Origin of the sequence: Cellulosimicrobium sp. NPDC055967 (assembly GCF_042269845.1) — a bacterium.
In the GTDB taxonomy this organism is placed as follows: domain Bacteria; phylum Actinomycetota; class Actinomycetes; order Actinomycetales; family Cellulomonadaceae; genus Cellulosimicrobium.
Window position 1 is genome coordinate 172404 of sequence record NZ_JBHJYJ010000002.1, and the last position, 57113, is coordinate 229516.

Annotated in this window: 54 protein-coding genes (2 of these 54 cut by a window edge); 15 read left to right on the plus strand and 39 right to left on the minus strand. The window is 73.9% G+C overall.

Features of this window, described 5'->3' with window-relative positions:
• The 6 genes from ACFC2L_RS03560 to ACFC2L_RS03585 all read right to left on the minus strand — a co-directional run.
• A protein-coding gene (locus ACFC2L_RS03560) for a hypothetical protein (RefSeq protein WP_375822931.1) crosses the window boundary here: on the minus strand, positions 1-836 show its 5' portion. Its footprint begins 433 nt before the window's first position; the window shows 836 of its 1269 coding nt (coding positions 1-836); its start codon is at positions 834-836; its stop codon lies off the left edge, out of view.
• Positions 837-1017: 181 nt separating this feature from the next.
• Entirely contained in the window at positions 1018-2088 is a 1071-nt protein-coding gene (locus ACFC2L_RS03565) for a TIGR03842 family LLM class F420-dependent oxidoreductase (protein ID WP_375822932.1), read from the minus strand.
• 28 nt (positions 2089-2116) lie between these two features.
• Positions 2117-3553: a dihydropyrimidinase gene (gene hydA / locus ACFC2L_RS03570; RefSeq protein WP_375822933.1), complete on the minus strand. Its 1437-nt coding sequence runs from the start codon at positions 3551-3553 to the stop codon at positions 2117-2119.
• Positions 3554-3580: 27 nt separating this feature from the next.
• Entirely contained in the window at positions 3581-4417 is an 837-nt protein-coding gene (locus tag ACFC2L_RS03575; protein WP_375822934.1) for a nitrilase-related carbon-nitrogen hydrolase, read from the minus strand.
• 61 nt (positions 4418-4478) lie between these two features.
• Positions 4479-5879, minus strand: coding sequence for an aspartate aminotransferase family protein (locus tag ACFC2L_RS03580; RefSeq protein ID WP_375822935.1), 1401 nt, complete (start codon positions 5877-5879; stop codon positions 4479-4481).
• Positions 5880-5886: 7 nt separating this feature from the next.
• A complete protein-coding gene (locus tag ACFC2L_RS03585) occupies positions 5887-7452 on the minus strand; it encodes a CoA-acylating methylmalonate-semialdehyde dehydrogenase (protein WP_375823167.1) in 1566 nt (521 codons plus the stop codon).
• 138 nt (positions 7453-7590) lie between these two features.
• Here ACFC2L_RS03585 and ACFC2L_RS03590 point away from each other — a divergent pair, with 138 nt between their 5' ends.
• The 3 genes from ACFC2L_RS03590 (at position 7591) to ACFC2L_RS03600 (ending at position 10923) form a co-directional block, all read left to right on the plus strand.
• The gene (locus tag ACFC2L_RS03590; protein WP_375822936.1) at positions 7591-9711 is read left to right on the plus strand and encodes an endonuclease/exonuclease/phosphatase family protein; all 2121 of its coding nucleotides are present in this window, start codon (positions 7591-7593) and stop codon (positions 9709-9711) included.
• Positions 9712-9854: 143 nt separating this feature from the next.
• The gene (locus tag ACFC2L_RS03595; RefSeq protein WP_255180858.1) at positions 9855-10328 is read left to right on the plus strand and encodes a hypothetical protein; all 474 of its coding nucleotides are present in this window, start codon (positions 9855-9857) and stop codon (positions 10326-10328) included.
• Position 10329: 1 nt separating this feature from the next.
• Complete coding sequence (locus ACFC2L_RS03600) at positions 10330-10923, plus strand: hypothetical protein (protein WP_375822937.1); 594 nt, start codon at positions 10330-10332, stop codon at positions 10921-10923.
• Positions 10924-10950: 27 nt separating this feature from the next.
• On the opposite strand, the gene ACFC2L_RS03605 is transcribed toward ACFC2L_RS03600, so the two are convergent.
• On the minus strand, positions 10951-12402 hold the full coding sequence (locus ACFC2L_RS03605; protein ID WP_375822938.1) for an NAD(P)H-quinone dehydrogenase: 1452 nt from the start codon (positions 12400-12402) through the stop codon (positions 10951-10953).
• Positions 12403-12522: 120 nt separating this feature from the next.
• Here ACFC2L_RS03605 and ACFC2L_RS03610 point away from each other — a divergent pair, with 120 nt between their 5' ends.
• Both ACFC2L_RS03610 and ACFC2L_RS03615 read left to right on the plus strand, forming a co-directional pair.
• A complete protein-coding gene (locus ACFC2L_RS03610) occupies positions 12523-13374 on the plus strand; it encodes a purine-nucleoside phosphorylase (RefSeq protein ID WP_375822939.1) in 852 nt (283 codons plus the stop codon).
• Position 13375: 1 nt separating this feature from the next.
• Positions 13376-15232, plus strand: coding sequence for a phospho-sugar mutase (locus ACFC2L_RS03615; protein ID WP_375822940.1), 1857 nt, complete (start codon positions 13376-13378; stop codon positions 15230-15232).
• Between the two features lie 85 nt (positions 15233-15317).
• On the opposite strand, the gene ACFC2L_RS03620 is transcribed toward ACFC2L_RS03615, so the two are convergent.
• The 4 genes from ACFC2L_RS03620 to ACFC2L_RS03635 form a co-directional block, all read right to left on the minus strand.
• Entirely contained in the window at positions 15318-15902 is a 585-nt protein-coding gene (locus ACFC2L_RS03620; protein WP_375822941.1) for a hypothetical protein, read from the minus strand.
• Positions 15903-15964: 62 nt separating this feature from the next.
• Positions 15965-16603 (minus strand): hypothetical protein, encoded by a 639-nt coding sequence (locus tag ACFC2L_RS03625; RefSeq protein ID WP_375822942.1) that lies wholly within the window; start codon positions 16601-16603, stop codon positions 15965-15967.
• A 17-nt stretch (positions 16604-16620) separates the two neighbouring features.
• Positions 16621-18837, minus strand: a complete 2217-nt coding sequence (locus tag ACFC2L_RS03630; protein ID WP_375822943.1) for a hypothetical protein — start codon at positions 18835-18837, stop codon at positions 16621-16623.
• A 50-nt stretch (positions 18838-18887) separates the two neighbouring features.
• Positions 18888-19172: a hypothetical protein gene (locus ACFC2L_RS03635; RefSeq protein WP_375822944.1), complete on the minus strand. Its 285-nt coding sequence runs from the start codon at positions 19170-19172 to the stop codon at positions 18888-18890.
• A 170-nt stretch (positions 19173-19342) separates the two neighbouring features.
• Between ACFC2L_RS03635 and deoC the strand changes: the two genes are divergently transcribed.
• Genes deoC through ACFC2L_RS03650 form a run of 3 tightly spaced genes read left to right on the plus strand, consistent with a single transcriptional unit; the run spans position 19343 to position 22836 of the window.
• Positions 19343-20404 carry a deoxyribose-phosphate aldolase gene (gene deoC / locus ACFC2L_RS03640; RefSeq protein WP_375822945.1) on the plus strand — a complete coding sequence of 354 codons (1062 nt, stop codon included), beginning with the start codon at positions 19343-19345 and terminating at the stop codon, positions 20402-20404.
• A gap of 18 nt (positions 20405-20422) precedes the next feature.
• Complete coding sequence (locus ACFC2L_RS03645) at positions 20423-21895, plus strand: aldehyde dehydrogenase family protein (RefSeq protein WP_253051099.1); 1473 nt, start codon at positions 20423-20425, stop codon at positions 21893-21895.
• Entirely contained in the window at positions 21895-22836 is a 942-nt protein-coding gene (locus tag ACFC2L_RS03650; protein WP_375822946.1) for an aldehyde dehydrogenase family protein, read from the plus strand. Before ACFC2L_RS03645 ends, ACFC2L_RS03650 begins: the two co-directional genes overlap by 1 nt.
• A gap of 76 nt (positions 22837-22912) precedes the next feature.
• On the opposite strand, the gene ACFC2L_RS03655 is transcribed toward ACFC2L_RS03650, so the two are convergent.
• From ACFC2L_RS03655 to ACFC2L_RS03715, 13 genes are all read right to left on the minus strand, one after another.
• Positions 22913-24043 carry an adenosine deaminase gene (locus ACFC2L_RS03655; protein ID WP_375822947.1) on the minus strand — a complete coding sequence of 377 codons (1131 nt, stop codon included), beginning with the start codon at positions 24041-24043 and terminating at the stop codon, positions 22913-22915.
• Positions 24044-24105: 62 nt separating this feature from the next.
• Positions 24106-24345 carry a hypothetical protein gene (locus ACFC2L_RS03660; RefSeq protein WP_253051096.1) on the minus strand — a complete coding sequence of 80 codons (240 nt, stop codon included), beginning with the start codon at positions 24343-24345 and terminating at the stop codon, positions 24106-24108.
• 50 nt (positions 24346-24395) lie between these two features.
• A complete protein-coding gene (locus ACFC2L_RS03665) occupies positions 24396-25394 on the minus strand; it encodes a hypothetical protein (RefSeq protein ID WP_375822948.1) in 999 nt (332 codons plus the stop codon).
• Positions 25391-25738 carry a DUF202 domain-containing protein gene (locus ACFC2L_RS03670; RefSeq protein WP_375822949.1) on the minus strand — a complete coding sequence of 116 codons (348 nt, stop codon included), beginning with the start codon at positions 25736-25738 and terminating at the stop codon, positions 25391-25393. Before ACFC2L_RS03670 ends, ACFC2L_RS03665 begins: the two co-directional genes overlap by 4 nt.
• Complete coding sequence (locus tag ACFC2L_RS03675; protein ID WP_375822950.1) at positions 25735-26142, minus strand: YidH family protein; 408 nt, start codon at positions 26140-26142, stop codon at positions 25735-25737. The genes ACFC2L_RS03670 and ACFC2L_RS03675 overlap by 4 nt, the downstream gene beginning before the upstream one ends.
• Positions 26143-26144: 2 nt before the next feature.
• Positions 26145-27413 (minus strand): thymidine phosphorylase, encoded by a 1269-nt coding sequence (locus tag ACFC2L_RS03680; protein ID WP_375823168.1) that lies wholly within the window; start codon positions 27411-27413, stop codon positions 26145-26147.
• 149 nt (positions 27414-27562) lie between these two features.
• Positions 27563-28018 (minus strand): cytidine deaminase, encoded by a 456-nt coding sequence (locus ACFC2L_RS03685; protein ID WP_375822951.1) that lies wholly within the window; start codon positions 28016-28018, stop codon positions 27563-27565.
• Between the two features lie 13 nt (positions 28019-28031).
• Positions 28032-29327: an ABC transporter permease gene (locus ACFC2L_RS03690; protein WP_375822952.1), complete on the minus strand. Its 1296-nt coding sequence runs from the start codon at positions 29325-29327 to the stop codon at positions 28032-28034.
• The gene (locus ACFC2L_RS03695) at positions 29324-30625 is read right to left on the minus strand and encodes an ABC transporter permease (protein WP_375823169.1); all 1302 of its coding nucleotides are present in this window, start codon (positions 30623-30625) and stop codon (positions 29324-29326) included. Before ACFC2L_RS03695 ends, ACFC2L_RS03690 begins: the two co-directional genes overlap by 4 nt.
• An 11-nt stretch (positions 30626-30636) precedes the next feature.
• Positions 30637-32271: an ABC transporter ATP-binding protein gene (locus ACFC2L_RS03700; protein ID WP_375822953.1), complete on the minus strand. Its 1635-nt coding sequence runs from the start codon at positions 32269-32271 to the stop codon at positions 30637-30639.
• A gap of 168 nt (positions 32272-32439) precedes the next feature.
• Positions 32440-33534 carry a BMP family protein gene (locus ACFC2L_RS03705; RefSeq protein ID WP_047233505.1) on the minus strand — a complete coding sequence of 365 codons (1095 nt, stop codon included), beginning with the start codon at positions 33532-33534 and terminating at the stop codon, positions 32440-32442.
• A gap of 226 nt (positions 33535-33760) precedes the next feature.
• The gene (locus ACFC2L_RS03710) at positions 33761-35008 is read right to left on the minus strand and encodes an amidohydrolase (RefSeq protein ID WP_375822954.1); all 1248 of its coding nucleotides are present in this window, start codon (positions 35006-35008) and stop codon (positions 33761-33763) included.
• A complete protein-coding gene (locus ACFC2L_RS03715) occupies positions 35005-36144 on the minus strand; it encodes a mannose-1-phosphate guanylyltransferase (RefSeq protein WP_375822955.1) in 1140 nt (379 codons plus the stop codon). Before ACFC2L_RS03715 ends, ACFC2L_RS03710 begins: the two co-directional genes overlap by 4 nt.
• Before the next feature lie 233 nt (positions 36145-36377).
• Here ACFC2L_RS03715 and sdhC point away from each other — a divergent pair, with 233 nt between their 5' ends.
• From sdhC to ACFC2L_RS03735, 4 genes are all read left to right on the plus strand, one after another.
• Complete coding sequence (gene sdhC / locus ACFC2L_RS03720; protein WP_375822956.1) at positions 36378-36761, plus strand: succinate dehydrogenase, cytochrome b556 subunit; 384 nt, start codon at positions 36378-36380, stop codon at positions 36759-36761.
• The gene (locus ACFC2L_RS03725; protein ID WP_375822957.1) at positions 36761-37219 is read left to right on the plus strand and encodes a succinate dehydrogenase hydrophobic membrane anchor subunit; all 459 of its coding nucleotides are present in this window, start codon (positions 36761-36763) and stop codon (positions 37217-37219) included. Before sdhC ends, ACFC2L_RS03725 begins: the two co-directional genes overlap by 1 nt.
• Before the next feature lie 67 nt (positions 37220-37286).
• A complete protein-coding gene (gene sdhA, locus ACFC2L_RS03730) occupies positions 37287-39119 on the plus strand; it encodes a succinate dehydrogenase flavoprotein subunit (protein ID WP_375822958.1) in 1833 nt (610 codons plus the stop codon).
• Entirely contained in the window at positions 39119-39886 is a 768-nt protein-coding gene (locus ACFC2L_RS03735) for a succinate dehydrogenase iron-sulfur subunit (RefSeq protein ID WP_375822959.1), read from the plus strand. The genes sdhA and ACFC2L_RS03735 overlap by 1 nt, the downstream gene beginning before the upstream one ends.
• A gap of 255 nt (positions 39887-40141) precedes the next feature.
• On the opposite strand, the gene ACFC2L_RS03740 is transcribed toward ACFC2L_RS03735, so the two are convergent.
• The 7 genes from ACFC2L_RS03740 to sigE all read right to left on the minus strand — a co-directional run bounded on the left by ACFC2L_RS03740 (position 40142) and on the right by sigE (position 46426).
• On the minus strand, positions 40142-41293 hold the full coding sequence (locus ACFC2L_RS03740) for a YihY/virulence factor BrkB family protein (protein ID WP_375823170.1): 1152 nt from the start codon (positions 41291-41293) through the stop codon (positions 40142-40144).
• A 13-nt stretch (positions 41294-41306) separates the two neighbouring features.
• Positions 41307-41870, minus strand: coding sequence for a 2'-5' RNA ligase family protein (locus ACFC2L_RS03745; RefSeq protein WP_375822960.1), 564 nt, complete (start codon positions 41868-41870; stop codon positions 41307-41309).
• Positions 41867-42958, minus strand: coding sequence for a tryptophan--tRNA ligase (gene trpS / locus ACFC2L_RS03750; RefSeq protein WP_375822961.1), 1092 nt, complete (start codon positions 42956-42958; stop codon positions 41867-41869). The genes ACFC2L_RS03745 and trpS overlap by 4 nt, the downstream gene beginning before the upstream one ends.
• Before the next feature lie 71 nt (positions 42959-43029).
• Entirely contained in the window at positions 43030-43377 is a 348-nt protein-coding gene (locus ACFC2L_RS03755; protein ID WP_375822962.1) for a twin-arginine translocase TatA/TatE family subunit, read from the minus strand.
• Between the two features lie 9 nt (positions 43378-43386).
• Complete coding sequence (locus tag ACFC2L_RS03760) at positions 43387-44850, minus strand: S1C family serine protease (protein ID WP_375822963.1); 1464 nt, start codon at positions 44848-44850, stop codon at positions 43387-43389.
• Complete coding sequence (locus tag ACFC2L_RS03765) at positions 44847-45803, minus strand: zf-HC2 domain-containing protein (RefSeq protein ID WP_375822964.1); 957 nt, start codon at positions 45801-45803, stop codon at positions 44847-44849. The genes ACFC2L_RS03760 and ACFC2L_RS03765 overlap by 4 nt, the downstream gene beginning before the upstream one ends.
• Positions 45800-46426, minus strand: a complete 627-nt coding sequence (sigE, locus tag ACFC2L_RS03770; protein WP_375822965.1) for an RNA polymerase sigma factor SigE — start codon at positions 46424-46426, stop codon at positions 45800-45802. The genes ACFC2L_RS03765 and sigE overlap by 4 nt, the downstream gene beginning before the upstream one ends.
• 250 nt (positions 46427-46676) lie before the next feature.
• Between sigE and ACFC2L_RS03775 the strand changes: the two genes are divergently transcribed.
• On the plus strand, positions 46677-47282 hold the full coding sequence (locus tag ACFC2L_RS03775; RefSeq protein WP_269430019.1) for an O-methyltransferase: 606 nt from the start codon (positions 46677-46679) through the stop codon (positions 47280-47282).
• A 12-nt stretch (positions 47283-47294) separates the two neighbouring features.
• Here ACFC2L_RS03775 and ACFC2L_RS03780 read toward each other — a convergent pair whose 3' ends face one another.
• From ACFC2L_RS03780 to dapE, 6 genes are all read right to left on the minus strand, one after another.
• On the minus strand, positions 47295-48923 hold the full coding sequence (locus ACFC2L_RS03780; protein ID WP_375822966.1) for a M17 family metallopeptidase: 1629 nt from the start codon (positions 48921-48923) through the stop codon (positions 47295-47297).
• On the minus strand, positions 48924-49091 hold the full coding sequence (locus ACFC2L_RS03785) for a DUF3117 domain-containing protein (protein WP_064506638.1): 168 nt from the start codon (positions 49089-49091) through the stop codon (positions 48924-48926).
• A 120-nt stretch (positions 49092-49211) separates the two neighbouring features.
• Positions 49212-50429, minus strand: a complete 1218-nt coding sequence (locus ACFC2L_RS03790) for a hypothetical protein (RefSeq protein WP_375822967.1) — start codon at positions 50427-50429, stop codon at positions 49212-49214.
• Entirely contained in the window at positions 50426-51412 is a 987-nt protein-coding gene (gene folP, locus ACFC2L_RS03795; RefSeq protein ID WP_375822968.1) for a dihydropteroate synthase, read from the minus strand. Before folP ends, ACFC2L_RS03790 begins: the two co-directional genes overlap by 4 nt.
• Positions 51413-51425: 13 nt before the next feature.
• Positions 51426-52262 carry a TIGR00730 family Rossman fold protein gene (locus ACFC2L_RS03800; protein WP_375822969.1) on the minus strand — a complete coding sequence of 279 codons (837 nt, stop codon included), beginning with the start codon at positions 52260-52262 and terminating at the stop codon, positions 51426-51428.
• Positions 52263-52272: 10 nt separating this feature from the next.
• Positions 52273-53400 carry a succinyl-diaminopimelate desuccinylase gene (gene dapE, locus ACFC2L_RS03805; protein WP_375822970.1) on the minus strand — a complete coding sequence of 376 codons (1128 nt, stop codon included), beginning with the start codon at positions 53398-53400 and terminating at the stop codon, positions 52273-52275.
• 36 nt (positions 53401-53436) lie between these two features.
• On the opposite strand from dapE, the gene dapD reads away from it, so the two are divergent.
• Together dapD and ACFC2L_RS03815 are read left to right on the plus strand one after the other, a co-directional pair.
• Positions 53437-54429: a 2,3,4,5-tetrahydropyridine-2,6-dicarboxylate N-succinyltransferase gene (gene dapD, locus ACFC2L_RS03810; protein ID WP_375822971.1), complete on the plus strand. Its 993-nt coding sequence runs from the start codon at positions 53437-53439 to the stop codon at positions 54427-54429.
• 28 nt (positions 54430-54457) lie between these two features.
• Positions 54458-55435 (plus strand): hypothetical protein, encoded by a 978-nt coding sequence (locus tag ACFC2L_RS03815; protein ID WP_375822972.1) that lies wholly within the window; start codon positions 54458-54460, stop codon positions 55433-55435.
• 75 nt (positions 55436-55510) lie between these two features.
• On the opposite strand, the gene ACFC2L_RS03820 is transcribed toward ACFC2L_RS03815, so the two are convergent.
• Both ACFC2L_RS03820 and dapC read right to left on the minus strand, forming a co-directional pair.
• A complete protein-coding gene (locus tag ACFC2L_RS03820; protein ID WP_375822973.1) occupies positions 55511-56809 on the minus strand; it encodes a citrate synthase in 1299 nt (432 codons plus the stop codon).
• A 126-nt stretch (positions 56810-56935) separates the two neighbouring features.
• Positions 56936-57113: the 3' end of a succinyldiaminopimelate transaminase gene (gene dapC / locus ACFC2L_RS03825; RefSeq protein ID WP_375822974.1), read on the minus strand. 953 nt of this gene lie beyond the right edge of the window; only the last 178 of its 1131 coding nucleotides appear in the window; its start codon lies off the right edge, out of view; it ends in the stop codon at positions 56936-56938.

Genomic DNA, 57113 nt, shown 5'->3' on the forward strand with positions numbered 1-57113 from the left:
ACGGCGTCGTACGTCGTCCCGGAGCGCAGCGTCACCACGGGGCCGAGCCCGGTGGGCCCCGCGCCGGCCGCGAGGAACACCCAGGCCGCGCCGGCGAGGACGAGCCACGCGTAGCCCGCGAGCATCGCCGCCGCGGCGAAGCGCGGCAGCCCGCGACCGCGGACGGTGCGGCGCGCGACGTCGTGCCGCAGCAGCGTGACGGCCGACGCCGCGAGCGCCGCCCCGGCGACGGCGTACCCGGGTGCGGGCGCGAGCAGGGCGAGGCACGCGGCGCCGAGGTAGACCAGCGCCCCGGCGAGGACCGTGCGCTCGGTGCGGGCGTCGATCTCGAGCCGCGCGAGCTCGACCCGCTCGCCGAGCACGGTCCAGGCGACGAACCCGACGAGCCACGGCAGCAGGTCCGGCACCGCGAGGCCCGCGGCCCAGAGCGCGGCACCCCCGACGGCGAGCACGGCGCCCGCGGCCTGGATCGCCGTCGCGACGGCGGGCTGCCGTCGCCACACGACGGCGTAGATCGCGACGAGCCCGAGAGTTCCCGCGACGAGGAGCCCCTGACCGACGGCGCGGGGTGCGGGCGAGAGGAGCGCGAGCGCGCCGAGGCCGAGCGCGGCGGGCGCGAGGTAGGCGACCGGTCGCCGCACGGCGACGGCCCGTTCGAGGGTGACGAGGGTGCCGACGAACCCGAGCACCATGAGGAGGCCGTGCGCGTCCTGGACCCGCGCGGCGGGGACGGGCGACGGGAGGCCGAGCAGGGCGAGCCCGGTCGCGAGCCCCGTGAGCAGCGCGACCCCGGCGGGCAGCACGAGGAGCGCGCGGAACGGCGTCCTGGTCGTCACGCCGCGAGGGTTTTCCACGGTCCCGACCGTAGGAAAGCGGCGGTACGCCCGGACAGGGCCGAAGGTCCCGTCGCACCCGGGCAGTCACGTGGGGTGGGTCACGCAGTCCGTCACGGAGCCCGTCACGCGGTCCGTCACGCGGTCCGTCGCGTGACCGTCACGCGGGTGGGGTCGTGCGCGCTCACTCGCGCGCGCGGGCGAGGTCGCGCACGGCGGGTCCGACCGTCTCGCCGTACGCGCGCAGGGTCTCGTCCTTGGCGTCGTGCTGGAGGTAGAGGGCGAACTGGTCGACCCCGAGCGCGGCGAGCTCCCGCAGGCGCTCGACGTGCCGTTCCGCCGGCCCGACGAGGCAGAACCGGTCGACGATCTCGTCCGTGACGAACGCGGTGTGCGTGTTGCCCGCGCGCCCGTGCTCGTTGTAGTCGTAGCCCTCGCGCCCGGCCACGAAGTCGGTGAGCGCGTGCGGGATGGTCACCCCCGCACCCTCCTCGGACCCGCCGGGACCGTAGCGCGCGACGATCTCCGCGACGTGGTTGCCGACCATCCCGCCGAACCAGCGGCACTGGTCGTAGGCGTGCGCGAGCGCGTGCCGTCCCGCCTCGCCGTCCGCGGGCGCGGTGCCCGTCACGTAGGCGGGCGCGGCCACGCAGATGCGGATCGCGTCCGGGTCGCGTCCCGCGCGCTCGGCGGCGGCGCGCACCGCCGCGACGGACCACGCGACGACGTCGGGGTCCGCGAGCTGGAGGATGAACCCGTCGCCCACCTCCCCCGTGAGCGCGAGCGCCCTGGGCCCGTACGCGGCCACCCACACCGGGAGCCGGGAGTCGGGGTTCCACGGGAGCCGCAGCGTCGAGCCGCGGTACTCCACCGCCTCGCCCGACGCGAGGCCACGGATCACGCCGATGGCCTCGCGGAGCTCGGCGAGCGTCACGGGCCTCCCGTTGATCACGCGCACGGCGGAGTCCCCCCGGCCGATCCCGCAGATCGTCCGGTTGCCGAACATCTCGTTGAGGGTCGCGAAGAGCGAGGCGGTGACGGTGACGTCGCGCGTGGCGGGGTTGGTGACCATGGGGCCGACCGTGACCCGGTGCGTGGCGGCGAGGATCTGGGAGTAGACGACGAACGGCTCCTCCCACAGCAGGTGCGAGTCGAACGTCCACACGTGCGTGAAGCCGTACGTCTCCGCCTGCCGCGCGAGGTCGACGACCCGCCACGCCGGCGGGTCGTTCTGCAGCACCACCCCGAGGTCCATGCGCCCGCCTCCGATCAGGTCCCCGCGCTCAGCGCAGGTACGCCGACAGCCCGCGCCGCAGGAACCGCCCGTGCCCGGGGGTGCCGTGGTACGTGCCGTCCTCGACGACCACGCGCCCGCGCGACATGACGACGTCCACGTGCCCGTCGACCTCGAACCCCTCCCACGCGGAGTGGTCCATGTTCATGTGGTGCGTCTTCCCGTACCCGATCGAGGTGCGCCCGGCGGGGTCGTAGACGACGACGTCGGCGTCCGCGCCCGGGGCGAGCACGCCCTTGCGGCCGTCGAGCCCGAACATGCGGGCCGGCGTCGTGCAGCACAGCTCGACCCACCGCTCGCGCGAGATCCGCCCGTTGACGACGCCCTGGTAGAGCAGGTCGAGGCGGTGCTCGACGCCCCCGATCCCGTTGGGGATCTTGGAGAAGTCGCCGAGGCCGAGCTCCTTCTGCTCCTTCATGCAGAACGGGCAGTGGTCGGTGCTCACGACGGACAGGTCCCCCGTGCGCAGGTACCGCCACAGCTCGTCCTGGTGACCCTCCGCGCGCGAGCGCAGCGGCGTCGAGCACACCCACTTGGCGCCCTCGAAGTCGCCCCACTCGTCGCTGCGCGCGCCGAGCTGCTCCTCGAGCGAGAGGTAGAGGTACTGCGGGCACGTCTCGCCGAACACGTTGTGCCCCTCGTCGCGCGCCTGCGCGAGCGTCGCCACCGCCTGCTTGGCCGACATGTGCACGACGTACAGCGGCGCCCCGGTCAGGCGCGCGAGCATGATCGCGCGGTGCGTCGCCTCCTCCTCGGTCTCCCACGGGCGGCTCGTGCCGTGGAAGTACGGTGCGGTGTCGCCGCGGTCGAGCGCCTCGCGCACGAGCACGTCGATCGCGATGCCGTTCTCGGCGTGCATCATGATCACCGACCCGTTGTCGCGCGCCTTCTGCATCGCGCGCAGGATCTGCCCGTCGTCGCTGTAGAACACGCCCGGGTAGGCCATGAAGAGCTTGAAGCTCGTGATGCCCTCGGTGACGAGCTCGTCCATGGCCTTGAGCGAGTCGTCGTCGACGCCGCCGAGGATCTGGTGGAACCCGTAGTCGATCGCGCACCGCCCGTCCGCCTTGGCGTGCCACGCGGCGAGCCCGTCCTGGACCCGCTCCCCGGTGCGCTGGACGGCGAAGTCGACGATCGTCGTCGTGCCGCCCCAGGCCGCGGCACGCGTCCCGGTCTCGAACGTGTCCGACGCGTTCGTCCCGCCGAACGGCAGCTCCATGTGCGTGTGGCAGTCGACCGCGCCCGGGATGACGTACTTGCCCGTCGCGTCGATCACGCGCTCGGCGGTCGCGGCAAGGTTGGCGCCCAGGCTCGTGTCCCCGGGGCGCAGGAGCGCGGCGACCTGCTCGCCGTCGACCAGCACGTCGGCGGGCGTCGAGCCCGTGGGCCCGACGACGGTCCCTCCCCGGATCAGCGTGTGCGGCATCGCGTGCTCCCCTCTCGGATCCTCAGGTCACGGCCGGGTGAGGTCGTCGTAGGCGTCCGGTCGGCGATCCCGGTAGAACTGCCACCGGTCGCGCACGACGCGCAGCAGGTCCAGGTCGAGGTCGCGCACCACGAGCTCCTCCTCGTGGTCGTCGGCGGGGTCCCCGACGAACGCGCCCTCGGGGTCGACGAAGTACGACGTGCCGTAGAAGTCGTCGTCGCCCAGGTCCTCCACGCCCACCCGGTTGCTCGCGCCGACGTAGTACTCGTTCGCGACCGCCGCCGCCGGCTGCTCGAGCTTCCACAGGTAGTTCGACAGCCCGCGGCTCGTCGCGCTGGGGTTGAGCACGATCTCCGCCCCGTTCAGCCCGAGCGCGCGCCAGCCCTCGGGGAAGTGCCGGTCGTAGCAGATGTACACGCCCACGCGCCCGACGGCGGTGTCGAACACCGGGTACCCGAGGTTGCCGGGGCGGAAGTAGAACTTCTCCCAGAACCCGCGCACGTGCGGGATGTGCGTCTTGCGGTACTTGCCGAGGTAGCGCCCGTCCGCGTCGATCACGGCCGCCGTGTTGTAGAGCACCCCCGGCTGCTCCTCCTCGTACACGGGCAGCACGACGACGGTCCCCAGCTCGGCCGCGAGCGCCGAGAACCGCTCGACCGTGGGGCCGGGCACCGACTCGGCGTACGCGTAGTACGCGGCGTCCTGCACCTGGCAGAAGTACGGCCCGTAGAACAGCTCCTGGAAGCACACGAGCCTCGCGCCCTGGTCGGCGGCGTCGCGCAGGTGCTTCTCGTGGGCGTCGATCATCGACTCCTTGTCGCCCGTCCAGCGGACCTGGGTGAGCGCGGCACGTACGGCGGTCATGACCCCTCCTCGGTTGTGGGCATGAAATGGGCCTGGTCTGGGGGCGCGAACCGGGCCCATTTCATGCCCGCACCGCCTCGGCCTGCTCGTCGGCGACGTCGAGCGCCGCGTCGATCGCCGCGAGGCCGTGCTCGAGGTCGGCGGCGGACGTGACGAGCGGCGGCGCGACGTGCAGGCGGTTGAAGTGCACGAACGGCCACACGCCGCGCTCCTTGACCGCGGCGACGACGGCGCCCATCGGCGCGGCGGCGGGGCCGCTCGCGTTGAACGGGACGAGGGGCTCGCGCGTCTCCCGGTCGCGCACGAGCTCGACCGCCCAGAAGAACCCGAGCCCGCGCACGTCGCCGACGCTCGGGTGCCGGGCGGCGATCTCGCGCAGCCGCGGCCCGATCACGTCGGCGCCGAGCGTGCGCACCCGCTCCAGGATCCGCTCGTCCTCGAACGTGCGGACCGACTCGACCCCGACGGCGCACGCGAGCGGGTGGCCGGAGTAGGTGAGCCCGCCGGGGAACACGCGGTCGTCGAACGTCCGCGCGACGTGCTCACCGATCACGACGCCGCCGAGCGGCACGTAGCCCGAGTTCACGCCCTTGGCGAAGGTCACGAGGTCCGGCACGACGCCCCACCGGTCCACCGCGAACCACTCGCCGACCCGCCCGAACCCGACCATCACCTCGTCGGTGACGAGCAGGATCCCGTGCTCGTCGCACAGCGCGCGCACGCCCGCGAGGTAGCCGTCGGGCGGGACCAGCACGCCGTTGGTCCCGACGACCGTCTCGAGCAGGATCGCCGCGACCGTCCCGGGCCCCTCGAGCTGCACGACCTCCCGCAGGTGGGCGAGCGCGCGCTCGCCCTCCTCCGCGTCGTCGGCCGCCCCGAACGACGAGCGGTACGTGTAGGGCCCGAGGAAGTGGCGCACGTGCGGGTCCGGCGAGACCTCGTTGGGCCACCGGCGCGGGTCGCCCGTGAGGGAGATCGCCGTCGTGGTGTTGCCGTGGTACGACCGGTACGCGGCGAGCACCTTCGCGCGCCCGGTGTGCAGGCGCGCGAGGCGCACCGCGTTCTCGACCGCGTCGGCCCCGCCGTTCGTGAAGAAGACGCGCCATCGTCGCTCGTCGCCGGTCGCCGACCCGCCGTCCCGCGCGCCCGGGGCGCGCTCCGCGATGAGCCGGGCGAGCTCGCCCCGCACGTCGTTGGCGAAGGTCGGCCCGACCGTCGCGAGGCGCCCGGCCTGGGCCTGCAGCGCCGCCACGAGGCGGGGGTGCTGGTGGCCCAGGTTGAGGTTGACGAGCTGGGACGCGAAGTCGAGGTAGCGGTTGCCGTCCTCGTCCCAGAACCACGCGCCCTCGCCGCCCGCGACGGGCAGCGGGTCGATCGCGCCCTGCGCGGACCAGGAGTGGAAGACGTACCGGTCGTCGGCGCGCGTGCGCGACGTGCGCCGGGCGAGCTCCTCCGTCGTCATCGGTCGCTCACCGAGTCCGGGGAAAGCCGAGGTCGACGCCCGCCGTCGACGGGTCGGGCCAGCGCGTCGTGACGACCTTGGTGCGCGTGTAGAACTGCACGCTCTCCGGTCCGTAGACGTGCAGGTCGCCGAAGAGCGAGCTCTTCCAGCCCCCGAACGAGTAGTAGCCGACCGGCACGGGGATGGGGACGTTGACGCCGATCATGCCCGCGCGGGCGTCGACCTCGAACGCGCGCGCCGCGCCGCCGTCGCGCGTGAAGATCGCCGCGCCGTTGCCGTACGGGTTGTCGTTGACGAGCCCGACCGCCTCGTCGTACGTGTCCGCCCGGACGACGGACAGCACCGGCCCGAAGATCTCCTCGCGGTACACCGTGTGCTCGGGTCGCACGTGGTCGACGAGCGTGGGGTGCAGGAAGAACCCCTCCCCCAGGTCGGGGGTGCCGTCGGGCGCCCGGCGGCCGTCGACGACGAGCGTCGCGCCCTCCTCGGCCGCCGTGCCGACGCGCGCCGCGACCCGGTCGCGGTGCTCGGCCGTGATGAGCGGCCCCATCTGGGACGCGGGGTCGGAACCCGGCCCGACGACGAGGCGCGCCACGCGCTCGCGGATCGCCTCGACGAGCGGGTCGGCCACCGCGCCCACGGCGACGAGCACGGAGACCGCCATGCACCGCTCGCCCGCCGACCCGTACGCCGCGGAGACCGCCGCGTCCGCCGCGACGTCCACGTCGGCGTCGGGCAGGACCACCATGTGGTTCTTCGCGCCGCCGAGGGCCTGGACCCGCTTGCCGTGCCGCGTCCCCGTCTCGTACACGTGGCGGGCGACGGGCGTCGAGCCGACGAAGCTCACGGCCTCCACGTCGGGGTGCTCCAGCAGGCGCTCCACCGCGACCCGGTCGCCCTGCACGACGTTCACGACGCCGTCGGGCAGGCCGGCCTCCTGGAGCAGCCGCGCGACGACGAGCGACGCCGACGGGTCGCGCTCGCTCGGCTTGAGCACGACCGCGTTCCCGCACGCGATCGCGTTCGGGATCATCCACAGCGGCACCATGGCCGGGAAGTTGAACGGCGTGATGCAGGCGACGACGCCGAGGGCCTGCTTCACCTCGTGCACGTCCACGCCCGACGACGCCTGCTCGGTGTACCCGCCCTTGAGGAGCTGGCCGATCCCGCACGCGAACTCGACGCACTCGAGCGCGCGCGCGACCTCGCCCGCCGCGTCCGAGAGCACCTTGCCGTGCTCCGCGCTCACCACCGCGGCGATCTCGTCGCGGTGCTCCACGAGGAGCTGGTGGAACGCGAAGAGGATCTCGACGCGGCGCGAGACGCTCGTCGCGCGCCATGCGGGGAACGCGTCCCGCGCCGCCGCGACCGCGGCGTCGACGTCGCCCGCGGACGCGAGCGCGACCTGTCCCGTCACCGTGCCCGACGCCGGGTCGTGGACCGGCCCGTACCGTTCCGCGTCCGGTCGCACGCGACCCGCGACCCAGTGCCCTACGCGCGCCTGCCCGGCGCGCGCGCGTCCGTCGTCCGTCGCGGTCGGGGCGCTCGTGGCACCCTGCGCGACCGGAGACATCCCCGCCGTCGTCTCCACGTCCTCGCCTCCTCGCGCGCCGAGGTGGTGGCGCGCCGTCGCAGCCGATCCCTCAGTCTGGCACGGAAGACCCGATCGTGTGGTGCGGATCACATCGGCCGCCGGGTACCGTCGTGCCTCGTGAGCGCAGCGCAGCCCCCCTCCCCGCGGCCCGTGCCTCGGTCCGCCGCCCGGCTCGACCGGGCGACCGTCGTCCCGCTCCTCCTCCTCGTGACGGTCACCGCGATCGTCGTCGAGCTCGTGCGGTCCAGCGGGCCGCTGCTCGACCACGCGTTCTCCGCGGGCGTCGTCACCGTGGCCCTCACGGCGCTCGCGACGTACGCCGCACCCGGCGTCCTCGTCGTGATGATCACGGCGCGCCTCGAGCTCACGGGCAAGGTCGTGCTGCTCGCGGTGACGTCGCTCGCCGTCGCGCGCCTCGCGCTCCAGGGGCTCGGCGCCGCCATCGCCGGGGGCGTCGACCTCGGGCTCGTGCGCTACGGCGTCGGGCTCGCGACGGTCGCGCTCGGGATCGGCGTGCTGGTGCTCGTCGCCGCGTTCGCGAGCGGGACGGGCGGACCGGCGGGCGGTGCGGACCCCGCGCCCGGGACCGACGCCGCTCCGGGGCCGACGCCGTCGCGCTCCGGCTCCCCGATCGCGCGCGGGTCGCTCGTCGCCGTCGGCATCGTGCTCGGCGCGCTGCTCGCCGGGGCGCTGAGCGCGGTCCTCGGCACCTGGGACGCGTACTGGCGCGCCGACGTCGCGGGGTGGGTCGTGACGGTCGTCGTCGCCGCCGGTGCCGTCGCGTGCGCGGCGGCGCTGCGGGGGCGCGCGGCCCGGCCGGGATCGCGCGGGCTCTGGGTGCTCGGCCCGTTCGTCGCGCTCCTCGTGCAGGCGCTCGCCAACCCCGCGTTCGCCGCGTCGCAGGCGGGCGTCGCGCTGCCGTTCGCCGTCGGCGCGCTCGCCGTCGCCGCCGTGCTCGCCGCGTGGTTCGTCCCGTGGACGGGGCGCTCGACCCCGCCGGGGTCGCCGTGGGTGTCCCCCGCCCTGCTCGTCGTGGGCGTCGCCGTCGTGTTCCTCGCCGTGCCGCGCCTGGACGGGCCGGGGGCCGTCGGGGGCTGGGCGCTCCTCGTTCTGCTCGTGCTGCTCGTCCCCGTCGCCGCCCGCACGCTCGCGCTCGCCCTGACCCGCGCGGCGCACCCGCTCACGTGGCTGCGCCTCGCCGGCGCAGCGAGCGTCGCCGGGCTCGGGATGGCGGTCCCCCTGCTCGGGTACCAGCTCGAGTACGACGTCCCGCTCCCGTTCCCGCACACGCTCGTCCCCGTCGCCGCGGCGCTCGCGCTCGCCGTGCCCGCCGTCGCCGCCGGACTCCGCGCCCGGGGCGCCACGGCCTCCGCGGGCGACCCCGCGGCGCCGGGCACGACGCCCGCCGCCGGTCGCGCAGAGATCCCGGCGCTCGCCGTCGGCGGGGCGGTCGCGCTGATCGCGCTCGTCGGGGTGACGCAGGTGCACGTGCCGACCACGACGTCCGCCGTCGCCGACTACCCCGTCGGCGACCTGCGCCTGCTCGACTGGAACCTGCACTACGGCGTGAGCGCCGACCCGTCGGTCCGCCTCGACGAGATGGTCGCGACGATCGACGGCTCCGGGGCCGATGTCGTCACGCTCCAGGAGGTGTCCCGCGGCTGGGTGCTCGGCGGCGGCGCCGACATGGCGACCTACCTCGCGCGCGAGACGGGGATGCGCGTCGTCTTCGTCCCCGCGGCCGACCGCCAGTTCGGCAACGCGATCCTCTGGGACCCGCTGCGCGGCGACCTCGCCGACGTCGCGCGCCACGCCCTGCCGTACGGCGCGGGGCCGCAGGAGCGCTCGGCGATCACCGCGACGCTCGACGCCGCCGGCGTCCCCGTGCGCGTGACCTCCGTGCACCTCCAGCACCGCGAGGAGAACACGCCGACCCGGCTCGACCAGCTCGAGACGCTCCTCGCCGACGAGCCCGTGGAGGGCGCGTACGTCCTCGCGGGAGACCTCAACGCCGAGCCCGGCTGGGACGAGATCACCCTGCTGGAGGAGCACGGGCTCGAGAGCGGCCAGGACGCCGCCGGCGACCCCGACGCCCTCACGTCGCCCTCGGTCGCGCCCGCCCACCGCATCGACTGGGTCTTCGGTTCCGACCCCGTGACCTTCCGCTCCTTCGAGGTCCTCGACGTCACCGCCTCCGACCACCGCCCCCTGCTCGCCGAGCTCCGCGCGCGCGGCTGACGCCCGCGTCGGCGGCCCGCGGTCTGACAGACCTGTCGCCGCGCGACCACGGCCCTGTCCCCGCGCAACCAGGGTTCTACCCGCGCAACCACGGCTCTACCTCGCGCGACTCGGCTCTCACCTCGCCGCGTTAGGGTCAGCGGGTGCGCATCGAGCTGACCGTGACCGAGGCCGTCGAGATCGCGCGTGCGACGGGCGGGCTGCCGCCGTACGTGCGCTCGGTGACGAGCGAGGGCGACGACGTGCGGGTCGTCGTCGACCTGCGCGAGGTGCCCGACCCGCCGTCGGCGCTGAGGCTCGCCGCGCGGCTGGTCCCCGTGGTCCGGGCGACGCTGCACGTCGAGTCGGTCGTGGCCGGCACCGCCGTGCTCGCGGTCGAGGCCAACGCCGCCGGCCTGCCCGCGCACAAGCTGCTCGGCTTCGTCGAGGCGCCGTTGCAGGGAGCCCTGCGTTCCCGGGGCCTGCTGCCGGAGGCCGTGCGCATGCTGCCCGAGGCGCGGGTCGCGGTCGACGTGCAGGCGCTGCTCGGCGGGGTGCTCGAGCACACCTTCCCCGGGTTCCAGCTCACCGAGCTGGCGTTCGCGGACGGGACGCTGCGGCTGGACGGTCGGCTCTGACGTGTCGCAGCATCACGCCGACGGCCGGGCCGTCGCGCCGGTCCTCGTCCTGCTCGGCCCTGCGGCCACCGGCAAGTCCACGCTCGGCGAGCTCGTCGCCGGGCTGCTCGGCGTCGCGTTCGTCGACCTCGATGCCGTCGCCGACCGCTACTACCCGGAGGTCGGGTGGAGCGTCGACCGGCTCGTCGAGCGCATCGCGGTGGTCGGCCGGGTCGCCGCGGAGCGGGAGTGGGAGCCGGCGCGGGCGCACGCCGTCGAGCGTGCCGTGGCCGACCACCCCGGCGCGGTGCTCGCGCTGGGTGCCGGGCACGCGTCGTACACGGACCCGGCATGCCTGGACCGCGTCCGTGCGGCGCTCGCGCCCGTGCCGCACGTCGTCCTCGTCCTGCCCGGCGCCGACCGCGAGCACGCGCTGACGGTGCTGCGGGCGCGGTCGGTCGCGGCGAAGGGCACGGACTGGGTCCGTGACGGCCACGACTTCCTCGCCGAGTGGTTCGACGACGTCGGGACGCGCGGCCTGGCGCACCGCACGTTCCTCACGGGCGCGGACGACCCGGCCGCGAGCGCCCGCCGGCTCCTCGACGTGCTCGGCTGACGAGCCCGCCGAGGGGAACCGCCGCGCTCAGTCCTCGCGGTGGTGCAGCATGCGCGCGACCTCGGCGATGGACCCGGAGAGCGACGGGTAGACGGTGAAGGCCTCCGCGACGTCGTCGACGGTGAGCCGGTGCGACACGGCGAGCGTGATGGGGAACACGAGCTCGCTCGCCCGCGGCGCGACGACGACGCCGCCGAGGACGACCCCCGCCTCGGGGTGCGCGAAGAGCTTGACGAAGCCGTCGCGCATGCCGAGCATCTTGGCGCGCGGGTTGCGCGCGAGCGGCAGCACGGTCGTGACGTACTTGCTGTTCTGCGCCTTGAGCCGCTCCTCGCTGTACCCGACGGTCGCGATCTCGGGCGCGGTGAAGATGTTCGCCGCGACGGTCCGCAGCTTGATCGGCACGACGGCGTCGCCGAGCGCGTGCGACATGGCGACCCGGCCCTGCATGGCGGCGACCGACGCGAGCGGCAGCACCCCGGTGCAGTCGCCGGCCGCGTAGATGCCGCGCACGGACGTGCGCGACACCTTGTCCACCTCCACGTGGCCGCTCGGCGTGAGCCGGACCCCGGCCTCCTCGAGGCCGATGCCGCTCGTCGAGGGGATGGCGCCGACGGCGATGAGGACGTGCGAGCCCTCGACGACGCGGCCGTCGGACAGGGTGACGCGCACGCCGTCCTCGGTGCGCTCGGCGGACTCGGCACGGGACCGCGACATGACGGTCATGCCGCGCGAGCGGAACACGCCCTCGAGCAGCTCCGCGGCGTCGGCGTCCTCCCCCGGGAGCACGCGGTCGCGGCTCGACACGAGGACGACGTCGGACCCCAGCGCGTTGTACGCGCCCGCGAACTCGGCGCCGGTGACGCCCGACCCGACGACGATCAGCCGTTCCGGGAGCTCGGCCAGGTTGTAGAGCTGCGTCCACGTGAGGATGCGCTCGCCGTCGGGCTGCGCCGTCGGCAGGACGCGCGGCGTCGCGCCGACCGCGAGCAGGATCACGTCGGCGTCGAGCACGACGGGACCGTCGGTGCCGTCGGGCGAGTCGACGACGACGCGCTCGGGGCCGTCGAGGCGACCCTCGCCGATGACGACGCGCACGCCCTCGCGCTCCAGCCGCGCGTGGATGTCCGCGGACTGTGCCGCCGCGAGCGCCATGACGCGCGTGTTCACGGCCTCGAGGTCGACGATGTGCCGGCGCATGGCCGGGTGCTGCGCCTTGGCAGTGTCGACGGGCAGGCGGATCCCGAGCTCGGCGGCGCGCTCCGCGATGGTCATCCAGTCGGCGGTCGCGATGAGGGTCTTGGAGGGGACGACGTCCGTGAGCACGGCCGCGCCGCCCAGGCCGTGCCGTTCGACGACGGTCACGTCGGCGCCGAGCCGGCGGGCGACGAGAGCGGCCTCGTAGCCGCCGGGCCCGCCTCCGAGGACGACGATGCGGGTGGCCTGATGGTCGATGCTCGCGTGCGTCACGCCGGACATTCTGTCAGGCCGTCGCGTCCCACGGTGTCAGCATGCGAGACGACGCGGCCGGTCAGGACCGTGCGGCGGGCCTCGCCGCTCGTCGGGTCGGGCGCCCGGGGACGGACTAGCCTTGCGTCCATGACGACGACGCCTGCGAGCACACCCCCGCTCGACGACCCCGCCACCGACCCGTTCCTCGTGGCGCGGGCCGCCGCCGACCACATCGCGCAGGCCACGGGGGTCGAGGGCCACGACATGGCGCTCGTGCTGGGCTCGGGGTGGGGCGGTGCCGCGGAGCTCCTGGGCGACGTCGTCGCGGAGGTCCCGACGCACGAGATCCCCGGATTCTCCGCCCCCGCGGTCGCGGGCCACCTCTCGGTGACGCGGTCGATCCGGGTCGAGCGGGCCGACGGCTCCGTCCGGCACGCCCTGGTGCTCGGCTCGCGCACGCACCTGTACGAGGGCAAGGGCGTGCGCGCCGTCGTGCACGGCGTGCGCACGGCCGCGGCGACGGGCGCCGAGACGCTGATCCTCACGAACGGGTGCGGCGGCCTCAACCAGGACTGGGGAGCGGGCACGCCCGTGCTGCTCTCCGACCACATCAACCTCACGGCCCGCAGCCCGCTCGAGGGCCCGACGTTCGTCGACCTCACCGACGTCTACTCGCCGCGCCTGCGCGAGCTCGCGCACCGTGTCGACCCCACGCTCCCGGAGGGCGTGTACGCGCAGTTCCCGGGGCCGCACTACGAGACCCCGGCCGAGGTGCGGATGGCCGGGATCCTCGGCGCCGACCTGGTCGGCATGTCCACGACGCTCGAGGCCATCGCGGCCCGCCACTGCGGCCTGGAGGTGCTCGGCGTCTCGCTCGTGACGAACCTCGCCGCCGGGATCAGCCCGACGCCGCTCTCCCACGCCGAGGTCATCGAGGCCGGCCAGGCCGCGGGACCCCGGATCAGCGCCCTCCTGGCCGACATCGCGAAGCTGGTGTGACATGACGGACCGCACCGCGGGGTACCGGACCGACCCCGCCGACGACCCGACGTTCGACCCGGGGACCGACCGCGGCGCGTTCCTCGAGCGCGTCGCCGCGTGGATCGACGACGACGTCGACGCGGGCGACCAGGACGAGCTGCGGCACCTGCTCGACCTGGCCGACTCGCCCGACCCACGCAAGCACGACGTGCGCGTCGCGGCCCTCACCGAGCTGCAGGACCGGTTCTCCGGCCCGCTCGAGTTCGGGACCGCCGGGCTCCGCGGGCGCATGGCCGCCGGTCCGCACCGCATGAACCGCGCGGTCGTGATCCGCGCGGCGGCGGGGCTCGGGGCGTACCTGCTCGACGCGCTCGGGCCTGCGGGCGCCGGCGGCGCGGCCCGCCCGCGCGTCGTCGTCGGGTTCGACGCGCGGCACCGTTCGCGGACGTTCGCGGTCGACAGCGCGGCCGTGCTCACGGCGGCCGGGCTGGACGTCCTCGTCCTGCCCTCGGCCCTGCCGACGCCGGTCCTCGCGTTCGCGGTGCGCCACCTCGGCGCGGACGCGGGCGTCATGGTGACCGCGAGCCACAACCCGCCGGCCGACAACGGGTACAAGGTCTACCTCGGCGGACGGGTCGTCGCCGACTCCGGGCAGGGCGCCCAGATCGTCCCGCCGTTCGACGCCCGCATCGCCGCCGCGATCGCGGCCGTCGGACCGGCGCGGACGGTCCCGCGCGCGAGCGGGGGCTGGACCGTCCTCGACCGGGAGGTCGTCGGCGCGTACGTCCGCTCGGTCCTCGCGCTGTCCGACGGCGCCCCCCGCCGCCTCAGGGTCGTCACCACCGCGCTGCACGGCGTGGGCGGCGAGACGGTCGCGCACGTGCTGCGCGACGCGGGCTTCACGACCGTCGTGCCGGTCGAGGAGCAGCTCGACCCGAACCCCGACTTCCCGTCGGTCGCGTTCCCCAACCCGGAGGAGCCGGGCGCGATGGACCTCGCGCTCGCCGTCGCGCAGGACGCGAGCGCCGACGTCGTGCTCGCCAACGACCCCGACGCCGACCGGTGCGCGGTCGCGGTGTTCGACGCGCGCGTCGGCACCTACCAGGGCGCGGAGACCGCGCGCTCCAACGGGTGGCGCATGCTGCACGGCGACGAGGTGGGCGCGCTGCTCGGCGACGACGTCGCGCGGCGCATCGCGGCGTCCGGCGCGGCGTCGGGCACCCGGGGAGGCGTGCTCGCGTGCTCGGTCGTGTCCTCGCGGCTGCTCGGGAAGATCGCGGCCGCGCACGGGCTCGGCTTCGCGACGACGCTCACGGGCTTCAAGTGGATCTCGCGCGTCGACGGGCTCGTGTTCGGGTACGAGGAGGCGCTCGGCTACTGCGTCGACCCCGCGCACGTCCGGGACAAGGACGGGATCAGCGCCGCGCTGCTCGTCGCGCAGCTCGCCAACCGACTCAAGGCGGAGGGCCGCACGCTCGTCGACGCGCTCGACGACCTGGCGCGCCGGCACGGCCTCCACGTGAGCGACCAGCTCTCCGCGCGGTTCACCGACCTCGACCGCATCGGCGAGACGATGACGCACCTGCGGGCCGCTCCCCCGCGCACGCTCGCGGGTGCCGGCGTCTCGGACGTCGCCGACCTGTCCGCAGGCCTCGACGGCCTGCCGCCCACCGACGGCGTGCGGATCCTCACCGCCGACGGCACGCGCGTCATCGTCCGCCCGAGCGGCACCGAGCCCAAGGTGAAGTGCTACCTCGAGGTCGTGCTGCCCGTCGCCCCCGACGCCTCGCACGCCGACCTCACGGCGGCCCGCGCCGCCGCGCGCGACCGCCTCGACCGCGTCAAGGCCGACATGCAGCGGGCCCTGGGACTCTGAGTCTCAGCGGTCGGGAAGCTCGAGCGCCCTCTGCATGCAGCGGAGGGACAGGTCGAGGAGTGCGCTCGTGTCCATGCCCTGCACCTCATCGACGCTCCGGCTCCGCCTCACGAACGTCGTCCCCGTCCAAGCCGTCCAGCGGCTCAGGCGCCGGATCGAAGAACCCCGGCTTGATCGAGTCGACATCACACTCAGTCTCGGTCCCGTACGTCGTCATCACCCGAACCTGCCCCGACTCGTCCCGCTCCAGGTAGTACCCGCGCTCGAACGCGACCGGCGACGCCGGCGCCACCTGACCCGAGGCCAGGCTCCACGTCGCATACGCGCACACCACCACCTCCGCCTTGTCCGGCCCCGTCTCCTCCACCGACAACGGCTCGAACGGCCTCGGACCCACCAGCGTGAAGTACCGGCCCTGATCGAGAGCGTCCCGCTGCCCCGACGCGGTCCGGTGCACGATGTCGCCGCTCATGACAGCCAGCAACGCCGGGTCCGACCAGTCGTGCGCGTTCCACGCCGCCGCGAACAGGGCCTCGTACTCCCGCAACGCCTGCACCCACGGGTCCGACTCCAGCTCACCCGACGGCTCACCCTGCGGCCACCGCACCTCCGGCACCACCAACGGCTCCGACTCGCTCGCACACCCCGCCCCCGTCAGCATGAGGGCCACGACAGCGACAGCACCCACCACGCGAGGAACCATCGAGCGAACACCGACCAGCGACGACGGACTCATGGACGCTTCGGCTCCGCCTCACGCACATCGTCACCGTCCAACCCGTCCAGCGGCTCGGGCGCCGGATCGAACAAGCCCGGCGAGATCGAGTCGACATCACACTCAGTCTCGGTCCCGTACGGCGTCATCACCCGAATCTGCCCCGACTCGTCCCGCTCCAGGTAGTAGCCCTGCTCGAACGCGACGGGCGACGCCGGCGCCACCTGACCCGGAGCCAGGCTCCACGTCGCATACGCACACACCACCACCTCCGCCTTGTCCGGCCCCGTCTCCTCCACCGACAATGGCTCGAACGGCAACGGACCCACCAGCGTGAAATACCGGCCCTGATCGAAGGCATCCCGCTGCCCCGACGCAGTCAAGTGCGCGATGCCGCCGCTCATCACCTCAAGCAAGGCCGAGTCCGACCAGTCATGCGCATTCCACGCGGCCGCGAGCAGGGCCTCGTACTCCCGCACCGCCTGCACCCACGGGTCCGACTCCAGCTCACCCGACGGCTCACCCTGCGGCCACCGCACCTCCGGCACCACCAACGGCTCCGGCTCGCTCGCACACCCCGCCCCGGTCGCGGCGAGCGTGAGGACGAGCGCAGCACCGGTCCAGGGGCGTGGGGTCGTTCGGGGGCGTCGGTTCACGCGGGTGCTCCTCGTCCTCATCGTTCGCTGCTCAGGACGGTCTGGCCGGTGACGGCATCGAAGGTCTGGCCCCAGTCGCCGACCAGGTCGTCCACGTCGTCGGCCTGCTCGGGGAAGTCGCGAGGGTGGTAGGCCCCGGCCTCGCGCATCAGGTCCCCGAGGTCGTACAACGCCGCGCGAAGCACCTCAGCACGGGCCTCACGCGTCGCGGGCAGCTCCTGGACCGCGCCCTGGTACTCGTCCGCCCACGACCGTGCGATCTGGTCACCCATCGTGCCGAGCCCGCTGCCGTACAGGTACGACCTGAGCGGGCCACCCCCGATCGGGATCGCACCGAGGACGGCGGTGACGTCGGCGACGGCCTTGCGCCGTGCGTCGTCCTCGTCCCCGGCCGCCACCAGCCCCGATGCGGCCGGCCCGGCGTCCAGCAACGCCTGGCACAGCACCACACGCTCCAGCGCGTCGTACCCCGCCACGCCCGGGGTCGTGACGGCCCGGTCCACGACCCATCCCTGATACGCGGCCACGTACCGCTCGAACCGCTCCGCGCCCTGCGGGTGGAACGTCGCCATCGCCACGACCCTCCCCAGATCCCCTGCCTGCACGTCACCGATCGGCTGCTTCGGCCCGCCGGGAAGAGACCCAAAGATGAAGGGCTTCTGCTTAGAGTCTGTACCGGTTGAGTCCGCGGGCAAGCCCGCGGTCGAGCGGTCGAGCGGGTACTCCACGAGGTAGGGGAGCTGCGTGCCCACCGCCTCGGTGAGCAGGATCCCGGCCGTCGCGCTCACGTGCTGCGGCCGCAGCGACGGATTGTCCGCGAGGCTGTCGAACACCCAGGTGTTCAGGGTCGCGACCTGCTGCCACGCCCGCTCGTCGACCACGTCGGTGTCGCTCGGCCCGCCCGGGACGTGCTGCGCACCGGCCCAGAGGCCCGCGACCCCGGCAAACCCGTCGCCCTGGGACCAGTCCCGCTGCTGGAACCAGTAGTCCACCCGTGCCTGCCCGGTGTCCCAGCCGTCGCGCACAGGATCCGGCGTGGTGTCGGTGAGCCAGTCCGCTGCGTCCTGCGGGTACAGGCCCAGGGTCTGCAGCACGGCACCCGCAGGCTCGCGCACCCGGCCTGCGTCCACGCTCGCCCCGAGCGCGACCTTGGTCAGCTCCACCCCCGCCGCGACGAGCCCCGCGTCGGCGAGCCGTCCCCCGGCCCACGGGCCCGTCCGTTCGAGCTCGTCGACCATCCCCGCCATCGCGACCGTCAGGCCCCGACCCATCGGCGTGCTCACCGGGTCGTCGAACAGGTACCCGAGCACCGACCAGTCCCCGCCCACGCGCGCCGCCTCGACCAGACCCTGCGCGAACTCGCCCGACCGGAGCGTCGTCCAGTCCCGCGACGCCACCGACACACCCAGCCGCAACCACCCGGCCACCGCGGCGCCCTGGACCGGGTCCAGCGTCCGGTCCGCGACACCCGTCCCGGCAGCCTCCAGCACCCGCATCGACAGCCCCGGCCCGAGCTCACGCACCCACGCCTTCAGCAGAGCCTCGTCACCACCGTGCGCCCCCAGCACCGTCAGGACGTGCTCGACCTCTGCCGCGTCCAACCGGCCGTCCGCCCACGCCTCACCGCCCAGGTACGCGGCCAGACCCGCACCCACGGCCCCCGCCCCCAGGTCGTCCGACCCCAGCACCCCGATCGCCGCGTACGCCGCCCGACGCTCCGCCCAACCCGCCGGCACCGCCGCCGCCAGCTCGTCGACCAACCTGCGGTCCGCAGCCTCACGCTCCGCAACGAGCTCGTCGATCCGGCACACCGCCCACGTCGCGTCCGACTCCAGCTCCTCGACCTCGCGCGCCGTCACCGTCCCAGGACCCGCCAGACCGACCACCGTGCACCGCACGTGCCCCGCACCGTCCCGGTGGCACGCCAGCCCGTACCCGGCCGCCCGCGCGGACAAGACCCTCAACCGGTCGCGGTACCCCACGTACTGCGGCCCGATCTCCTCCAGCACCCCGACGTACCGCGACACCGCGACCCGCGCCGCCTCACACCCCTCCACGACGCCGGACGCCCGCACCGACACCGACCACAACGGCCCGTCCAACCACGCCCGGAACGACTCCCCCGACCAGAACCGCTCCATCACCCCCGACACGTCGAACGCGCCCGCCTGCACCCCCACCGCGCCCGTACCCGCCGCAGCCAGCCCGGCCACCATCGACCGCAGCCCCGACACGTCACCCTCACCCGGATCCCCCGGCACCCACGACCACACCGACGCCACCCTCAGACCCGACGCGCCGCGAACCCGGACACCGCCGCACCGTCCGCACGCTCACCCTCGGACCCGGCGAACCGCGCCACCGCCCCAGCGTCCTCACAATCAGCCCGCAGCAGCGCGAGCTCCGCGACCAGCCACTGCCGCACGGACTCGGTGGCGTCGACCACCCGCTCCCCCGACCCGGCCGCCCGCCAGCCCGGCGCCATGACCAGCCCGGGCAGGCCTTCCACCGTCGACGCGACATGACGCACGCCTGCGGGATCCATCGACCACGGCACCGACACGAGCACCCCCTGCTCCTCGTCGCTCGGCCTCGCGCCGAGCCCCCTGCGGACCAACCTAGCGGCGCCCGCGACACCGCAAGCGCCGTCGTCCACAGGCCGAAACCCGCCCCACGGCGACCGACCGCGACGAACCTGCCGGACCCACCACGAGGCGTACCGACGGGTAACCTGGTGCGATGAGCACAACGACACCGACGTCGGTCGCCGAGACCGGCCGGGCGGGCACCGGAACGGCGCCGGCGACCCCGGGTTCGGCCGACCGGTCCGCTGCCGAGATCGCCGATCTCGCGCGCTCCGTGACGGGTTCCGCCCTCCTCGACGACACCGCCTGGCGCCGCTACCTGCACGGGCTGCCGGGCGTCGACAAGGTGGGCGCCGACGGCCGCGCGGCCGCCCTCGGCACCCGCTCGATCAAGACGACGTCCAAGGCCTGGGCGCTCGACACGATCATCCGCATGGTCGACCTCACGACGCTCGAGGGTGCGGACACGCCCGGCAAGGTGCGCGCGCTCGCCGCGAAGGCCGTGCGCCCCGAGCCGGCCGACCCGACGTGCCCGTCCGCCGCCGCCGTGTGCGTGTACAACGACCTCGTCCCCGTCGCGGTCGAGGCGCTCGCCGGGACGGGCGTCAAGGTCGCCGCCGTCTCGACCGCGTTCCCGTCGGGCCGCGCGAGCCGCGCGGTGCGCCTCGCGGACACGCGCGACGCCGTCGAGGCGGGCGCGGACGAGATCGACATGGTCATCGACCGCGGCGCGTTCCTCTCGGGGCGCTACTCCCAGGTCTACGAGGACATCGTCGCCGTGCGCGAGGAGTGCCGGGCGAACGGGCACCACGCGCACCTCAAGGTCATCCTCGAGACCGGCGAGCTCGCCACGTACGACAACGTGCGCCGCGCGTCGTGGCTCGCGATGCTCGCGGGGGCCGACTTCATCAAGACGAGCACCGGCAAGATCTCCCCCGCGGCGACGCTCCCGGTGACGATCGTCATGCTCGAGGCCGTGCGCGACTTCCGGGCGCTCACAGGCGTCCCGGTCGGGGTCAAGCCCGCGGGCGGCATCCGCACGTCGAAGGACGCCATCAAGTACCTCGTCGCGGTCAACGAGACCGCGGGCGGCGACTGGCTCGACCCGGACTGGTTCCGGTTCGGGGCCTCGTCGCTGCTCAACGACGTGCTCATGCAGCGCAACAAGCTCGCCACGGGTGCCTACTGGGGCCCCGACTACGTGACCGTCGACTGAGCCGGACTGAAGGACACCATGACCACCACAGCAAGCACGGCCGGCTCGCCGTTCGAGTACGCGCCGGCCCCCGAGTCGCGCGCCGTCGTCGACATCGCGTCGTCGTACGGCCTGTTCATCGACGGCGAGTTCACGCCCGCGTCGGACTCGGGCTCGTTCAAGACCGTCAACCCCGCCACGGAGGAGGTCCTCGCCGAGGTCGCCGAGGCGACCGAGGAGGACGTCGACCGCGCCGTCCGCGCGGCGCGCCGCGCGCAGGAGAAGGTGTGGGGCCCCATGCCGGGCCGCGAGCGCGCCAAGTACCTGTTCCGCATCGCGCGCCTGCTCGCCGAGCGCTCGCGCGAGTTCGCGGTCCTCGAGACGCTCGACAACGGCAAGCCGATCCGCGAGTCGCGCGACGTCGACGTCCCGACGGCGGCCGCGCACTTCTTCTACTACGCGGGCTGGGCCGACAAGCTCGAGCACGCGGGCTACGGCCCCGACCCGCGCCCGCACGGCGTCGCCGCGCAGGTGATCCCGTGGAACTTCCCGCTGCTCATGCTCGCGTGGAAGATCGCCCCCGCGCTCGCGACGGGCAACACGGTCGTGCTCAAGCCCGCCGAGACCACGCCGCTCACCGCGCTCCTGTTCGCGGACCTGCTGCGCCAGGCCGAGCTGCCGGCCGGCGTCGTCAACATCGTCACCGGCGCGCGCGCCACCGGCTCGGCACTGGTCAACCACCCGGACGTCGACAAGATCGCGTTCACGGGCTCGACCCCGGTCGGCAAGCGCATCGCCCAGGAGATCGCGGGCACGCGCAAGCACGCGACGCTCGAGCTCGGCGGCAAGGCCGCGAACATCGTGTTCGACGACGCGCCGATCGACCAGGCGATCGAGGGCATCGTCAACGGCATCTTCTTCAACCAGGGCCAGGTGTGCTGCGCCGGGTCGCGCCTGCTCGTGCAGGAGTCGATCGCCGAGGAGCTCGTGGACCGGCTCAAGGCCCGACTCGGCACGCTGCGCGTCGGCGACCCGATGGACAAGAACACCGACGTCGGCGCGATCAACTCGCCGCAGCAGCTCGCGCGCATCACCGAGCTCACCGACGCGGGCACGGCCGAGGGCGCGACGCGCTGGAGCCCGGACTGCGAGCTGCCGTCGTCGGGGTACTGGTTCGCCCCGACCCTGTTCACGGGCGTCTCCGCCGCGCACCGCATCGCGCGCGAGGAGATCTTCGGCCCGGTGCTGAGCGTCCTGACGTTCCGCACCCCCGCCGAGGCGGTCGCCAAGGCGAACAACACCCCGTACGGCCTCTCGGCAGGGATCTGGACCGAGAAGGGGTCGCGCATCCTCTGGATGGCCGACCAGCTCCGCGCGGGCGTCGTGTGGTCCAACACCTTCAACCGGTTCGACCCGACGAGCCCGTTCGGCGGCTACAAGGAGTCGGGCTACGGACGTGAGGGCGGCCGGCACGGCCTGGCGCCCTACCTGATCGAGGGGAGCACCTACTGATGGCCCGCACGAGCAAGGCGCCGACCGGCTCAGCCCGCACCGCTCCCGCACCCGAGCGCCTGGGCGTGCGCAAGACGTACAAGCTCTACGTCGGCGGGAAGTTCCCCCGCAGCGAGTCGGGCCGCACGTACGAGGTGACGGACGCCAAGGGGCGGTTCCTCGCGAACGTCGCGCAGGGCTCCCGCAAGGACGCGCGCGAGGCCGTCGTCGCCGCCCGCGCGGCGCAGGCGAAGTGGGCGGGCGCGACGGCGTACAACCGCGGCCAGGTGCTCTACCGCGTCGCGGAGATGCTGGAGGGGCGCCGCGAGCAGTTCGTCGCCGAGGTCGTCGCGGGCGAGGGCCTCACGGCGCGTCAGGCCGAGGTCGCCGTCTCCGAGGCCATCGACCGCTGGGTCTGGTACGCGGGCTGGACGGACAAGGTCGCGCAGGTCGCCGGCTCCGCCAACCCGGTCGCCGGCCCGTACTTCAACCTGTCCGCCCCCGAGCCGACCGGCGTGGTCGTCGTCGTCGCCCCGCAGCGCTCGTCGCTGCTCGGCCTCGTCTCGACGATCGTCCCGCCGCTCGTCACGGGCAACGCGGTGATCGTCGTCGCGAGCGAGCAGCGCCCGATCCCGGCCGTCACGCTGTCCGAGGTGCTCGCGACCTCGGACGTCCCGGGCGGCGTGGTCAACGTCCTCACCGGCTTCACCAGGGAGCTCGCTCCCCCGCTCGCGTCGCACCTCGACGTCAACGCGATCGACCTCGCCGGCGCCGTCGGCGCCGAGGGCGTCACGTGGGGCGAGCTCGAGGCCGCCGCGGCCGACTCCGTCAAGCGCGTCCTGCGCCCCGCCGTCGGCCGCCGCGGCGACGACGCCGAGCCCGACTGGACCGAGGCCCCGCGCCCCCAGCGCATCCTCGCGTTCACCGAGACCAAGACGGTCTGGCACCCCAAGGGCGCCTGACCCCCCGCCGAGAACGACGTTGGTGCCGTGATCGCGTCGATCACCGCACCAACGTCGCTCTCGGCCCCGGGAAGGGTCAGAGCTGGGCGCCCTGGACCTCCTGGTAGCCCGGCAGGATCACGTCGTCGACGAGCGCGCGCCGCTCGTCGTGGTGGACGAACGCGCTCCACGCGGCGGTCATCGTCACGTCGGCGAGGTCGTCGATCGTCCACCCGGCGTGCTCGACGAGGAGCGCCATCTCCTGGGTCATCGTCGTGCGCGACATGAGGCGGTTGTCGGTGTTGAGCGTGACGGCGAAGTCGAGCTCCTTGAGGCGCGTGATCGGGTGGGCCGCGACCGACGTCGCCGCGCCGGTCTGCACGTTCGACGACGGGCACAGCTCGAGCGGGATCTGGTGGTCGCGCACCCAGTGCGCGAGGAGGCCGAGCGCGGCCGTCCCGGACTCACCCTCCGCGCTGTGCGGGTGCTCCGGGTCGAACGTGATGTCCTCGACGATGCGCACGCCGTGACCGATGCGGCTCGCCTGGCCCAGGTGCACGGCCTCCGCGATCGACGCCGGACCGGCGGCCTCGCCCGCGTGGATGGTGACGGGGAAGTTCTCGTCGGCGAGGTAGCGCCAGATCTCCGCGTGGCGCGAGGGCGGGAACCCGTCCTCGGCGCCCGCGATGTCGAACCCGACGACGCCGTTCGCACGGTTCGCGACGGCGAGCTCGGCGATCTCCTGCCACCGGTCGGCGTGCCGCATCGCGGTGACGAGCTGCCCGACGCGGATGGTCCGGCCCTCGGCCTCGGCCTCCGCGACGCCCTGCTCGATGCCGGACTGCACGGCGTCCACCGTCTCCTGGAGGGTGAGCCCGCGCTGGAGGTGCTGCTCGGGCGCCCACCGCTGCTCGGCGTACACGACGCCGTCCCGTGCGAGGTCGAGGACCGCCTCGCGCGCCACGCGCGCGAGCGCGTCACGCGTCTGCATCACGGCGATCGTGTGGTCGAACGTCTCGAGATAGCGCACGAGGGAGCCGGAGTCGGCCGACTCGGCGAACCAGGCGCCGAGGGACTCGGCGTCGCCCGCGGGAAGCTGGTGCCCGACGTCGGCGGCGAGCTCCAGGATCGTGGCGGGGCGCAGCCCTCCGTCGAGGTGGTCGTGCAGCACGACCTTGGGCAGCGAGCGGATGACGTCGACCGTCAGGGGTGCGTTCTCGGTGGTCATGCGCTCACGGTACCGGCCGGTACGTCGACGCTCGCGCCGAACGACCGCGCGACCGGGACCGGTCAGGCGTAGTCGTCCTCCTCGCCCGGCACGGCGGACGCCTGCTCGACGACGTCGGCCTCGTTCGCCTCGCCCTCGAGGTCGGGGCGAGCGGTGCGCGGGCGGTACTCGTCGCTCTCGTGCTCGGCGTCGTCGACGCCCGGGCCGTCGTCCTCCGACTCCTCGACCAGGCTCACGACCTCCTCGTCCTGCTCGACCAGGCCGGCGTCCCGCCACGCGTCGTTCCCGGGCACGGTGCTCATCGCGACTCCTCACCTGACGACTCGGCGCGCCACGGCCGTGGCGGCTCTCTTCATCCTCCCGCCGGGTGCGGGGCCTCGCCAGCCCGGCCGACGGCGGGCAGGAGCGCCCAGCAGACGTGCGGCCACCCCCCGAGCGCGCTCCTCGCCCCGGGCGACCGGGCGCCGTCGAGCAGGTGCGCCACGTCCAGGTCGTGCACGGTGCCCGACGACGGCTCGTAGACCCGGCAGCGCCGCGCCCGCGCGGCGGTGCCGGCACTGGCGCCGTCGTCGGCGTCGGCGTCAGTGCCGACGTCGGCGTCGGTGAGCAGCACGACGTGGCGCGGCACGGCGGTCGCGACGCCGAGGGCGAGGTCACCGCCGGTGAAGAGCGGAACGGGCACGCCGTGTGCCGCCGCGGCGAGGGCGGCCCGGACCACCGGGTCGTCGTCCCGGTCTCCGGCGACGACGCGCTCGACGTACCGCACGTCCGCGTGGCGCGCGGCCCGCGCGGCGCCCCACGGCGGCGTCCCGAGGGACGCGGGCCACGGCAGGGGGCCCAGAGCGGCACGGTTGGTCCGGCGCTTCAGCACCCGCTGCAGCTCTCCGAACCGCGCCGCCCCTCCCGACCGGGGCCGGCCGCCCGTCCCGGCGTCGTCCCCCGCGCGCAGGCCTGTGGCGAGCCACAGCGCGAGCACCGGGTCGCCGGCCGCGGCGAGCAGCCCGAGCACGGCCGAGCCGCACGTGGTCGCGTCGGTCTGGCGTGCCGGCTCCCCGCCGAGCTCGAGCAGCCGGACCCCGCGTTCGCGCGGGCCACCCCACCCGTGGGCCGCGCGGCCCAACGGGTCGACGACGGCGCGCCGGGTCCTCGGGTCGAGCGCGGCGAGCGTGCCGGCGAGCGCGCGCACCCGGTCCGCGGGGTGGCCCGCGCGCCGGGCGAGGGCGAGGGCACGGTCCGTCCCGCCGTCGGGCCGGTAGACGCCGCCGGGCGGTGGCTGCGGCACCGCGCGCGCGGGCACGAGCCGCGCGAGGTCCGTGACCCGCAGCGCGCCGAGCGCACCCCGGACGGTCATGCCGCTCCCAGCGCGCGGCCGAGCGCCCAGACGGCGCCCACGACGGCCAGCACGACGACGAGGCTCGCGACGCGCACCAGGAAGGACCACGAGTACAGCCGCCCGTGGCCGGGCAGCCCGCCGGTCGGGGGCCGCAGGACGGCGGGGACGAGCGCCAGCACCCCCACGGCGACCGCCGCGCACACCGTGACGGTCGACCCGGAGCGGAGCCCCGCGCCCGCCAGCAGGAGCGCGCCCACGACGACGCCGAGCACCGTCCGCTGCCACGCGAGCGCCGTGCGCTCCGGCTGCATGCCCTCGTCCCGGACCGGCGGCGAGGGCACCTCTCCCGGCGGCGTGCTCACGGCCCGCCCGCCGAGCCCACGGCGTAGCCCGCGAGCAGCAGCGCGAGGACCACGACCCCCGCCACGAGCACGGGCAGCCCGCTCGGGGCGGGCAGCCGCCGTCGCAGGCGCAGCGCGCGCTCGTTGCGGCGCCAGGAGACGAGCGCGTAGCCCGCGAACCCGGCGCCCACGAGGCACGCGACGCCGGCGACGACGTCGAGCACGCCCGGCATGTCGGCGAACGTCGCGAAGGACGTCAGCGCGACGCCGCCCGCGACCAGCCCGAGGCCCGTGCGGACCCACGCGAGCGCGGTGCGCTCGTTGGCGAGGCTGAACCGCGCGTCGGGCTCGGACCCGACCCCGTACACGGAGCGCGGTCGACGCGTGTCCGCCGGCTCGCCCGCGCCCGGCTCGTCGGGTGCCACGCTCAGTCGACGCGGTCCAGGACCACGGGACCACGCTCGACGACGGTGCCCGGTGCCGCGACCGCCCACGCCCCCTCGAGCGCCTGCACGGCCCGCTCGAAGCGCTCCGGCGTGTCGGTGTGCAACGTCATGAGGTGCTGGCCCTTGCGCACGGTGTCGCCCGGCTTGGCGAACAGCTCGACGCCCGCACCCGCCTGCACCGGGTCCTCCTTGCGCGCGCGCCCCGCCCCGAGCCGCCACGCGGCGACCCCGACGGCGTACGCGTCGAGGCGTTCGAGGACGCCGTCGCGGTCGGCGACGACGTGCTCGCGCTCGCGCGCGACCGGCAGCGGGGCCCGCGAGTCGCCGCCCTGCTCCGCGATCATCTCGCGCCACTTGTCGAGCGCACGGCCGCCCACGAGCGCGTGCCGCACGTCGTCCTCGTCCTGCGGGCGGCCCGCCCCGGCCAGCATCTCGAGGGCGAGCGCGACCGTGAGGTCGACGACGTCCTGCGGCCCTGCGCCCTTCATGACCTCGACGGACTCGCGCACCTCGAGCGCGTTGCCCGCGGTGAGCCCGAGCGGCGTCGACATGTCGGTGAGCAGCGCGACGGTGCGCACGCCGGCGTCGGTGCCGAGGTCGACCATCGTCCGCGCGAGCTCGCGCGCCGCGTCGAGCTCCTTCATGAACGCGCCGGATCCCACCTTGACGTCGAGCACGAGCGCGCCCGTGCCCTCCGCGATCTTCTTGCTCATGATCGAGCTCGCGATGAGCGGGATCGACTCGACCGTCCCCGTGACGTCGCGCAGCGCGTAGAGCAGCCGGTCGGCGGGCGCGAGCCCCGAGCCCGCCTGGCAGATCACGGCGCCCACGTGCTCGAGCGCGTTCATCATCTGCTCGTTGGACAGCGCGGCGCGCCATCCCGGTATGGCCTCGAGCTTGTCGAGCGTGCCGCCCGTGTGCCCCAGGCCGCGGCCGGAGAGCTGCGGCACCGCGACGCCGTACACCGCGACGAGCGGCGCGAGCGGCAGCGTGATCTTGTCGCCCACGCCCCCTGTCGAGTGCTTGTCCGCCGTCGGGCGCGAGAGCCCCGAGAAGTCCATCCGCTCGCCCGAGGCGATCATCGCCTGCGTCCAGCGGCCGATCTCGGTCCGGTCCATGCCGTTGAGGTAGATCGCCATCGCGAGGGCGGCCATCTGCTCCTCGGCGACGACGCCGCGCGTGTAGGCGTCGATCACCCAGTCGATCTGCGCGGGGTCGAGCCGCGCGCCGTCGCGCTTGGTGCGGATCACGTCGACCGCGTCGAAGGGCTCGGGCGCCGACCCCGCGTCGTCCGCGCCCGTGCCTGTGCCCGCGTCTGTGCCGTCGGCCCCGACGGGGGCCTCCGCCGTCGCGTCCTGGTCCTGCGTCCCGCCACCCTGCGGGGTCACGTCGTCGCTGGTCACGAGCGCTCCTCCAGATCCTCGGGCCCGAAGGCGTCGGGCAGCACGTCCCTCATCGTCTTGATACCACGCACGGTGTCGACCAGCAGGTCGGGGCCCCCGTGCTCCCACAGGAGCTGTCGGCAGCGACCGCACGGCATGAGGGTCGCGCCGTGCCGGTCCACGCACGCGAACGCCACGAGACGGCCCCCGCCCGTCCCGACGAGCGAGCTGACGAGAGAGCACTCCGCGCACAGCGTCACGCCGTACGCGGCGTTCTCGACGTTGCACCCGACGACGACGCGGCCGTCGTCCACGAGCGCGGCGGCGCCCACCGGGAATCCCGAGTAGGGCGCGTACGCGCGGGTCATGATCTCGCGCGCGGCGTCGCGCAGCGCGTCCCAGTCGACGTCCGGCCCGACGGCGGCCCCGCCCGAGCGGGGCTCGCCGTCGTGCGCGTTCGGCAGGTCTGTCATCGGCACCGCGGCCTCACTTCACGTAGGGGATGCCCTCGGCGGCCGGCGGGCGCACGCGCCCGACGAGGCCGGCGACGGCGAAGATCGTCACGACGTACGGCGTCATGAGCATGATCTGGCTCGGGATCGGCGTCCCGACGATCCCGAGCACGGTCTGCAGGTTGTCGGAGAACCCGAACAGGAGCGCCGCGACGAGCGCGCCGACCGGGTTCCACCGCCCGAGGATCATGGCCGCCAGGGCGATGAAGCCCTTGCCGCCCGTCATCTCCTTGCCGAAGGCGAGCCCCGCGGCGACGGTGAAGAACGCGCCGCCGAGGCCGGCGACCGCGCCGCCGAGGATCGTGTTGCGCACGCGGGTCGCGTTGACCTTGATGCCCACGGTGTCGGCGGCCTTGGGGTGCTCGCCGACCGCGCGCAGGCGCAGGCCCCACCGGCTCCGGAAGAGGAAGACCTGGAGCAGGATCACGACGACGTACATGATGTAGACGAGCAGCGTCTGGCGGAAGAGCACCGGTCCCACGACGGGGATCTGCGAGAGCACCGGGATCTCGATCACGGGTAGCGGGGTCCGCGTGTTCCACGTGCCCGGGTCCTCGGTGAGCACCGTGGAGTACAGGTAGCTCGTCACGCCCACGACGAGCACGTTGAGCACGACGCCGACGATGATCTGGTTCACCCAGTACTTCACCGAGAAGATCACGAGCAGCACGCCCACGAGGGCACCCGCGATCGGGGCCGCGATGAGGCCGGCGTACGCGGACGACGTCAGCGACGCGACGACCGCCGCGAGGAACGCCCCGGCGAGGAGCTGGCCCTCGATGGCGATGTTGATGATGCCGACGCGCTCGCACAGCACGCCCGAGAGCGCGCCGAACACGAGCGGGACCGCCAGGAAGAGCGAGCCCTGCAGCAGCCCCGTGAGCGGGATCGCGGCCTTGCCCGCCCCCGCCCAGCTCAGGAAGGCGAAGACCACGGCGACGCCGAACACGATGGGGAGCCAGACGCCCACCTTGCGCCGGTCGCGCGCCGCCCAGAAGGACAGCCCCGCGAGCAGGAGCGCGAGGATCGACAGGAACAGCGCCGCTCCCGTCGAGCTGACCGTGATCGGCTCGATCTGGAAGAAGTCGCTCGCGGTCGAGAGGCGGAACGTCGTCTGCTGCCCCCCGGCGGGGAGCAGGGCGAAGAAGACCAGTGACAGCAGCCCGATGACCGCGTACGCGACGGGGGCCTTCCAGCTGATGGGCGGGAGCGGCTTGGCCGCGCGCTGGGGCGCGGAGGCCGGCGCCGGGGTGGTGGTCGCGGTGCTCATGCTCCGGCCTCCTGCGTCGTCGTGGTGGTCGTGGCCGCCTCGGCCCGCCGTCTCGCGGCGTGACGCTCGGCGCGCGTCGGGCCACCCGGGGTCGGGAGCCGGAAGATCGCCCGCACGAGCGGCGGGGCGGCGATGAAGAGCACGATGAGGGACTGCACGACGAGCACGATGTCGATCGGCGTCCCGGTGCGCGCCTGCATCGCGAAGCCGCCTGCGCGGAGCGCGCCGAAGAGCAGACCGGCGAGGACGGTGCCGAGCGGCCGGGAGCGGCCGAGGAGCGCCACGGTGATCGCGTCGAACCCGAAGCTCGCGGCGATGCCCGCCGTGAGGACCTTCTCGGTGCCGAGCACCTGCGCGGCGCCGCCGAGGCCGGCGAGCGCACCGGCGATGGCCATGACCCAGACGGTCACCCACGCCACGGAGATACCCGCGGTACGCGCCGCGTGCGGGTTCTCGCCGACCGCGCGGAAGCGGAAGCCGAGCGTCGAGCGCTCCATGAGCCACCACACGCCCACGGCCGCGAGCAGGGCGAGCAGGAAGCCGAGGTGCAGGCGGAAGCCCTCGCCGAGCAGCAGCGGGAACGTGGCCGAGCTCGGGATGGGCGGGCTGATCGGGTTGCTGCTGCCCGGGCGCTGGAACGCGGGCGTCGTGAGCAGGTACGCCACGAGGTAGACCGCGATGTTGTTGAGCATGATCGTGACGATCACCTCGTGCGCGCCCGTCCGGGCCTTGAGCACACCCGCGATGCTCGCCCAGATCGCCCCGCCGAGCGCGGCACCGAGGACCGCGAGCAGCAGGTGCAGGCCGGGGGGCAGGGAGAACGTGAAACCGATGAACCCGGCGAAGATGCCGCCCAGGATGATCTGGCCCTGCGCACCGATGTTGAACAGGCCCGCGCGGAACCCGATGCCGAGGCCGAGGCCCGCGAGGATGAGCGGTGTCGAGACCGTCATGGTCTCGGTCAGCGGGCGGAGGGCCCGCTGGAGGTCGGGTGCCTGGAAGTTGATGACGGCGCCCTGGAAGAGCGCGCTGTAGGCGCCGAACACGGCGTTCCAGACGGCCTCGAAGAAGTCCGCGGGCCGCGCGAAGAAGTAGGTCGCGGCCTCCTGCACCTCCGGGTCGGCCGCCGCGATGAGCACGCCGCCGAGGACGAGGGCCGCGACGATCGCGAGCAGCGAGACGAGCCAGCTGCTCTCGAGCATCTCGCGCAGGATGCTCGCTCCGGCCGGCGGCCGGGCCTTCGTGGTGTCGCTCGGCGGCGCGGGCGTCGGCGGGACGGCCGCCGCGTCGTCGGGCATGGCCTGCTGGGTCACTGGATCTCCTCCTCGCGGGCGTCGGCGTCGGCCAGGTCGACGTCGACCCCGGCGCTCGACGGCGCGTCTCCCGCCTCGATGTCGGCCTCGCCGAGGGTGGTGCGGTGCTCGGCCGCCTGCGCGACGGCCTCGTCGAGCGGGACCCCCGCCATCATGAGCCCCAGCACGTCGCGGTCCGTGTCGCCCGGGACGACGCCGACGATGCGACCGCGGTACATCACGGCGATCCGGTCCGCGAGGGCGAGCACCTCGTCGAGCTCGGTCGAGACGATGATCACCGGGGTGCCGTTGTCGCGCTCCTCGACGACGCGCTTGTGGACGAACTCGATCGACCCGACGTCGAGCCCGCGCGTCGGCTGCGACGCGATGAGCAGGCGCAGCGGGCGCGACATCTCGCGCGCGAGGACGACCTTCTGCTGGTTGCCGCCGGAGAGGTTCCCGGCGGGCACCTCGACCGTCTGGGTACGGACGTCGAACTCGACCACCCGCTGCTCGGCGTTGTCGCGGATCGCGGCCCGGTTGAGCGCGCCGCCGCGCGAGTAGGGGGGACGGTCGAAGAGGTCGAGGACGAGGTTCTCCTCGACGGAGAACGTCCCGACGATGCCGTCCGTGCTCCGGTCCTCCGGGACGTACCCGACACCGGCGGCGAGGACGTCCGACACCCCGCGGCCGACGAGCTCCTTGCCGTCGAGCGTGATGGAGCCGGCGACGGGCCTGCGCAGGCCCACGATCGTCTCGGTGAGCTCGGTCTGCCCGTTGCCCTGGACGCCCGCGAGGACGAGGATCTCGCCGCGCGCGACGTCGAGGCTCACGCGGTCCACGACCGCGGTGTCGAGGTCGTCCATGACCGTGAGGTCGGTGACCCGTAACGTCGCGTCGCCCGGCTCGGCGGGCGCCTTCTCCACGCCGAGCGAGACGGACCGGCCGACCATGAGGGAGGCGAGCTCGGTCTCGCTCGCGCTCGGGTCCGCGGTCCCCACGACCTTCCCGCGGCGGATGACCGTGATGCGGTCCGCCACGGCGCGCACCTCGCGCAGCTTGTGCGTGATGAAGACGATCGACGTCCCCGCGGCCTTGAGCTGGCGCATGATCGCGATGAGCTCGTCGGTCTCCTGCGGGGTCAGGACCGCGGTCGGCTCGTCGAGGATGAGCACGCGCGCGTCGCGCGAGAGCGCCTTGATGATCTCGACGCGCTGCTGCACGCCGACCGGGATGTCCTCGACCATGGCGTCCGGGTCGACCTCGAACCCGAAGCGGTCGGAGATCTCCTGGACGAGCCGGCGTGCGCGCCGGGCGTCGATGAGACCGGCCCCCTTCACGGGCTCGTGCCCGAGCGCGACGTTCTCCGCCACCGAGAACACCGGGACGAGCATGAAGTGCTGGTGCACCATCCCGATCCCCGCTGCCATGGCGTCGCCGGGGCCCGTGAAAGCGACCGGCCGGTCGTCGACGAGGATCTCGCCGTCGTCCGGGTCGTACAGGCCGTACAGCACGTTCATGAGCGTGCTCTTGCCGGCACCGTTCTCGCCCAGCAGGGCGTGGATCTCGCCTGGCTCGATCACCAGGTCGATGTGGTCGTTCGCGACCAGGGACCCGAACACCTTCGTGATCCCGCGCAGCTCCAGCTTCACCGGGCGGCCTCTCTGAGAACAGGGAACTCCATCGAACCGTACTTCCGTCGCGCCGTCGCCTCGTGCGTCGCCTCATGACGACGGTGGCCCGGGCGGGCTCGCCCGGGCCACCGTCCCGCCGGTCCCGGCAGCCGCAGGGGCCGCGGGACCGACGGTCTCAGAAGGTCGTCACGGGGTGTTGGTCGACTCCACGACCAGGTCCCCGGCGATGATCTGCTCCTGGTACTGGGCGAGCATGTCCTGCAGCTCGGCCGGCACCTTGTCCTCGAAGTCGTGGAACGGCGCGAGGCCGACGCCCTCGTTCTCGAGCGTGCCCACGTAGGGCTCGTTGGTGAAGTTGCCGTCGACCGACTCGCTCACGGTGTCGAAGACCGCCGGACCGATCTGCTTCATCACCGAGGTGATGATGATGTCGCCGTACTCCGTCGTGAGGAAGCCGTCCGAGTCGACCCAGATGATCTTCGCGCCGCCGCTCTGCGCGGCGGCTGCCGCACCGAGACCCACCGGGCCGGCGACGGGCATGATGATGTCCGCGCCCTGGTCGATGAAGCCCTGCGCGAGGTTCTGGCCGTTCGCCTGGTTGTCGAAGTCACCGGTGAAGGAGCCCGTCTGGGCCTCCTTGTCCCAGCCGAGGGTCTTGACCTCGGTGCCGTTGTCCTCGTTGTACTTCGCGACGCCGTCGACGAAGCCGTCCATGAAGATGGCGACCGACGGGATCTGGATGCCGCCGAACGTGGCGACGGTGCCCGTCTCGGTCATGCCCGCCGCGAGGTAGCCCGCGAGGAACGCGGCCTCGGCCGTGTTGAAGAGGATCGGCTTGGCGTTGTCGATCTCGACCGGGTTGAAGTCCGCGTCGGAGAACGACGAGTCGATGAGCGCGAAGTTCGTGTCGGGGTTGGCCTCGGCCGCCGCCTGGATCGGGTCCTCGAGGAGGAACCCGACGCCGATGACGAGGTTGCAGCCCTGCTGGACGAGGTTGTCGATGTTCGGCGCGTAGTCCGTGTCCGCCGAGGACTCGACCTCGGTGGCCGTGATCCCCAGCTCGGACTTCGCCTGCTCCAGGCCCTCGAAACCGGCCTGGTTGAAGGACTGGTCGTCGAACCCGCCGGCGTCGGACACCATGCACGCCGAGAAGTCGGAGTTGCCGCCCGCGGTGTTCTCGCCGCCGCCGGTGGTCTCGTCGTCCTCGGGTGCGGCGCCGCACGCGGCCAGCGCGAGCGCGGCGACGGCCGCGAGCGCGGTGACCTGAGTCGCTCTCTTCACCTGATAGCTCCTGTCGTTCTCGTAGCAGGGCCGCGCAGGGAAGGACCCCTGGGCCCTCCCGAGCGTCGTTGCACGGGAGGACCGGTCCGTCGGCCTCTATAGGACCGAACACTAATCAGCCCGACGGGTCTTGCACGTTACTTGTCGGTAACGCCGCTGCTTCGTTATGCAAGCGTCACTTTGCGTCTGAGGCGTGACACACCCCTGTCCACCGTTCGGGACCGATTCACCCGCCCTGACCGGCGGCGACACGGGCCAGGAGACGCATCCCCGCGTCCACCGCGCGCTCGTCGACCTGCAGGTCGCCCTGGTGGATGTCGTAGCTGCGCCCGCCGGGCGTCCGCGTGCCGAGCCGCGCCATCGCGCCGGGGACCTTCGTCAGGTACCAGGCGAAGTCCTCTCCCCCGAGGGACTGCTCGGTGAGGAGCACGGAGTCCGGGCCGAGGACGTCGCGCGCGGCCGCCTCGAGCAGTCCCGTGCAGCGCTCGTCGTTCTCCACCGGCGGCACGCCGCGCGTGTGGTGCACGGTCACCTCGACCTCGTACGGCGCGACGACCTGCTCGACCGCGTCGTGCAGCACCTGGCCCGCGAACTCCCACGCGCGCACGTCGAGGCAGCGCAGGGTGCCCCGCACGGTCCCCGTGCTCGGGATCGCGTTGTGCGCGGACCCCGCGTGCACCGCTCCCCACGTGAGGTTCACGCCCGAGCGCGGGTCGAGCCGCCGGCCCAGCACCGCGGGGACCTGCGTGATGACCTGGCCCAGCGCGTACACCACGTCCCCCGTGAGGTGCGGCCGGGACGTGTGCCCACCCGGGGACGCGATGGTCACCGAGACCTCGTCGGACGCCGACGTGATCGGTCCGATGCGGGTCCCGATGCGCCCCACGTCGACCTTCGGGTCGACGTGCACGGCGTAGATCTCGTCCACGCCGTCCATCGCCCCCGCGGCGAGGACGTCGAGCGACCCGCCCGGCTGGACCTCCTCGGCCGGCTGGAACACGAGCCGCACCCCGCGCCTCAGCTCCCCCTGCGCGTGCAGGTCCGCGAGGACCAGTCCGGCACCGAGCACCGCGGCGGTGTGCAGATCGTGCCCGCACGCGTGCGCCACGCCCGGGACCGTCGAGGCCCACGGGAGGTCGCACCTGTCCTGCAGCGGCAGCGCGTCGATGTCGGCGCGCAGCGCGACCCGGCCCGGGACGGCCGACGCAGCGTCGTCGGACGACGTCGTGGCCGAGGACCCGGGCGTCACGTCCCCGGGCTCGGGGCCGACGTCGCACACCAGGCCCGTGCCCGGCAGGAGCCGCGGCTCGAGCCCTGCGGCGCGCAGCCGGTCGGCGAGCAGCGCCGTCGTCCGGGTCTCGGCCCGCGAGACCTCCGGGTGGGCGTGGATGTCGCGCCGGACCGCGACGACCTCGTCCACGTGGCGCGCGACGGAGGCACCGATCCGGGCGGCGAGGGTCACGTCGGCCGTCACAGGAGCTCGTCCATCCCGAGCTCGCGCACCGTGTCGACCATCGACTTCACCTGCTGGGCGCGGGCCCGCGTCGTGACGAGCAGGGCGTCCGGGGTGTCCACGACGACGACGTCGTCGAGCCCCAGCACCGTGACGACCCGGTCGCTCGCCGGCACGACCACCGACCCGGCGCTCTCCCGGCGCACGACGCGACCCGTGTCGCCGAGGACCTTCGAGCCCGACCCGTCGACCGAGGGCAGCAGCGCGGCGAGCGAGTTGAAGTCGCCCACGTCGTCCCAGCCGAACGTGCCGGGGACCACCGCCACGCCGCCCACGGCGGCGACCGGCTCGGCGACGGCGTGGTCGATCGCGATCCGCTCGAGGGCGGGCCAGCGCTCGGCGAGCACGCGGTCGCGGTCCGGGCCGTCCCACACGGCGGCGACCGCGCGCAGGCCGTCGTGCAGCTCGGGGCGCTGGTCCGCGAGGTGCCCGAGGAGGACGGACGAGCGCACGATGAAGATGCCGGCGTTCCAGCGGTACTCGCCGGACGCGAGGTAGCGCTGGGCGGTCGCGGCGTCCGGCTTCTCCGTGAAGCCGCGCACGTGCTGCGCGCTCGGCGCCCCCGCGACGCCGAGCGGCGCGCCGCTGTGGACGTAGCCGAACGCCGTCGACGGCCGCGACGCGGCGATGCCGATCGTCACGACGTAGCCCGCGCGGGCCGCCTCCACCGCCTCTCGGACCGACGACTCGAACGCCTCCCGGCCCGTGATGACCTGGTCCGCGGCGAACGACCCGACGACGACGTCCCCGTGGCGCTGCTCGAGGACGGCCGCGGCGAGCCCGATCGCCGCCATCGAGTCGCGGGGCGACGGCTCGGCCAGGACGTTCTCGACCGGGAGCCCGGGGAGCTGGGTGCGCGCCGCGGCGACGTGCCGGTCCCCCGTCACGAGCACGACGCCCCGCTCGCCCGCGAGCGGGACGAGCCGGTCCACCGTCGCCTGCAGGAGCGAGCGGCCCGAGCCGGTGAGGTCGAGGAGGAACTTGGGCGAGCCGGCGCGCGAGAGCGGCCACAGTCGCGTGCCCGCGCCTCCCGCCGGGACGACAGCGTGGAAGCCGGGGATCGGCCCGGCGGACGAGGGGTGCGGCGAAGAGGCCATGAGGGCAGCATAGTGAGCCGCACAGTTCCCCCGCGGGCTGTGGGATCAGTCACAAACCCCCCGCGCAGGGGCGTTCCGCCGCCTTCGACGGTCCGCATCATGACGCCGATGTCACTATGGTGGAAGCCCAGAGACCGATGCCGACGACGGTCCCGCGGTTCGGACTGAGGGAGTTCCGGGCCGGTACCGCAACGTGACATCTCCCCCTGATCTCGCCACAGGAGGCCCCCAAAGTGCCCAGTGCACCAGCTGGCACGCTCTACCGCGGCCGTGAAGGCATGTGGTCGTGGGTCGCGCATCGCGTGACCGGCGTGCTCATCTTCTTCTTCCTGCTCGTCCACGTCCTCGACACGGCGCTCGTCCGGGTCTCGCCCGAGGCCTACAACGCCGTCATCGGGACGTACCAGACACCGGTCATGGGCCTGGGCGAGGCGGGACTGGTCGCGGCCATCGTCTTCCACGCCTTCAACGGCATCCGCATCATCCTCGTCGACTTCTGGGCCAAGGGCCCGCGGTACCAGCGCACCATGCTCTGGATCGTCGTCGGCCTCTTCGTCGTGACGATGGCCGGCTTCCTGCCGCGTCACCTCATGAACGTCTTCGGAGGGGGGCACTGATGGCTACCGCACCCACGGTCGAGGTCGCGAGCCCGCGAGACCCGTACAAGCGTCGCAAGGCCACGCGCAGCAACTACGAGCTGTACAGCTGGATCTTCATGCGCGCCTCCGGCGTCGTGCTGATCGTCCTCATCTTCGGGCACCTCTTCGTCAACCTCATGGTCGGCGAGGGCGTGCATGCGATCGACTTCGGCTTCGTCGCCGGCAAGTGGGCCTCCCCGTTCTGGCAGATCTGGGACCTGCTCATGCTGTGGCTCGCCATGTTCCACGGCACCAACGGCGTGCGCACGATCATCAACGACTACGCCGAGCGTGACGGCACTCGCCTCGTCCTCAAGCTCGCGCTGTACCTCGCCTTCACGATCGTCACGGTCCTCGGCACGCTCGTGATCTTCACGTTCGACCCGTGCCCCGCGAACGCGCCGGCCGAGCTGCTCGCGTCGTTCTGCACGGCCTGAGCCCGTACCACCGCACGCCCCCGTCTTCACGCTCCACCCGGCTCTCTCCCAGGAGGCATCGACCCCGATGCAAACCCATCAGTACGACGTCGTCATCGTCGGCGCAGGCGGCGCCGGGATGCGCGCGGCGCTGGAGTCGTCCGGCAAGGTCCGCACGGCCGTCATCTCCAAGCTCTACCCCACGCGCTCGCACACGGGCGCCGCGCAGGGCGGCATGTGCGCCGCCCTCGCGAACGTGGAGGAGGACAACTGGGAGTGGCACACGTTCGACACGGTCAAGGGCGGCGACTACCTCGTCGACCAGGACGCCGCGGAGATCATGGCCAAGGAGGCCATCGACGCGGTCCTCGACCTCGAACGGATGGGCCTGCCGTTCAACCGCACGCCCGAGGGACGCATCGACCAGCGCCGGTTCGGCGGGCACACCCGCAACCACGGCGAGGCCGCGGTGCGCCGCTCCTGCTACGCCGCGGACCGCACCGGGCACATGATCCTCCAGACGCTCTACCAGCAGTGCGTCAAGCAGGACGTCGAGTTCTTCAACGAGTTCTACGTGCTCGACCTCATCACGGACCACGACCTGTCCACGGGCGAGATCCCCGACGGCGAGACGGTCACCGCGACCGGCGTCGTCGCCTACGACCTGGCGACCGGCGAGATCCACGTGTTCCAGGCGAAGGCGATCATCTTCGCCACCGGCGGCGCGGGCAAGATCTTCAAGACGACGTCCAACGCGCACACGCTCACGGGCGACGGCATGGCCCTGGCGTACCGTCGTGGCCTGCCGCTGGAGGACATGGAGTTCTTCCAGTTCCACCCGACGGGCCTCGCCGGTCTCGGCATCCTCCTGTCGGAGGCGGCGCGCGGCGAGGGCGGCATTCTCCGCAACTCCGACGGCGAGCGCTTCATGGAGCGCTACGCGCCGACGATCAAGGACCTCGCGCCGCGCGACATCGTCGCCCGCTCGATGGCGAACGAGGTCCGCGAGGGCCGCGGAGCAGGGCCGAACAAGGACTACGTCCTGCTCGACCTCACGCACCTCGAGCCCGCGCACATCGACGCGAAGCTCCCCGACATCACCGAGTTCGCCCGGACCTACCTCGGCATCGAACCGTACACCGAGCCCGTGCCCGTGTACCCGACGGCGCACTACGCGATGGGCGGCATCCCGACCAACGTCGAGGCCGAGGTCCTGCGCGACAGCCACAACGTCGTCAAGGGCCTCTACGCCGCCGGCGAGGTCGCGTGCGTGAGCGTCCACGGCTCCAACCGCCTCGGCACCAACTCGCTGCTCGACATCAACGTCTTCGGCAAGCGCGCGGGCCGCACCGCCGCCGCGTACGCCGCGACGGCGTCGTACACCGAGCTCCCGGAGAACCCCGCCGCAGCCGTGATCGCGCAGCTCGAGGAGATGCGCAACCGGCCCGACGGCGAGCGCGTCGCCGACGTGCGCAAGGCGCTCCAGGAGACCATGGACGCCAACGCCCAGGTGTTCCGCACCGGCGAGTCGCTCAACCAGGCCCTCGCGGACATCCGCGACCTGCAGAAGCGGTACAAGAACGTCTCGGTCCAGGACAAGGGCCGGCTGTTCAACACCGACCTGCTCGAGGCCATCGAGCTCGGGTTCCTCCTCGACATCGCCGAGGTCACCGTCGTCGCGGCGATCAACCGCAAGGAGTCGCGCGGCGGCCACTACCGCGAGGACTACCCCGACCGCGACGACGCCAACTACATGCTGCACACGATGGCGTACCGCCGTCCCACCTCGGCCAGCGACGTCGCCGACGGGCACGTCGCCGGCTACTTCGACCACGTCGAGGCCTTCGACGGCTACAAGGTCGCCCTGGGCTCCAAGCCCGTCACCCAGACCCGGTACGAGCCCATGGAGCGGAAGTACTGATGACTGCCACACTCGAGAGCCCGGCCGCCGAGCCCAAGGCCGGCGAGATCCCCTCGTTCGAGGTCACGCTCCGCATCCGCCGCTACTCCCCCGAGTCGGAGCACGGCGAGGACGCGTACTGGGACGAGTTCACCGTCCTCGCGCACGGCACCGACCGCGTGCTCGACGCCCTGCACAAGATCAAGTGGGAGCACGACGGCTCGCTCACGTTCCGCCGCTCGTGCGCGCACGGCGTGTGCGGGTCCGACGCGATGCGCATCAACGGCCGCAACCGTCTCGCGTGCAAGACGCTGCTCAAGGACGTCAACCCCGACAAGCCCATCACGGTCGAGCCCATCAAGGGCCTGCCCGTGGTCAAGGACCTCGTCGTGGACATGGAGCCGTTCTTCGCGTCCTACCGCGAGATCATGCCGTTCCTCATCACGTCCGGGAACGAGCCCAGCAAGGAGCGCCTCCAGTCCGCCGAGCAGCGCGAGCGCTTCGACGACACCACCAAGTGCATCCTGTGCGCGGCCTGCACGTCGTCGTGCCCGGTGTTCTGGACCGACGGTCAGTACTTCGGCCCCGCCGCGATCGTCAACGCCCACCGCTTCATCTTCGACAGCCGCGACGAGGGCGCCACCCAGCGCCTCGAGATCCTCAACGACAAGGAGGGCGTGTGGCGCTGCCGCACGACCTTCAACTGCACCGAGGCCTGCCCCCGCGGCATCGAGGTCACGAAGGCGATCCAGGAGGTCAAGCGCGCGATGATCACGCGCGCCTTCTGATCCCGAGCACGTCCCGCACGCAGGGCGCCGACCACCACGGTCGGCGCCCTGCGTCGTCCGTACAGCGCTTCGCTGTCCGCGTGGTCGAGCCGTGGCCGGGCTGCGCTGCCTGCAGGGTCACGTCCGTGATCCGGTCGATGAGCCGCGCGCCGGGCGACGAGAAGCGAGAAATGGCCCCGAGAACGAGGCCCGCAGGGTCCACTTCTCGCATCTCGGCCAGGAACAGCCCCGCCACCGCGGACCCGACACCGACCGCTACGCGCCGCGCGGGAGGCGTGCGCGGCGCACGCCGCGGACGATCGGGCTCCAGGGCCTGCCGGACCCTTGCCCGGCGCGGAGGCGCTCCTCCGTCGACGCGGCCACGACGACGGAGCCCGCAGCGCCCTCGGACGCGGCGTGGCGGGCGACGCGCGCGTGCCGGGCGTCGGTCGTGGGGGTGCCGTCGACGACGGGGAGCTCGGGGCGTCCCTCGCGGGCGTGCCGAGGACCGTCGGGCTCCGGGTCGGGGAGGCGGGGCGGGTCCGCCATCCAGGCGCACACCGCGAGGAGGATGCGCGCGGTGAAGTTGACGAGGACGAGGAGCGTGACGAGGACGGCGAACGACGCGAGGAGCGCGTTCCTGCTGGCGCTCCCGGCGACGAAGGACGACCCGAGGTAGCGGAGGACGCCGAACGCGACGGCGGCGGTGAGCGACCCGACGAGGAGGTCGCGGCGGCGCACGTGGACGCCGGCCAGCAGCGTGACCACCACGACGACGACGAGGGCGTCGAGCAGGACGCTCACCACGAGCCCGGCGCCGGTGACGAGGATCGCGGGCCCTCCGGAGAGCCCGAGCGCCTCCAGGACCTGGTAGCCGATCGAGGAGACGGCGATGCTCGCGACGGCGGAGACGAGCATGCTCAGCGCCAGGAGGAAGAAGCCGAGGAGGGCGCGCGCCCGCGCGAGGACGGGGCTCTGCCCGATGTCGCTGACGCCGAACATCGTCCGGACGGCGCCGCGCAGGTGGTACATGAAGGAGACGACGGAGAAGAGGAGCACGACGCCGGCGACGATGCTCGTGACGCTGAGGCCGGGCGGGAGGAGGAGGTCCTCGGGGTCGATCACGCCTTTCTTCCCGTCGACCGCGATGAGGCCGGGGACGAGCTCGTTGATCTCGCCGAACACGGCGTCCATGAGCTCCTGGCTCCCGCCGAGGACCTGCATGAAGACGGTGTAGCCGATGGTCAGCGCGGCGAAGAGGGAGAACAGGGCCGAGTAGGCGATGCCGCCGCACAGCAGGGCACCACGCGCGTACAGGTAGCGGTAGGTCGCGCGCCCGGGACGGCTGTCCTTCCACCACTCGACGAGCGCCTCCACGCGCTCCCTCGTGCGCCGGACGACGCTCGGAGCGGCGGAGGGAGGCGACATCACGCCCCGAACCCTACGAGGAGGTCGCGATCCCGGCATCCGCGGTGAGCGGGAAGACCTGCCCCGGACGCCACACACCGTCGTCGCCGTGCTCGTAGAGAGAGATTCCGGCGACCTCGAACCGCGCCTCGTAGGTGGCCATCTCGTCGAACGCGGCGTCGAGCGCGGCGTCCGGCACCTCGTGCGCGACGGTCACGTGCGGGTGGTAGTTGAACCGGAGGTCCTGGGCGAGCGGACCGGTGCGGATGGCGCTCTCGAGGTGCTCGCACTCGGCGATGCCCTCGACCACCTGGATGAACACCACCGGCGAGATCGGCCGGAACGTCGCGCTGCCGCGCAGGTGGACCTGGAACGGAGCCGCGGTCGCGGCGACGGCGGTGAGGTGCGCGCGCGCGGCGGCGAGCTCGACCGGGTCGAGCACCGTGGGCCCGAGGAGCGTGACGTGCGGCGGGATCGACCGTGCGAGCGGGTCCCCGAACCGTGCGCGCGCGTCCTGGAGCTGCGTCGCGAAGGGCTCGGGCACCTCGATCGCGATGCCGATCCGCACCTGGTCCGGCCCACGCTCCGGGAGGTTCACGCGGTCGGCCCCCCGACGGGCAGGAGGCCGACGCGGTCGTAGATGCGCGCGAGCGTCCCGGCGGCGATGTCCCGTGCCTTCTGGGCGCCCCGTGCGAGCACCGCGTCGAGCTCCGCGGGGTCCGCGAGGTAGGTGTTGGCGCGCTCCTGGAACGGCACGAGGAAGTCGACCACGACGTCGGCGAGGTCGACCTTGAGCCGTCCGTACCCCTGGCCGTCGTACTCGGCCGCGATCGCCTCGACGTCCCGACCGGTCAGCGCGGAGTAGATGGTGAGGAGGTTCGACACGCCGGGCTTGGCGACCGGGTCGTACCGGATCTCGGTGCCCGAGTCCGTCGCGGCGGACCGGATCCGCTTCGCGGCGGTCTTCGGGTCCTCCAGGAGCCAGATGACGCCCTTGCCGTTCGACGACGACTTGCTCATCTTCGCCGTCGGTTCCTGCAGGTCGTAGATCTTCGCCACCGAGCGCACGATGTGCGCCTCCGGCACGACGGCCGTCCCGTCACCGAAGCGGGCGTTGAGCCGCTCGGCGAGGTCGCGGGTGAGCTCGAGGTGCTGGCGCTGGTCCTCCCCGACCGGCACGAGGGCCGCGTCGTAGAGCAGGATGTCCGCCGCCATGAGGACGGGGTAGGTGAACAGGCCCACGGTCGTGCCGTCGGCGCCCTGCTTCGCGGACTTGTCCTTGAACTGGGTCATGCGACCGGCCTCGCCGAAGCCCGTCTGGCACGACAGGACCCAGGAGAGCTCCGCGTGCTGCGGCACGTGCGACTGCACGAACAGGGCGGACCGCTCCGGGTCGACGCCGCCCGCGAGGTACTGCGCCGCCGTGCGGCGCGTCCGCTCGCGCAGCCGCTCGGGGTCGGGGTTGACCGTCAGGGCGTGGAGGTCGACGACGCAGTACAGCGCGTCGTAGGAGTCCTGGAGGGCGACCCACTGGCGCAGGGCCCCGATGTAGTTCCCGAGCTGCAGCGAGTCCTCCGTGGGCTGCATGCCGGAGAGGATCCGGGGCTGGGTGCTGGTCGGGTTCCCGGTCGCCTGCGCGGTCTCCGGGACCGGTGCCGGACCGGTGTGCGTCGCCTCGATGGACATTGCCCCATTCTGACAGGTGGTGCCGTGACGGAACGAATCGCCTCCCGTCGCGCGGGCGGTCGGCGCCGGCCTCAGGTGGCCTCGTCGTCGAACGGTGCGGGGCTGCCCGGCGGCACTGACGAGGGGGCAGGCGGCGGGGGCGGCGCGACCCGCTCGCGCACGGGCTCGTCGTCGAGGAGGGCCTCGCGCACGATCCGGCGCGGGTCGTACTGGCGGGGGTCGAGCTTCGACCAGTCGACGTCCGCGATCTCGTCCCCGATCTCGGCGTCCACACGGGCCTTGGCGTCCCGCAGGTACCCTCGGGCCGAGCGGACGAACGACCCGAGCTGTTCCGCGTAGCGCGGCAGACGCTCAGGACCGATGACGACGACCGCCACGACGAGGAGCACGATGAACTCGGCTCCGTTGATCCCGAACACGCCGACAGACTACTCGCTCGTGGCCTCGTCGAGGACGACGCGGACGTCGCGCTCCCGGTCTCCCGTGCGGACGCGCAGGGTCACGGCGTCTCCCGGGGCCTTCGCCCGGATGGCGACGATGAGCTCGTCCGACTCGGTGACGGGCCGGCCGTCGATGGAGAGGATCACGTCCCCGGGCCGGATCCCCGCGGCGTCGGCCGGGCCGTCGGGCGTGACCGCGGCCGTCCCGGACTGCGGGTCGGTCGACACCTGGACGCCCTCGCCCTGGTACCGCTGGTCGAGCAGCACGCCGATCACCGGGTACGTCGCTACGCCGTCGGCGATGAGCTGCTCCGCGGTCCGGCGCGCCTGGTTGGACGGGATGGCGAAGCCGAGCCCGATGCTCCCGGTCGCCGACGCGCTGCCCGGGGGCTGCGCGATGGCGGAGTTGATGCCCACGACCTCGCCGCGTCCGTTGACGAGCGGGCCTCCGGAGTTGCCGGGGTTGATCGCCGCGTCGGTCTGGATCGCGTTGATGAACGCCGTCTCGGCCGCGGCACCGGCCTGGACCGGGCGGTTGAGCGCGCTGATGATGCCCGTGGTGACGGTCCCGTTGAGACCGAGCGGAGCACCGACCGCGACCACGGGGTCCCCGACGACGACGGCGTCGGAGTCGCCGAGCGCGAGCGGTGTCAGGCCTGAGTCGTCGACCTTCACGACGGCCAGGTCGTAGTCGACGGTCCGGCCGACCAGCTCGGCCGGGCTCTCGTGCCCGTCCGAGAACAGCACGACGACGTCCCCGCCGTCGGCGGCCCCCGCGACCACGTGGTTGTTCGTGAGGATGTACCCGTCCTCGCGGAGGACGAAGCCGGAACCGGTGGCGACACCGTCGGTCCCGCGGACCTGGAGCGAGACGACGCTCGGCAGCACCGTGGCCGCGATGTCCGCCACCGACCCCGCCGGGCGGTCGGCGCCCGGCTCGACGCTCGCCGGCGGCAGGGCCGACGTGTACGACCCGGGCGAGTCCTGGCCGAGGAGCCGGTCCGCGGCGACGCCGCCGACCGCGCCCGCGACGAGTGCGAGCGCGGCGACGCCCGCCACCACGGCGGGACGCAGCCCGCGCCCGGACGACGGGCCGGCAGCGCCCCGCGGGACCCCGACGAGCGTCGGGTCGACCGACCCGCCGGGTCGTGTCGGTGCCGACGGCGGCTCGGGCTCGCCGAACGAGCGCAGGGTCTGCCACGGGTCGGCGGGACCGGGCACGCCGGCCGGCGCTGGTACCGGTGACGGCTGCGGGGGCACGCTCGGGGGCGGGGCGGTCGCGCCGGGCGGGGGCGGGACCGGACCGGGACCGACCGGGGCCGACGGCGGGACGGGCGGCACGCTGCGGTACGCGGACGGCGGCGCGAACGGGTTCCGTGCGGCGTCGGGCGCCCCGGGCTGCTCGGTGCCGGTCTGACGGCCCGTCTGAGGGCCGGTCTGGGGGTCGGTCATGAGGTGCCGAGCGCTCCTGTCATGGTCGTCCAGCCCCGGGAGATGCGCGCCGGGACCCCGGCATCGTAGTCACGGGCCGGGAAGGCCGCCACGAGGGCGGCGACCGTCTCCTGCTCGGTGTCGGCGACGACGTCGATCACCGTGTCGCCGGACTGCCAGACGACGTGCCACGGTGCCTCGGACAGCACGTGCACCCGACGGCCGTCGACGTCCCAGGTCTCGCCGCCCGCGAGAGCGGCGGTGTCCAGGAGACCCGACTGCTCGCGCACGACGGCCTCGCCCCCCGGCGCCTCGAGGTCGATCTCGACGAGGCCGCGCGCGGCGTCGTCCCGGACGTCGGCCACGCTGAACCCCTCCGGCAGCGCCGTCGGGCAGGTCCACCCCTGGGCCGCGAGCGCCGCGAGCGCTGCGGCACCGGGAGCCGACTCGTCGCCCGCGGACCGGTCCGCGGTGCGCACCCCGCCCACGACGAGCGCCCCGGTGGCCCGTGGCGCGGCCTGCGCCAGCACGTTGAGCGGGTCGCTGCGATGGAGGTCGGGCGTGACGACCGGGCTCTCCCCGAGCGCGAAGAGGCCGATCGCGGCCGCGCCGACGCCGCCCACGACGAGCCCGACGACGCGTCGTCGCACCGTCCCCCGGCGCACCTCCCCGCTCCACGCACCGCGCGGGAGCGGGACGGGCTGCGTCCAGGGGTCGCCCGCGACGGGCGCGGAGCGCAGCGGGTCGCCGTCGGTCGAGGGGATCTGAGCGGACAGCGCGAGCAGGCGGGCCGCGAGGTCGGGAGCGGGCTCGACCGGCCCGGCAGAGCTCAGCGCCCGGCGCGCGGCGCGCGCCGCCGACAGCTCGGCGGCGCACCGCGGGCAGCACGCCACGTGCTCGAGGGCACGCTCCGCCTCGGCGGGCGTGAGCTGCCCGTCGACGAGCGCGGAGAGCCGGGAGCCGAGGTGCGTCACGCCACCCCCCGGGCGGCCACGGGCGTCGGCACGTCGTCCGACGCCGGGCGGTCCGCGGGGTCGCGGTGCGGGAGCGCGGCGCGGAGCTGGGACCGCGCGCGGTGGATGCGGGAGCGCACCGTGCCGAGCTTGATCCCCAGCGTCACGGCGATCTCCTCGTAGGACAGGCCCTCGATGTCGCACAGCACGACGGCGGCCCGGTACTCGGGCGAGAGCGCGTCGAGCGCCCGCTGGACGTCGTGGTCGAGGTTGGCGTGCTCGAACCCGCGTTCCGGCTGGGCCTCCGAGCGGGCCGGGTACTGCCCGTCGTCGTCGCCCATGGCCTCCATGCGGATGCGCTGCTTGCGCCGGACCTGGTCGAGGAACAGGTTGGTCGTGATCCGGTGCAGCCAGCCCTCGAACGTGCCCGGGGTGTAGCTCGACAGCGAGCGGAACACGCGGACGAACGTCTCCTGCGTGAGGTCCTCGGCGTCGTGCCGGTTCCCGGTCAGGCGGTACGCGAGGCGGTACACGCGCGCCGAGTGCTCACGGACGATCTCGTCCCACGACGGCGGCACCCACGCGCTCCCGTCCTGCGTCCCGTGCGTGCTCGTCCCTGGTCGTGCGTCGTCCACGTCGTCCATCGTCCCAGAAGAACGTCCGGCACCCTCCCGGTGTTCCCCCTCTCGCGCGGGACGTGCGCGCGACGTCCACGGCCCGTGCACACACGCGCGGCGCGGGAGCGGGCCGCCGTGGGAGGGGGCGGGTACGATCCGAGGCAGCGCACCCGCCAGGGACACCCGTCCCGGGCCGCACGCGCGGACGACGGACCACCAGGAGGCACCGATCACCAGCGACGTCGGCACCCACCGCAGCGCCAAGGCGGCGAGCTGGGTGTACAGCGAGGAGTTCGTCCCCGAGGACGAGGTCCTCCTGCGTGCGCGCGACCGCGCCGCCGAGCTCGGCTGCCCGACGGTGCTCCCCGGCGTGGGGGCGGTCCTACAGGTGCTCGCGGCCTCGCTGGCCGCCCGCGCGGTGGTCGAGATCGGCACCGGCACCGGCGTGGCGTCGCTCTGGCTCCTGCGCGGCATGCCGGCGGACGGCGTGCTCACGACGATCGACGTCGAGGTCGAGCACCAGCGCGCGGCCAAGGAGGCCTTCGCGGAGGAGGGCGTGCCCTCGGCACGGACCCGCACCATCCCGGGCCGCGCGAGCGAGGTCCTCCCCCGGCTCACCGACGGCGCCTACGACCTCGTGCTCGTGGGGGCGGACAAGCACAGCTACCCCGAGTACGTCGAGCAGGGCCTGCGGCTGCTGCGACCGGGCGGCGTGCTCGCGGTCGACGGCGCGCTGTCGCACGACCGCGTCGCCGACCCCGCGCGGCGCGACGAGGTGACGACGATCGTCCGCGAGGTGGGCCGGTCGCTGCGGTCGGACGAGCGCGTCCTGCCCGCGCTGCTCCCGAGCGGCGACGGCCTCCTCCTCGCCGTGCGCCGCTGACGCACCGGACGGTCAGAGCCGGTCGAGCGCCTCGAGCAGGAGCCGCGCGCCGTACCCGGTGGCCCCGGCGACGACCTCGTGCCGGTCGGCCGTCGCTCGCGCCGGACCGGCGACGTCGAGGTGCGCCCACGGCACGTCCCCGGCGAACTCGCGCAGGAACAGCGCGGCCGTGATCGACCCGCCGCCCGGGCTCTCGACGGGGACGTGGCGGAGGTCGGCGACGTCCGAGCGCAGGGCGCCCGCGTAGTCCTCGACGAGAGGCAGCCGCCACACGCGCTCCCCGGTGGCGAGCGCCGCGTCCTCCAGCGCCTCGGCGAGGGTGTCGTCCGTGGCGAACAGCGCGCCGTGCCCGCGGCCCAGACCGAGGCTCGCCGCTCCGGTCAGGGTCGCGACGTCGACGAGCACGTCGGGCGCGAGCTCGGCCACGGCGTACGCGATCGCGTCGGCGAGGACGAGGCGGCCCTCCGCGTCGGTGTTCGCCACCTCCACGGTGCGGCCCGACCAGGTGCGCAGCACGTCCCCCGGGCGGTACGAGGCGGCGCCGACGTGGTTCTCGGCGAGCGGGAGCACCGCGGTCACCCGACGTCCGGAGCGTGCGCGGGCAGCGCCGAGCACGACCGCGAGGGCGACGGCGGCGCCCGCCATGTCGGTCTTCATCGGCACCATCGCCTCGCGCGGCTTGATGGAGAGCCCGCCCGTGTCGTACGTGATGCCCTTGCCGACGACGACGACGTGCCGGACGTCCGTGTCGCCGCCCTCCGGGAGGACGCCGTGGTCCGCCGGGTCGTAGGTGACGGTCACGAGGCGCGGCGGGCGGGCGGATCCCGCCCCGACCGCCAGGATCGCCCCGAAGCCCTCCGCGCCGAGCTCGGCGGGACCGCGGACCGTCGCGTCGAGCCCGAGCGCGTCGGCGAGCTCCACCGCGCGGTCGGCGAACCACGCCGGGTCCTTGACGTCGGACGGGATGTTGGCGAGGTCGCGGACGAGCCAGGTCGCCGTCGCCGCGCGGTGCGCGGCCTCGATCGGCGCCGTGAGGTCGGGCCGGCCCTCCGGCGCGAGCAGGACGAGCTGCTCCGCGGCCGCGTCGCCCGCGGGGCGTGAGGACCCGCTCTGCCGCGGCTGGTCGTAGGCGGCGAGCAGGTAGCCCTCGACGAACGCCCGGACCTCGTCGGCACCCGCGTCGGCGGTGGCGGCGCTGACGACGCGCTCCAGGCCGCGCGACGCACGGGCGAGAGCCGCACCGGCACGCCGGAGGTCGGCCGACGTCCCGGTCCCGACGCCGAGCAGCAGGATCCGCGGAGGCAGGCCCGCCCACGGGAGCCGTGTCGCGGACCCGGCGTGCGCACGCGGCAGGTCGACGCGCACGACCTCTCCGGACGCGCCGCGGAAGCTCCGTCCGCCCGCACGCTCGGCGAGCTCCGCGAGGTCGACGCCGTACCGCACCGTGGCGTCGATCGTCCCGGCACGCGGCTGCAACCCGTCCTCGGCCTCGCGCGGGGGCGCGACGGCCACGACGACCGCGTCGACCTGCGTGTCGTCGAGGAGTACCGCGTCGCTCAGGGCGCCCCGGGCACCGACCACCTCGGGCAGCGCGCGTGGCAGCCCGGGGAGACCGGAGGCCCGGCGCTCACGTGCGGGCAATCAGCCCACCACGGCCTGGAGCGCCTCACCCAGCTCGCTGGCCTCGGTCGCGTTGAGCTCGACCACCAGGCGTCCGCCACCCTCGAGCGGGACCCGCATGACGATGCCTCGCCCTTCCTTGGTGACCTCCAGCGGCCCGTCACCCGTCCGCGGCTTCATCGCAGCCATCGATGGCACTCCATTTCCGTTGTCCCGAGTCCACCCCGCGCGCGCGAGGAGGGGCGTCCGACCTCGGACGACGCCCGAGGACAGTCTAGTTCACCCGTGCCGACATCCCGGGCGTCCGGGTCACGGCGGCCAGCCGGACGGCGGGACGAGCCGCCAGAGCGACCACACCCACCACACCTGGCCCGCGACGCCGGCGACCGTCGCGGCGGCCAGCCACGGGCGCGACCGCGTCCACCCGGCGGTGACCGCCACGAGCGGGAAGGCGAGCAGCAGGAACCGCACGAGCGACGTGCCCGGCTGGATCGCCGCGACCAGGTAGGCGAGGTACGCGCCGGACCACGCCTGCATCTCCGGGCCGAGCCGCGCCGCGACCGGGTTGAGCACCAGGGCGGCCGTCGCGAGCAGCACGAGGGCGAGGACCCATGGACCGGCGTCGCCCAGGAGCCATCGCGACACGTCGACCCACGGGACGAAGGGGACGACCTCCGCGCCCCCGCGCCACGCCTCCTGCGTGCGGAAGTACCCCTGGTGCACCCCCGTGACGACGCTGCACGCCCACGGCCACACGAACCCGCTGGCCAGCGCGACCGCGAGGAGGCCACCGAGCCGCGCGACGTCGGGCACGCGCAGGTCGCCCCGGCGCCACCGGACGAACCCGTGCCACAGGACGACCGCCGCCATGGGCAGCGCGACGGCCCGGGAGAAGCCGAGGAGCACGATCACGATCGCCGCCCACCCGTAGCGGCGCCGCGCCAGCAGCAGGAGCGCGGACGCCACGAGGAGCAGCGCCAGGGACTCCGTGTACGCGACCTGGAGCACGGGGCTGGACGGGAAGACGCTGACGAGCAGGACGGTCGCGAGGGGCAGGCCCGGCCTGCGCGCGACCGCCGCGGCGCCCGCCGTCGCGACGAGCCGGTGGATCACGAGCACCGCGCCGGCGCCGCACGCGAGCGCGACCGCGGGCGCGAGCACGTCCCATCCCAGGCCCGTGACGGCGTCGAGGGCGCGGACCAGCGCCGGGAAGAGCGGGAAGAACGCCCAGACGTTCTGCTCGACGGCGCCGTCCGGCCCGACGGGGAGCGTGTCGGGATAGCCGGACGCGTAGATCTGCTCGTACCAGCTCGCGTCCCACATGCGCGCGACGTACGGCACGTACGACGGTGCGGCGTCCGTCCAGGGGTTCGCCTCCTGGGACCTGGCGACGGCGAGGAGGACCACGGCGCTCACGCCGCGCGCGAGGCCGTACACCACGAGGACCTGCGCCCACCACGGCCAGGTGGCCGGACGCAGCAGCCGCGGTCGCCCGTCCGGACCGGCCGCGGCGCGCGGCGTGGTCACGCGAGTCCCCGCAACGGGGCCGCCGGAGGGACCTCGTCGCGCACCGCGGCGACCAGGTCCAGGACGCGCCGGGTCGCCGCGACGTCGTGCGCGCGGAAGACGCGCGCGCCGAGCCACGCGGCGACGGCCGTCGCGGCGAGCGTGCCCTCCAGCCGCTCGTCGGCGGGCAGGTCGAGCGTCTCCCCCACGAAGTCCTTGCGGGACAACGCCATGAGCAGCGGGAACCCGAGGTCCGCGAGAACCTCGGTCCGGCGCAGGAGGTGCAGGGAGTGCCACGTGTTCTTGCCGAAGTCGTGCGTCGGGTCGACGAGGACCGACGCCGGCGGGACCCCGCACGCGACCGCGCGCTCCGCCGCCGCGCGGAGGGTCGCCACGACGTCCTGGACGACGCCGTCGCGCGGGTCCGCGGCACCGGGCCGGGCGGGATACGCGACGCGGAACGGGTCGGTGCGCGGGGTCGCGCCCCCGGTGTGCGAGCACACGACCCCGACGCCGTGCTCGCCCGCGACCTCGACGAGCCGCGGGTCATGACCTGCCCACGTGTCGTTGATGAGGTCGGCTCCCGCGAGCGCCGCCTCGTGCGCCACCTCGGCCCGCCACGTGTCGACGCTGACGAGCAGGTCCGGGAACTCCGCGCGCACCCGGGCGACGAACGGCACGACACGGCGGACCTCTTCCGCGGGTGTCACCTCCGGCCCCACGCCGGCCCGCACGCCGCCCACGTCGAGGATCTCCGCGCCCTCGACCGCCGCGCGCTCGACCGCCGCGAGCGCGGCGCGGTCGTCGAGCTGGCGCGCCCCCGCGTAGAACGAGTCGTCGGTCCGGTTGAGGATCGCCATCACGGCGGGCCGGGCGAGGGTCCGCCCGCGCAGCACGAGCGACGTGCCGCGGGGCGGCACCCCGAGCGGCGGCAGCGGCAGGGGGCCGTCGTCGGGTCGCGCCGCCGTCGGCCCGGTGGGCGCGGCCGAGCCAGGTGACGTCATCGCGCCGCGGCCGTCAGCTCGCGTCGCCGGCCTGCGCCCGGGCGAGCTCCTCGGTCGCCTCGAGCTCCTCGGCGCGCAGCTCGGCGCCGCGGTCGCATACGTACGCGACGGCCTCGGCGGGGTCGTCGCACAGGTGGACGAGGTCGAGGTCGTGCGCGCTGATCATGCCGCGTCCGGCGACCGCGGTCCGGGCCCAGTCGAGCAACCCGCTCCAGTAGTCGGTCCCGACGAGCGCCACGGGGAACTCGGTGATCTTGTGGGTCTGCACGAGCGTGAGCGCCTCGAACAGCTCGTCGAACGTCCCGAAGCCCCCGGGCAGGACGACGAAGCCCTGCGCGTACTTGACGAACATCGTCTTGCGGGCGAAGAAGTAGCGGAAGTTCACGCCGAGGTTGACGTACCGGTTCATGCCCTGCTCGAACGGGAGCTCGATGCCGAGACCGATCGACAGCCCGCCCGCCTCGGACGCGCCCTTGTTGGCCGCCTCCATGATGCCCGGTCCCCCGCCCGTGATGACGGCGAAGCCCTCGTCGACGAGGCGACGGCCGACGTCCTCGGCCAGCGCGTAGTCCGTGTGGTCCGGCTTGGTCCGGGCCGACCCGAAGACGGACACGGCCGGGCCGACCTCCGCCAGCGCGCCGAAGCCCTCGACGAACTCGCTCTGGATCCGCATCACGCGCCACGGGTCCGAGTGGACCCAGTCCGCGCTGCCCCCCGTGTCGAGGAGACGCTGGTCGGTCGTCTGGCGCGGGATCTGGTCCCCGCGCAGCAGGACCGGCCCCTTGCGGTACCCCGTCCCGGCCTGGGGCAGGCCGTCGTCGGAACCCTGGTCACGCACCGTGTCGCTCATGGTCACGAGCCTATGTCGCAGGGGCGGCCGTGAGCCACGCACGCAGCGCCTCGCGGCACAGCGCGAGCTCGCCGACCGGGCACCGCTCGTCGTCCTTGTGGGCGAGCAGCGGGTCTCCCGGGCCGAAGTTCACCGCGGGGACGCCCAGCTCCGCGAAGCGCGCGACGTCGGTCCAGCCGTACTTCGGGGCCGGCGCGCCGCCCGTGACGCCCAGCACCGCGGCGGCGAAGTCCGCCGCGAGCGGGTCGTCCAGCCCCGGGCGCGCGCCCGGTGCGGCGTCGGTGAGCACCACCTCGAAGCCGGCGAGCAGCTCGCGGACGTGCTGCTCCGCCTCGGCGACCGAGCGCGACGGCGCGAACCGGAAGTTCACCGTGACCACGCACTCGTCCGGGATCACGTTGCCCGCGATCCCGCCGCGGATCCCCACCGCGTTCATGCCCTCCCGGTAGACCAGGCCGTCGACCTCGATCTCCTGCGGGACGTACGCCGCCAGCCGGTCGAGCACCTCGTGCGCGGCGTGGATCGCGTTGGCGCCCGTCCAGGAGCGCGCGGAGTGCGCCGCGACCCCGGGGACGCGCACGTCGACCCGCAGCGTGCCGTTGCACCCGCCCTCGAGACCGGCGGACGTCGGCTCGCCGAGGACCGCGAAGTCGGCCGCGAGCAGGTCGGGACGGTTGCGCGCGAGGCGCCCGAGCCCGTTGAGGTCGGACGCGACCTCCTCGTTGTCGTAGAACACCCACGTCACGTCCTGCGCCGGGGCGTCGAGCTCGGCCGCGAGCGCGAGCGCGACCGCGACGCCGCCCTTCATGTCGACCGTCCCACGGCCCCAGACCTCGGCGTGCGCACCCTCCCCCACGACTCGCGTGGGCAGGTTCGGCGGGTCCGTGAGGGGCACCGTGTCCAGGTGGCCCGCGACCACGACGCGCCGCTCCCGGCCGAGCGACGTGCGCGCGACCACCGTGTCGCCGTCGCGCACCACCTCCAGGTGCCGGTACGCACGCAGCGCCGTCTCGACCGCGTCCGCGAGCGTCCGCTCGTCGCCGCTCACCGACGGCGTGTCGCACACGGCGCGGAAGAGCGCGACGAGGTCGCCGCGGAGGTCGAGGACGGGCGTGGTGCCGGTGGTGGGAGAGGTCACGCCAGCACCCTACCCGCGGCGGATAGGGTGGGGCGCATGACTTCTGCGACCCCCGCGACCGCCCCCTCCGCGGCCGCGTCCGAGCCGCGTACGGCGTGGGGCTACGGCCTGGCGACCGTCACCGACGACGACACGACCCTCGACGTCTGGTACCCGGCCCCGGCGCTCGGCAGCGCCCCCGCGGACACGACCGTCCCCGCCTCTCTCGACGCGCTCGCCGAGCGCGACGAGCTGCGCGGCGTGGACGTCATCGTGGTCCGGACCGAGATCGACCTCGACGCCGCCCCCGCCGACACCGCCGACGCGTACCTGCGACTCCACCTGCTCTCCCACCGCCTCGTCGCGCCGCATGGCCAGAACCTCGACGGCCTCTTCGGCGTCCTGACGAACGTCGTCTGGACCAACCACGGTCCGTGCGCGGTCGACGGCTTCGAGGAGACGCGCCTCCGCCTGCGCGCGGCCGGCCAGACCGTCACCGTGTACGGCGTGGACAAGTTCCCCCGCATGGTCGACTACGTCGTCCCCGCGGGCGTCCGCGTCGCCGACGCCGATCGGGTGCGCCTCGGGGCCCACCTCGCGCCCGGCACCACCGTCATGCACGAGGGCTTCGTCAACTTCAACGCCGGGACGCTCGGCACCTCGATGGTCGAGGGTCGCATCTCGGCCGGCGTCGTCGTCGGCGACGGCTCCGACGTCGGGGGCGGCGCCTCGATCATGGGCACCCTCTCCGGGGGCGGCCGCGAGGTCATCTCCGTCGGGCAGCGCTCGCTCCTCGGCGCCAACGCGGGCCTGGGCATCCCCCTGGGCGACGACTGCGTCGTCGAGTCCGGCCTGTACGTCACCGCGGGGACCAAGGTGACCGTCGTCGGGCAGACCGGCGCCGACGGTGCGCCGCTCGTCGTCAAGGCGCGCGAGCTCTCCGGCCGCTCCGGCATCCTGTTCCGCCGCAACTCGCTCACCGGCGGTGTCGAGGCCGTGTCCCGCACCGGTGCCGGCGTCGAGCTCAACGCCGCGCTGCACGCCAACTGACCCGCCGACGAGCACGACGGCGCCCCGCATGACCGCGACCCGAGCCCCCCGCTCCCGGGACCTGCCCGACGTCGGTCGCCCGCGCCGCCGGCGCCGCCCGCTCCGCGCCGCGGTCACCCTCCTCACGGTGGCCGCGGTCGGGGTGGGCGGCGTCGTCGTCGCTCTCAACCGGCTCGACGACGAGACGCCCGTCGCCGAGCGGTGCGCGGCCACCGCCGACGGCCGCACCTGGTACCTGTCCGTCACGCAGGCGGACAACGCCGCGCTCGTCGCGGGCACCGCCGTGCGCCGCGGCCTCCCCGCCCGCGCCGCGACCATCGGGCTCGCGACCGCGCTCCAGGAGTCCCGCCTCGTCAACATCGACTACGGCGACCGCGACTCCGTCGGCCTGTTCCAGCAGCGCCCGTCGCAGGGCTGGGGCAGCGTCGAGGAGATCATGGACCCGGTGTACTCGAGCAACGCGTTCTACGACGTGCTCGAGACGGTCGAGGGCTACGAGGCGATGGAGGTCACCGTCGCCGCGCAGACCGTCCAGCGGTCCGGCTTCCCCGACGCGTACGCGCAGCACGAGCCGCGATCCCGCGCCTGGGCCTCCGCGCTCTCCGGCTGGTCCCCCGCGTCGCTCACGTGCGACCTCGCCCCCGTCGCCACGACGGAGGTCCCCACCGACGGCGCCGCGACGCAGCCGTTCCAGGACCGCCTCGCCCGCGACCTCGGCGACGGCGCCCGGGTCGAGCCCTTCGACGGCGGCGACGGGAGCACCCTCCAGGTCGACGCCTCCGGGCTGCCGGCCGCCGGCGAGGACGGCGGCCTCGACCGTGCGGCCTGGGCCGTCGCGCAGTGGGCGGTCGCCACCGCGGACGCGACGAACGTCGTCGCCGTCGAGGTCGGGGACCGCCGCTGGTCCCGCGACGACTCGACGTGGAGCGCGCTCGACCCCGACGAGCTTGCCCCGCTCGACGCGGGCCTCGTCCGCGTCCACGTCGCCGTCCCCGACGAGGACTGACCGGCAGCTACCGGAGACGACGGACGCCGCGTCGCTCACCGAGGGTGAGCGACGCGGCGTCCGGAGGAGCGGGTGTCAGCGGTCGGAGACCGGGACGTAGTCGCGCTCGGTCTCGCCGACGTAGACCTGGCGGGGGCGGCCGATCTTGGTCTGGGGGTCCTTCATCATCTCGCGCCACTGCGCGATCCAGCCGGGCATGCGGCCGAGGGCGAAGAGCGGCGTGAACATCGCGGGCGAGAAGCCCATGGCCTTGTAGATGAGGCCCGTGTAGAAGTCGACGTTCGGGTAGAGCTTGCGCTCGATGAAGTAGTCGTCGTTGAGCGCGATCTCCTCGAGGCCCATCGCGATGTCGAGGAGCTGGTCCTTCTTGCCGAGCGTCGAGAGCACGGCGTCGGCGGACTTCTTCACGATGGCGGCGCGCGGGTCGTAGTTCTTGTAGACCCGGTGCCCGAAGCCCATGAGGCGGACGCCGTCCTCCTTGTTCTTCACCTTCTTCATGAAGGTGTCGACGTCGTACTCGGCGCCCGCGATCTTGTCGAGCATCGTCAGCACTGACTCGTTGGCGCCGCCGTGCAGCGGGCCGGAGAGCGCGTTGACGCCTGCGGCGACGGACGCGTAGAGGTTGGCGTGCGACGAGCCGACGACGCGGACCGTCGAGGTCGAGCAGTTCTGCTCGTGGTCGGCGTGCAGGATGAGCAGCTTGTCGAGCGCGTCGACGACGACCGGGTCCGCCTCGTACTGCTGGTACGGCGTCGCGAACGTCATGCGCAGGAAGTCGTCGACGTACCCGCGGGAGTAGTCGGGGTAGAGCAGCGGCTCACCGACGCGGCGGCGGTGCAGGTAAGAGGTGATGGTGCGCGTCTTCGCGAGGAGCAGGACCGTCGCGAGCTCGACGGTCTCGTCGTCGAACGGGTCGAGCGACTCGGGGTAGAACGTCGACAGCGCGTTGATCGCGGAGGAGAGCACGGCCATCGGGTGGGCGTTGCGCGGGAACGTCCCCATGAAGGTGCGGAAGTCCTCGTGCACCAGCGTGTGCCGGTTCACGCGCTCGACGAACGCCTCGAGCGTCGGGGTGTCGGGGAGCTCGCCGTGGATGAGCAGGTACGCGACCTCGAGGAAGCTCGACTGCTCGGCGAGCTGCTCGATGGGGTACCCGCGGTACCGCAGGATGCCGGCGTCACCGTCGATGTAGGTGATGCTCGACTCGCACGACGCCGTGTTCATGAAGCCCGGGTCCACCGTCACGAGGCCGGTCGACTTGAGCAAGGAGGACACGACGATGCCGTCGTTGCCGTCGGTCGCCGTGACCACGGGCAGGTCCTGCGCCTGGTCGTCGACGAGGAGGCGGACCTTCGCCTGCTGAGTGGTGGTCATGGTTCCCTTCCTGCTGCTGCTCGCGCCGTTGCCGCGCGGTCGACCGTACCCCGCTTCACCCGCACGTGACCAATCCTGAACCGTCACGAGAACACCACGCCTCTGTGAGGCAGGTCACGTCAGAGATCAGGCTCCGGAGAGTCGAGCGGCGGCCTCGTGGACGCGCTCGTCGGACGCGGTGAGCGCGACGCGCACGTGGCCCGAGCCCTCCGGTCCGTAGAACGCTCCGGGCCCGACGAGTATGCCGAGATCGGCGAGGTCGGACACGGTCCGCCAGCAGTCGCCGGCGTGGTCACCGGCCGGC

Bases quoted from the DNA above. Each gene is read 5' to 3' on its own strand.
- dapD (WP_375822971.1), top strand. From the start codon at position 53,437: ATGACTTCTGCGACCCCCGCGACCGCCCCCTCCGCGGCCGCGTCCGAG.
- ACFC2L_RS03585 (WP_375823167.1), bottom strand. From the start codon at position 7,452: ATGTCTCCGGTCGCGCAGGGTGCCACGAGCGCCCCGACCGCGACGGAC.
- hydA (WP_375822933.1), bottom strand. From the start codon at position 3,553: ATGCCGCACACGCTGATCCGGGGAGGGACCGTCGTCGGGCCCACGGGC.
- ACFC2L_RS03660 (WP_253051096.1), bottom strand. From the start codon at position 24,345: ATGAGCACCGTGCCCGGGAACGACGCGTGGCGGGACGCCGGCCTGGTC.
- ACFC2L_RS03655 (WP_375822947.1), bottom strand. From the start codon at position 24,043: ATGACCACCGAGAACGCACCCCTGACGGTCGACGTCATCCGCTCGCTG.
- ACFC2L_RS03735 (WP_375822959.1), top strand. From the start codon at position 39,119: ATGACTGCCACACTCGAGAGCCCGGCCGCCGAGCCCAAGGCCGGCGAG.
- deoC (WP_375822945.1), top strand. From the start codon at position 19,343: ATGAGCACAACGACACCGACGTCGGTCGCCGAGACCGGCCGGGCGGGC.
- ACFC2L_RS03685 (WP_375822951.1), bottom strand. From the start codon at position 28,018: ATGACAGACCTGCCGAACGCGCACGACGGCGAGCCCCGCTCGGGCGGG.
- folP (WP_375822968.1), bottom strand. From the start codon at position 51,412: ATGACGTCACCTGGCTCGGCCGCGCCCACCGGGCCGACGGCGGCGCGA.
- trpS (WP_375822961.1), bottom strand. From the start codon at position 42,958: ATGTCCATCGAGGCGACGCACACCGGTCCGGCACCGGTCCCGGAGACC.
- ACFC2L_RS03815 (WP_375822972.1), top strand. From the start codon at position 54,458: ATGACCGCGACCCGAGCCCCCCGCTCCCGGGACCTGCCCGACGTCGGT.
- ACFC2L_RS03650 (WP_375822946.1), top strand. From the start codon at position 21,895: ATGGCCCGCACGAGCAAGGCGCCGACCGGCTCAGCCCGCACCGCTCCC.
- ACFC2L_RS03760 (WP_375822963.1), bottom strand. From the start codon at position 44,850: ATGACCGACCCCCAGACCGGCCCTCAGACGGGCCGTCAGACCGGCACC.
- ACFC2L_RS03610 (WP_375822939.1), top strand. From the start codon at position 12,523: ATGACGACGACGCCTGCGAGCACACCCCCGCTCGACGACCCCGCCACC.
- ACFC2L_RS03665 (WP_375822948.1), bottom strand. From the start codon at position 25,394: ATGACCGTCCGGGGTGCGCTCGGCGCGCTGCGGGTCACGGACCTCGCG.
- ACFC2L_RS03605 (WP_375822938.1), bottom strand. From the start codon at position 12,402: ATGTCCGGCGTGACGCACGCGAGCATCGACCATCAGGCCACCCGCATC.
- ACFC2L_RS03580 (WP_375822935.1), bottom strand. From the start codon at position 5,879: ATGACGACGGAGGAGCTCGCCCGGCGCACGTCGCGCACGCGCGCCGAC.
- sigE (WP_375822965.1), bottom strand. From the start codon at position 46,426: ATGGACGACGTGGACGACGCACGACCAGGGACGAGCACGCACGGGACG.
- ACFC2L_RS03565 (WP_375822932.1), bottom strand. From the start codon at position 2,088: ATGGACCTCGGGGTGGTGCTGCAGAACGACCCGCCGGCGTGGCGGGTC.
- ACFC2L_RS03615 (WP_375822940.1), top strand. From the start codon at position 13,376: ATGACGGACCGCACCGCGGGGTACCGGACCGACCCCGCCGACGACCCG.
- ACFC2L_RS03715 (WP_375822955.1), bottom strand. From the start codon at position 36,144: ATGGCCTCTTCGCCGCACCCCTCGTCCGCCGGGCCGATCCCCGGCTTC.
- ACFC2L_RS03800 (WP_375822969.1), bottom strand. From the start codon at position 52,262: ATGAGCGACACGGTGCGTGACCAGGGTTCCGACGACGGCCTGCCCCAG.
- ACFC2L_RS03725 (WP_375822957.1), top strand. From the start codon at position 36,761: ATGGCTACCGCACCCACGGTCGAGGTCGCGAGCCCGCGAGACCCGTAC.
- ACFC2L_RS03695 (WP_375823169.1), bottom strand. From the start codon at position 30,625: ATGCCCGACGACGCGGCGGCCGTCCCGCCGACGCCCGCGCCGCCGAGC.
- ACFC2L_RS03645 (WP_253051099.1), top strand. From the start codon at position 20,423: ATGACCACCACAGCAAGCACGGCCGGCTCGCCGTTCGAGTACGCGCCG.
- ACFC2L_RS03820 (WP_375822973.1), bottom strand. From the start codon at position 56,809: ATGACCACCACTCAGCAGGCGAAGGTCCGCCTCCTCGTCGACGACCAG.
- ACFC2L_RS03690 (WP_375822952.1), bottom strand. From the start codon at position 29,327: ATGAGCACCGCGACCACCACCCCGGCGCCGGCCTCCGCGCCCCAGCGC.
- sdhA (WP_375822958.1), top strand. From the start codon at position 37,287: ATGCAAACCCATCAGTACGACGTCGTCATCGTCGGCGCAGGCGGCGCC.
- ACFC2L_RS03785 (WP_064506638.1), bottom strand. From the start codon at position 49,091: ATGGCTGCGATGAAGCCGCGGACGGGTGACGGGCCGCTGGAGGTCACC.
- ACFC2L_RS03740 (WP_375823170.1), bottom strand. From the start codon at position 41,293: ATGTCGCCTCCCTCCGCCGCTCCGAGCGTCGTCCGGCGCACGAGGGAG.
- ACFC2L_RS03575 (WP_375822934.1), bottom strand. From the start codon at position 4,417: ATGACCGCCGTACGTGCCGCGCTCACCCAGGTCCGCTGGACGGGCGAC.